Source organism: Microbacterium xylanilyticum (genome assembly GCF_054654695.1).
Genome location: NZ_BAAIEN010000001.1, coordinates 1 through 52,345, shown reverse-complemented (window position 1 = coordinate 52,345; position 52,345 = coordinate 1). Strand labels below are relative to the sequence as shown.

Sequence of the window (52,345 nt, the reverse complement as noted above, 5' to 3'; positions counted from 1 at the left end):
TTACAGCTCCGTCACCAACATCACCGTCCGAAAGCACGGGTTCGTCGACATCAGCCTCGATGACATGGTCAAGCTCCGCACCATCAACGAGGACATCGCTGCCTTCCTGGCCGCCGCGTCGCGCGCGAACGTCTGCCAGCTGGTCGCGGGATTCCCCGCCGCGGGCAAGACCACCTTCGTCCGCGCTCTCACCTCTGAGGTGCCGCCGGAGGAGAAGATCACCACGATCGAAACCGAGCGTGAGCTGTACCTGCACAAGCTCCCGGAGCGACACTGGCAGGTCCAGGACCTCCAGTACGTCCCGCCGCAGGCCGCCGGCGCTGACAGCGCAGCGGGCATCACCCTGGAACAGTGCCTCGACGACGCCCTCCGCGCCAGCACCGAGCGCATCATCTTCGCGGAGATCAAGAGCATCGAGGGCCCGATCGCGCTCAAGACCATGCAAGCCGGCAAGGGCTCGCTCTCCACGATCCACTCCCGCAGCGCCGACGACGCCATCCACCGTTTCGCTGACGTCCTGATGAGCGAGCTCGGACTCTCCGATGACACCGTCCCGCTGCGGCAGATCGGGCGCAGCCTCGACCTGATCCTCTACATCGAGACGATCTGGATGCCGAATGGCACCCGTCGCCGGATTGTCACCGAGGTCACCGAGGTGCGCCTCAACGACCAGCACCAGCCGATGGCCAAGCCGCTGTTCCTCTACGACGCCGCCACCGACAGCTGGACTACCCCGGAGGAGCCGACACGGGAACTCGCAGCGCGACTCCACCGCGCCGGCTACCGCTGGCCGCACCGGAAGGGGCTCGCATGACCCTCGCAGCACTTGCCGCCGCGGGCCTGATGGGCGGCATCATCATGGCCGTCATGTACTTCCGGCCCGGTCCGGAGAAGCCCGCACGTGCACCGAAGCCCACGCTCGGCCAGCGCTGGAACGCTCTCAGCGAGGGCACCCGGCAGCGCCTCATCATCGGCGCCGTCCTCGGCCTCCTCCTCGCCTTCCTGACCAAGTTCCCGGTCCTCGTCGTCGTCGTGCCCGCCGCCCTCGTGTGGCTCCCGCTGCTGCTCAGCAACCCGCCCACCAAGGAGCGCGACCTGATCGTCGCCCTCGAGACCTGGGCGCGAGCCCTCGCCGCGGGCGTCGGTGCGAACAAGTACACGCTCAAGGACGTCATCGGCGTGACCCGCGGCAGCGCCCCCGGGATCCTCCAGGGCCCGGTCGACCGTCTCTACGCACGGATGATGTCGACCTGGACCGTGAAGGACAGCCTCCGGAAGTTCGCCGACGAGCTGAACAGCCCCGCCGCGGACGAGGTCCTGATCGCGCTCATCCAGGCTGCGGAGTTCAACGGCGGCGGCCTCGAAACAGCGCTGAAGGGCATCGCCGAGAACCTGCACGTCGCATCGAAGAACATGCTCGAGGTCGACGTCGAGCGGGCCAAGGCCCGAGACACCATGCGCATCATGGCCGTGTTCATCGGTGCCACCGTCGTCTACCTCGTCTTCTTCGGCGGATCCGGTCAGCTCGACTTCTACCGCACCCCGCTCGGCGTGATCGCGATGCTCATCGTCCTCAGCGGATTCGTCGGCCTGATGATCTGGGCCAAGGCGATCACCCGGGTGCGCCCCGAACCGCGCATCCTCATCCAGAGCACCAGCGGAGGGCAGGAATCATGACGGTCACCTGGCTCACCATCCTCCCCGGCCTGCTGTTCGGCATCGCGCTCGGCATGATCGTGCTCGCGTACGCCCCTCAGACTGTGCGCACCAGCGACGCGCTCGCCCGCCTCGGCGAGGCCTCCGTGAGCACCGCGGGCCCCGCGATGAAACTGACGCGCTGGGATCGCGTCGGCAGCTGGCTCGCCCAGCACCTGCCCGCCATCAAGTTCCTCGCCCCGCCGACCAAGGACCTCGACCTGCTCGAGATGTCGGTCAGCTACTTCTACGCGTCCAAGGCCAAGGCAGCCCTGTTCGGATTCGCGGCACCCCTGGTCCTCCCGATCTTCTGGCAGCTGGTCACCGGTCAGCCCTCCGCGATGCTTCTCGCGCCGAGCCCGATCTTCGCGATCGTCCTCTGGTTCTCCGTAGACACCAACGTGAAGGCACGCGCCGCGAAAGCCCGGCAGGAAGTCACCCGCTTCATGGGCGTCTACCTGCAGACCGTCGCCGTCGCGCTCCTCGGGAACACCACCCCCGACACCGCGCTCAGCGAGACCGCTAACCTCTCCGACTCCTGGGTGTTCAAGCGCCTGCGCCGCGAGTACGCCGCCGCCGACCTCACCCGCATCAGCAAGTGGGATGCGCTGGAGAACCTCGGCAAGCAGCTCGACGTCCCACCGCTCGTCGAGCTCGGCCGCACGATGCGCATGTCCGAAGCGCACGTCAGCCTCCGTGAGCAGCTGCTCGCCTCCGCCGATCAGCTGCGCGACGAGGTCGCCGCAGCGACCAGGAAGGACGCGGAGCGCGTCACACGACGCGCGACCGTCCCCGTCTACCTGACCCTGGCCGTCCTGATCGTGCTCACGCTCCTACCGTCCATCGCCAACCTGTTCCTCCACCAGTAACCACACGAAAGGAATCACCATGAATGAGATCCCCGCATGGGCAGCCTGGATGATCGGCGGCATCGTTGTCGTCGGCATCATCGTCGCCGCGGTCACCGCCTGGGCCCCCGGGTTCATCCAGGGACTGCTCCCGCACTGATGTTCACCCGAATCCGACAGCAGCAAGAGCGGCTCCGCGCACTCCTCGCCCGTGACGAGGGGTGGGCGGGAACGGCCATGCTCTTCATGGCGACGCTGCTCTTGCTGCTGATCGGATTCCAGACCGCCTGGTGGTTCGCCGGCTACAACGTCGCCCAGACCGCCGCACAGGCCGCCTACACCGACAGCCGCGCCTACCAGGCGCCCGCCGACGCAGGCAAGAACACCGCGGAGCAGCTCATCGCCAACACCAGGCAGACGCTCCGCAACCCCAGAGTCACGATCATCCGCGGAGCAGACACCGTCACGGTCACCATCACCGGGAACGCCGTCGCGCTCCTCCCCGGAATCGAACCCCCGCCAGTCACCTACACGATGACCGGCCCGATCGAGAAGTGGGTGCCGGCACCATGATCGCTCGCATCCGACGCCTCCTCCGCGGCGAGCGCGGAGGTCTCGAAGACGTGCCCGGCTGGGCGATGATGTGCCTCGTCGCGATCGCGCTCATCAGCTTGATCGCGCTGCTCGGCCGCGGCGCGGCGATCAACAACAGCGTGCAGGCTGCGGCGTTCGCCGCCGCGCGCGACGCGTCGCTCTCTCGTGGTGGGGATGCTGTTCCGCACGCGATCGCCGCGGCGAACACCTCGCTCTCCGGGAACGTGACCTGCCAGTCCTTGAACGTGCAGATCGGCGGCAACGGGCTCCACACGGGTCTCGGCCAGGCCGGTACCGTCTCCGCGACGATCACCTGCGTCGTCTCCTACGGCGACCTCGTCTTCCCGGGCTGGAGCCTCCCGGGCACGTTCACGGTCACCAAGACCGAGCACTCGCCCGTCGATCCCTACCGAGAGAGGTGATCACCCTATGAAGTTCGTCCCCATGTTCGCGCTGATCTTCGTCGCGTTCTTCGTCATGGCCGGCATCGTCGTCGACGGCGGGGGCCAGTCCCAGACCGTGCAGCAGGCGCTCTCGATCGCCCAGTCCGCTGCTCGAGCAGGCACCAACGCTGCTGCAGGCACCAGCGTCAACGGTGATGCGTTTGACCTGTCCGGGCCCATGGCCGTCACCGCCGCCCAGAACTACCTCGCTTCCGCGGGCGTCCGTGGGACTGCCCGCGTGGCCGGCGACACCGTCACCGTCACCGTCGACATGACCTACAGCCCGCATATCCTCAAGATCGCGGATATCCCCATCCACGTCACCAGGTCCGCACGACTGATCGGAAACTGACATGACCCGCCGTACCGCCACCACCATCACCGTCACCACGCTCGCCGTGTTCGCGGTGCTCGGGCTGACAGCGTGCGACCCGGGCGCACCCAAGCCGACTGGTAGCAACACGCCCTCTCCGACGGTTTCCAGCTCGCCGACTGCATCGGCGAGTGATCGTCCCATGCCGCCCCAGGCAGATGCGCCTAAGACGTCGGACGAGGCCATCGCTGCAGCGGCCAAGACCTACCACGCGTACCTCGACGCCCAGCTTCCGTTCCTGAAGGATCTGACACTCGGTCCCCAATACCTCAGCGGGTACGTGCTGCAGGGGAGCCCGGAGTGGCAGTCGCTCAACGACACGGTCGATCAGCAGAAGGAAGCTCCCATCGTGTCCGGTGGCCCTGCGGTCTTCACGCCCAATGACGCGATGTCGGTGGCCGTTCCGGCGACCAGCTCTAAGACCGGTCAGAAGCTCGATTTTGGCGCAGTGAGCCTCTACGGGTGCTCCGACAACACGAAGATCACGTTCAGGAACACGTCGATTCCCAAGGGATCGTTCGCCGCGAAGGCCGTGCTCGTATATGTCGCAGATGCACATGCATGGATGGTGCAGGAATCGCGATCCATGCGTCCCACAGACGGTGAGGCGATGCCGCAATGCTGATGCTCAAGAGGATTGGAGCTGCCGTCGGCGCAGCGCTTCTCGCGATCGGGATTCTGGTACTCGGCGTCGCTTCTCCCGCGCTCGCCAACAACTGCTGGATCGACCCAATGACCGGAAAGACGGTGTGCGACGTCGTCGTGACGAACCCAGGAGATCCGGGAACATCGAACCCGGGGCCAGGTGCGGGGCCTGCGGACTTCACGCCCGGACCGACGAAATGTGTCGACAACTACGCGAAGCCCGCTCCAACTGAGATCCCGTGCAATGTTGGGGATTCGTGGTTCGACAACGAGCGCCAGTGCTACTGGTCCCTCGACGATCCACAGGGCCCGACCACAACACACGATCCGTCAACAGGAGCGTGGTACACATGCACGTTCACTGCATCAAGGTGCCCCCCAGCCGTGGGCTGCTTTAGCGTGCCCGTCTGGCGGACGACTCCTCCCCCCGGGATCAACCGGTACACGCCCGCGCAGGCGGCTGCAGCACTCGCCAGGACCTTTGTGTTGTCGCCGATCGAGATCGGCATGGCGCCGGAGCTGAAGGTCCACTCGGACGATCCGGCCGGGACCGCACCGTATCGGCGCACGTGGGTCGGGATCCCGGTCTGGTTGTGGGTGAACAACCCGACGCCGAGCTCGTGGGGGCCGCAGTCCAAGACTGCGACGCTCGGCGGGGTCACGGTGACCGCGAACGCATCCGTGCAGTCGCTCTACTGGAACTCCGGCGATGGCCAGAACGTCACCTGCGGTGCAGGGACACCGTTCAACGCCGCGGCGTACGCGAACCAGGCGGCCGTGGATTCCCCGACGTGCGGGATCCGGTACCAGCACACGACCAAGGGCGGCACGTTCACGGTCACCGCGACCACGAGCTGGGTCGTCCAATGGACAGGTGGCGGGCAGTCGGGGCAGATCCAGATGCCCACGACGACGTCCACCACAGACGTTAGGGTCGGTGAGCTGCAGTCGGTGAACGTCACGACGACGGGCGACACCTACAACTAAGGAGACAGCCAGCATGAAGAAGCTGCTCGCAGGCCTCGGATCCCTGATCCTGATCCTCGCCTGGGTGATCGGGTTCCCTGTTGTGCTCTTCCTGCTCGCCGGGAATCCGTTCCCGACCGCCGCGCAGTGGAACGCGATCGTCACGCTCACGCCCGACTACGGCAACATCATCCTTTTCACGAAGGTGCTGCCGCTGCTTCTCTGGGTGATCTGGGCGGCGTTCACGGCCCCGTTCCTCGTCGAGCTTTTCGCCTCGTTCCGGGGTGTCAAGACCCAGAAGAAGTTCCGCGCGACGCGCTGGCAGCAGAACCTCTCCGCGGGCCTCATCGGCGCCGTGGCGCTCACCTTCGCCGGTCTCGGCGGTCTCAGCGGCGCGGTGCCGGCGAACGCGGCGACCGTGCAGTCAGTATCGGCAGGCACGGCCGCATCGGCGCCGGTGGTGCGCACCCCGATCCAGCAGACGCCGGTGCAGCAGCAGGCCCCGCCCACCGTGCACGACGAGCAGGTGACCGTGCAGGAAGGCGACACCCTCTTCGGGATCTCCGAGCGCATCACCGGGGACGGCAACAACTACCCTGAGATCGTCGATGCCACCCAGGGGGTGCAGCCCGACGGCCAGACCCTGACGGATCCCGATCTCATCCAGCCGGGGTGGGTGGTGAACGTGCCGGTGGCGGACGCAGCGGTGCCCACCGCGCCCGCACCGGCCCCTACGACCCCGGCGCCGGCGCCGCAGACCTCCACCTCGTCTCCGGGGGCCGACGCACCCGTAACCCACCCCCCGGGGGGTGCGGTCGACGGAGGATCTGCGAGCGCTGGCGTCGGCTCTTCCACCGCAGCGACAGCTGCCCCCGAGTCGCCCGTGCCCGCGCCGTCGGCGCCGGCAGCAGCCGAGCGGCCCGCGCCGCAGGCGGTCGCGCCGGTGACGGAAGAGGCCGATCAGGGCATCGACTGGTCGGTGCCTTTGATGACCGCCGGCGGCATCGGTGGGCTGCTCGCGGCCGGACTGATTTCCGCTCTCAGTATCCGTCGAACACAGCAGCGGAGACGGCGCGCGGCGGGGGAGCGGATCGCGCTTCCTGCGGGTGAGGCGCAGCAGCTGGAGCTCGAGATGGAGTACGTCTCGGATCCGACGTCGGTCGACGACGTGGACAACGCTCTGCGGACACTCCAGGCGTGGGCAGAAGAGACCGGCGCGGATCTGCCGGAGCTCGTGGCCGTGCGGATCGCGGACGAGGAAGTCGCGCTGTACCTCGCGGGCCCCGCGGATCTGCCAGATCCGTTCGAAAGCGTGTCAGAGGACGGGACCGCGTGGATCGTCCGCCCGGGTCGCGCAGTCGCCCCGGAGCGCCCGACCGTGTCGCCGTACCCGGCGCTCGCGACGATCGGCACCGACGCGAACGGCGGCTTCCTGCTGCTGGATCTTGAGCAGATCGGGTCGCTGAACGTGAACGGCGACGACGAGATCGCCGTCGGGATGCTGAACGCGCTCGCCTCCGAACTCGCGCTGAACCCGTGGTCTGAGGACATCCAGGTGACGCTCGTCGGGATGGACGAGGCCCTCGCGCGGAAACTGAACCGAGCACGGATCCAGCAGGTCGCTGACGTCCCCGCGTTGGTGCGGAACCTGCGCGCGGACATGGAGGACCGGCGTGAAGCGCTGGACTCGTACGGGGTCGGTGGTGTGCTCGAGGCGCGGACGCGGGCGACGGATATGGAGTCCTGGGCGCCGCACATCGTGATCCTCGCCGAGCCGCCCGTCGGTGCGCTGCGCGACGAGCTCGCAGCGCTGGTGGAGCGCATGCCTCGCCTCGGCATCGCGACGGTCTCGCACGGCGACCCGCTCGTCGACGGCGCGACCATCAACGTCCGGTCGTCGCTGGACGCCGAGTACTGCAGCGGTGGGTCCATGCCGCCGATGCCGTTCCGCCCCCAGATCCTCGCAGGCAAGGAACTCGACGCGGTCCGCGAGCAGTTCGCGATCACCGAGCAGGCGGGACACCCCGCCGACCTCGTCGCCGAGCACCCGCAGGCGCCAGCGGCCGTCGTCGCCGAGTCCGAGCCCGAGACGGTGCCCACGGACGATGCCGCCACGCCCGCGGCTGAGACCGAGGCCGAAGCTCCCGCGGTCGACGCCGCTCCCGCAGTCACCGCCGCCACCGACGTCGAGCCCGCGGCTGCTGCCGCGGCCGAGGTCGATGCGGATCCGGCTGTGGTCGTGCCGGACTGGCCGGCGCCGATGATCCGCCTGCTCGGCCCCGTCGACGCCGAAGGGATCGCGGACGCGGAGGCCCTGCCCGGCCGCGGCCTGGAACTGCTCGCGTTCCTGCTGCTGCAGAACGGTCCGGTGCAGGGGTCGTTCGTGCAGTCTCAGCTCTGGCCCGACAAGTACGACCCCAAGAACGGCAACGCGCGCACGCTCGCGAAGCAGGTCCGCGCAGCGCTCGGCCACGACCCCGAGGGGAACCCGCTCCTGCCCGAGGGGCGCGCCGCGGACGGCTTCCGGGCTCACCCCGCGATGACCACCGACTGGCACATCTTCTGCCGGCTCATCGGTCCCGACCTCAAGACGACCAGCAACGAGAACCTGCTCGCCGCGGTGCGGCTCGTGCGCGGCGTCCCGTTCGCCGGCGTCAAGCGGCAGCGCGGCTGGTGGACCTGGCAGCGCAACTGGGAAGAGACGATGCGTCAGGCGATCGTCGACGCCGCGGCCGAGCTCGCACACCGCGCCCTCGGATCCTCCCGGTTCGACGACGCCCGCACCGCGGCACGCGCTGCGCAGGCCGCGGACCCGCTCGTCGAGACCGGCTGGCGACTCGAGATCGAGACCGCCATGAAGGCCGGCGACGCCGACGCCTTCAACCGCGTCGTCGAGGAGATGTACGAGCGCATCGGCACCGACACCGAGCTCGACGACGAGACCGTCGAGCTCATCGACGCCGCACACAAGGTCCTGCCCGGACTCAGCTGATGACGAACATCCAGAGCAGCATGGAGTCCGCGGTCGAGCGCCAGGTGGTGGCTCGCCCGCGGCACCCGCTGCTCTGGGCGCTCGCGCAAGGCACCGGCATCGGCCTCCTCCTCGCCCCCGTCCGCTACTGGCAACCCGCCGTGTTCCCCTGGGCACTTCTCGTAGGCCTCACCGTCGCCCTCGCCGTCGTCGCCGTGATCGATGAGACCACCCGCCGGATCCCCAACACGCACACCGCCCTGCTGCTCGCAGCAGGAGCCGTCCTCACGATCCAGACCGCGGTCCTGAACAGCCCGACGGCGGCGCTCACCTCGGTGGCGGCCGCGGCCGGCGTGGCCGTCTTCTACGGGATCGGCGCAGCCCTCCACTGGTGGGGGATGGGCGACGCGAAGCTCGCCGGCACGACCACGCTCCTCGTCGCCACCATCGCAGGCCCCCTCGCCGCGTACCTCGTACCGGTCGCGATCGTCATCAGCGCCGCCCGCATCCTCATCCGCCAACTCAGAGGACTGCCCACCACGCACCCGCACGGAGCAGCGATCGCCGCCGGCGCGATCCTCGTTCTCTTGCTCGCGGCCCTCAGCGGCCGGTGAATGGAGCCTGACGAGATCTGATCGTCAGTGCAACGGCCGTTGCACAAGCTCTATCGTCCGACGAGCCGTTGGACGATAGATGACTGGATAGGGGAAGACCATGGACGCTGCTCTGAACGCCAAGGGTGAAGTAGTCACGATCGACCAGGTGCGCGGACTCGCTGTGTTGCCGGATCTCTGGTGCCCTGGCGAGCTGCGAGACGGCTCCGAGTGCGGCGCCAAGGCGTGGGCGACCTCCCTGCAGAGCACGAAACGCGCGGCCGCCTTCGCCGCCCACCATCGCGACGGATGCGACGAGGGGTCGGGGCGTTCAAAGGACCGCCCCGGCGATGCAGGGCACGACTACCCGCAGGGCACTCGACCGACCCGTTGGCGAATGCGCATCGGGGACGCTGAGCCCTCCACCGGCCCCGACGGGAGACGGCGCCCCGATCCGAAACGCCCCGGCTGGCTGACCCGCCGCTATCGCACCGACCCGAGCGAAGGGCAGGCGGACACCGCCGACCAGCGCTCGTTCTCGACGATGCTCGTCAACCTGCTGGCCGGCACGATGCCCGCGGACCTCGAGCTCGTCATCGGCGGACGGGAACCCATCCCCGCCGCGCAGGTCATCGTGCACGCACGAGAAGCTGCGAGCGCTGCGCGGCTCCACACGGACGTGATCATCTGGGGCAAGGTTGTCGGGTACACGCGCACCCCATGGGATGGACTCATGTTGCGCCTCGAGGACGCAGCTGACCGTGTCGCGATCCTCGTCGACAAGAAGAGCCTCATCCGGCTGAAGATCGCCGACGCTGACACGCTCGTCGGTCGTCATGTGATTGCCTTCGGCCGATACACGCTCCCGGAGAGCTCTCGGTGGCCGCATGTGCGCGCTGAGCATGCGTCCGTGGCGTTCAACCCCCGTGTGCTGCGCCGGCGCCGGTAGGTGCCGGTCTGAGGCTGTCCACGGGGTGGTCGTCGTCGGGCGCAGGCAGGCTCGGGGCGTTACCGAAGCATGATCGGCCCTGGCCAGACGGGCTGTCGCCGTCGAGCGGGTGTAGCGCTCATCGGAGATCGAAGGGTTCCTGCGCGCGCCGGGCGTGCTCCACCGAATCGGCCCGGACGCGGCCGAGCCGGTAGCAGCCTCGCCTGGTATCTCAGAGCGCGCTGACGCGCTCTGCGGACGTCGACGGTGGCTTCTAGGCTGGCCTGATGCTGATCGGAACCATCCGCCCTGACGAGAGCCGCACGATCACCGTTCAGGGTGAGGAGCTCGACGAGATCCAGGCGCTCGTCGCCGCGCAGACCCCCGCGGGGTGGGAGATCATCAGTGCGCCGGTCGCCATGGCGAAGAAGGACACGATCCTGACCGCTGAGGCGACAATCGCGCGGCGCGATGGGTTGCAGGAGATCGAAGGGGTCGACCTGGAGGACATCCGCACGCGTGTGCCTGTCGGCTTCAAGCTGATCGCGGTCCGCGCAGCCTGAGCCGCGTGCAGCGCCGCCCTGGTTATCGGGTTACAGGCCGGTTGGCCAGGTGAGGCCGTGCAGCTGCATCGCGTCGCGGAGGTCGGGATCGTCGAGGTCGACGAGATGGGACTCGTGGTCGGTGATCCGTCGGCTGGAGGGTTCGTCACCGGGACGTTCGAAGATCGCCCACATCCCGAGCTCGTCGCCGTGTCGGGACGCGAATCTCACGCCGTCCACGAGCGGGGTGCCGTCCTCGTCGACGAGGGCGTAGAGGTGGCTGGCAAGCTTCTGGGTGAGCTCCCGCGGATGGGCGCTCTTCACCGCGGCCGCGTCGAAATCGGCCAGGCCTAAGCGTCGAGCCGTGTCCAAGAACAGCGGGCGCAGTGCTGCGATGGTGCTGGCGGCGCGGACATCTGCGAATGCGCCGATGAGGCGTGCGCTCGAGCGCATCTTGGCGCGGATCCAGTCGGGGTCAACGACGCCGGCGGGAGGGACGGGGAACTCGTCGGCGTCTTCGGGGTCCTCGCTGATGTCGGCGAGAAGGTCCTGCCAGCTGGGGCGGTCCGGGCGGAGGAACGCGAGGATCTCGACATAGCAGCTGTAGGCGGAGTCGGCGGCGTAGATGGTGCGGAAGACCTGGCCGTGATCGTCCCAACGTTGCCCGCCGGCGTACTGATGATCGATCCACGCCCAGGGGTCCGGGGCGCGGCCGACGCGCCAGATGCGCGCGCCGACCGCGGGGACGACGGAGATCTCCGGAGCGATGGTCACGCGCCGACGAACAGGTTGGCGGCGCTGAGAACGGCGGCGTGGGCCTGCTCGGTGGGCTCGTCACGGAGTACCCGCGCGGGAGACCGGTCGCCGAGCTGCGGGTTCATGCCCTGGAACCAGGGTGCGACGATGCCAGCCCCTTCGCTCTGTTCGATGAGGCGCACGATTCGGTAGGCCAGGCGCAGCGTCTGCACCGCGCTCGGGGAGGGCTTACGGGTGCCTTCGGCCCATTCGCGGACGGCGCGGGTCTCGGTGACGCCAGCGATGTATGCGACGAGCTTGGCGCCGAGCGTGCGGCGCAGCTCGTCGACCAGGCCAGGAACGTCGTGCCGGATCGACTCGTTGTAGGCGCTGAGCTGCGTCATCTCGATCGTTGTCATGGCGATCATCCTTCCATCTCACCGATAACAACAGTGTAGATCACACCTTTAATCCCATCTAGAAAACCTAGGAGCTTGGAGGAGCCGCTGGAACCTCGCATCGCATTGACGTGCGCCGTGGAAGATTTCGCCGTGGATTTGTCCACTCCAGGCTGCGGAGAGCACCCCTCGTAGGTGAAGGCACAGATCGTGCCTCGCCGATGTGGGGATCGCGATGACGTGTGGGGACGACGAGCTGTCGAGCCGTGGGGGCCTGTCAGCCGAACGTGTAGAGCTGCAGCTCGTTGAAGGCGGCCATGAACGCCTTCCGGTCGATCGAGTAGCGGCTGTGGTGGCCGCGTCGTTCGCCGGGCGGGTCGACCACCAGGTAGCCGATGTCTTCGATCGTGCGCAGACCCGTCTGGGCGCTGTTGCGGCTGAGGCCCGTCGCCTTCATTACCTCGCCGATCGTCGACTCCGGCTTCGCCATCAGGAAGCGGGCGATGTCGAGGCGGACAAGCGACATCATCTTCTGCGCGCGGACAGCCTCCGCCGGCATCTCCGGGGACGGTTCACGCAGCACTGGCACTTGTCCATTGTGCCCGTCGTTGGTCGGTTCCATGGCGACTCCCTTGATTTTGCAAGCCTCGCGAACACATACTACGTTGCTAAGAGACGTACCGGAGACATCTGGGGTCATGTGCTCGCGTCGAAAAAAAGTCGCGGAACACGCGTAATGGTTCCGCGCCTGCTACGTCTCTAAGAGACGGAGCTACTACCTGCGAATGCAGATTGGGGTTATGAACAAATGCTGAAGTTCGAAGAGTCGGTCGACACGACTCGGAAAAGAAGGTTCCCGCTGCCACTGGCTGCGGGAGTGCTGGCTGGGGCAGTGGTTGTCGGTGGGCTCGTCATGGCCCCAGCGACCATCGCGCCGGCATCGTCCGCTAGCGCGGTGGTGTCGCAGGGGCACGGGGTGCAGGGCACGTACGGTCACATCGGCTCCGTGTACGAGTCGAGCACCGGCCAGTACGTGTACTGCCTGGACTCGTCGCTGACGGTCCCGTTCGGTGAGGAGTCCGCGCCGAGCCAGGTCAGCTACGTGCCGGCAAACCCGAACGTGACCAACGCTGTCGACATGGGACCGGACGCCGCCGGCCGGGTCAACTACGTGATCTCCACGTGGGGTCAGACCACGGACGACCTGCAGTCGGCCGCGGTCTACATCACGGCGCTGGCCTATCAGAAGGGTGGCGGCTGGGGTGAGGCCGTCACCTACGCGGGCGGACGCCAGGACGTCATCGACCTCGCCTGGTCGATGTACCAGCAGTCGCAGGCGGTCACGATCGGCGGATCCGGCTCGGGCCAGGTCACCGGCAACGGCGTTCTCACCGTCGACCCGCAGAACAACTACAAGGGCACCGTCAACATCAACGGCACCGCTGGTGCCAACGTGACGATCACGCTCACCAACGGCGTCTTCGACTCGACGGGCACGAACACGCTCACCAACGCGACGTCGAACACCGACTACGCGATCCACGGCGTCCCGCCCACCGACGACGGCGCCCCGTACAAGATCTCCGGCACCTTCACCCTGAAGGCCGGTTCCGGCTCCGTCTGGCCGGCGTCGATCAACCTGTACACGTACAGCGAGGGCGCGCAGCGCATGGCTGGCGCCCTCGGCCCGGTGAGCACCGAGCAGACCATCAACGGCAGTTTCAGCGACCCGGACAGCCGCTCCACGGTGTTCCTGCCGATCGTGAAGACCACCGCGGTCCAGTTCGTGAAGAAGGGTGAGAAGTTCACCGACCAGTGGAACTTCGGCACCCAGCCGGACGCGAAGGGCCTGGACAACGGCTGGTACCAGTCGCCCACGTCCGGCAACTACGCCCAGATCCCCGCCGACGCAGTGATCTACGGTCCGTTCAAGGAGCAGCCGGCCGAGGCGCCCGATGCCCCTGCCGGAGCTCCGGTCGCGGCTCACGCGAGCATGACCACGGACCTGAAGATCGGTCCGACCAAGCCCTACACGGTGACGTCGGACGAGGTGGCGAAGGAGTCCGGCTACTACGTGTGGCAGACCTCGATCACCGACGCCAAGGTGAAGGACCTCTTCAAGCCGCTGATCCCGAGCCCGTACAGCTGGAAGGACGCGTTCGGTCAGACGGTCGAGTCGTCGATCGTTCCGATGACGATCACCGGCTCCACGAAGGTCACCACCCCTGAGGTCGCGCTCTCCGGTGTCCCCGGCGACTCGGCCTCGATCGTGAACGACGGGATCTGGCTGCAGAACGGCGGCAAGAACATCGACGTCACCGTGAAATGGGACGCGTACTGGGACAAGACGATCGACGGCCCCAAGCAGGTGCCGGCGTCGCAGATCCCCGCGGACGCGGTCAAGCTCGGCACGGTCACCCAGAAGGTGAACAAGCCCGGCGACATCAAGACGCCCGACACGGCCGAGGCTCTCGGTTTCACCGCTCCCGCAGCGGGCACCGGATCCATCGTGTGGGTCCTGCACATCGACGCAGCCGACAACGCCGGCATGGTCGAGGACTGGTCCGACGACTACGGCGTCCCGAGCGAGATCCAGAAGATCGCACAGCCGACGACGAAGACCCAGGCCACGCCCGGCGCGAAGCCCGGCACCGACACGAAGGACACCGCCGAAGTCGACGGCACCCTGCCCGCGAACGGGGCCGAGCTCACGTTCCAGCAGTACGAGGTACCGATGGTGAAGGACACCTCCGGCAAGTGGGTCATCAACGCCCCCAAGGGCACCGCCGCCGGTGACCTTTCCTGGGTGTGCACCGCTGACAACGAGAAGTACTCGAACGTCGGCAAGGGCCAGGTCATCGTCAAGACCGGCAAGTACGACTCCCCGAACGTGAAGATCACCGAGGGCAAGAAGTACCTGTGGGTGGAGAAGCTGTGGTCCGTGCCGGCCAAGCCAGGCGACAAGCCGCAGCTGATCGCTGAGGGCAAGTGCGGCGTTCCGACCGAGACCACGTTCGGCCTCATCGTCACCACGCAGGCGCAGACCAGCGACGCGAACTCGCCGACCCCGACGCTGCACGACACCGGCGTCATCACCGGCTACGTGCCCGAGGGCGGCAAGGTCGTCGTCGACGCGTACCGCGGCGAGCAGTGCACGGCGGACACCAAGATCTGGACCTCGAAGGACATCGCCCTCGAGGGCGGCTACTTCCCCGACGGGTTCAAGTTTGAGACGGACACCTTCAAGGCCGAGTCGTCCTACACCGCCAGCACGGTGAGCTTCTGGGAGAAGGTCTACGACGCATCGGGCCGCCTGGTCGCGCAGGGCGGCTGCAACATGCCCGGCGAGACCGTGCCCGTGAAGGCCGCGGAGATCCCGCTGGTCCACACGGGTGGCGACGTCGCCCCGTGGATCGCCGCCGGATCCGCGGTCATCCTGCTGGCTGCTGCCGGCATCTACCTGGTCGCGCGCCGCCGCGACCAGCGCGAGACCAGCACCGACTGATCTCGTCACCTGACGGGAGGCCCCTGGACCCCAGCCAGGGGCCTCCCACCCCGCCGCACACCGACCAGAACGAGAGGACGACGCCATGACCAGCACCACCACAGCGCGGACGCAGAGGCGTCGCGTCCGGTCGACGGTCCTCACTTGGGCGTGCGGTACCGTCGCCGCTCTCGCTCTCCTCATCGGGGCAGTGGCGTTGTTCGCCCCGTCGACAGCCGAGTACGTCTACGGCCAGGCCAAGACCGGTGCGCAGAGCGCAATCGGCCAGGCCCTCGCCCCGATCGTCGACGCGACGCCGACGATACGGCTCGGCGGGACAGGCGACCGCGCATCGTTGAACGACTGCGACGGGTCGTTCACAGGGATGACGTCGTACGGCTCGGAGATCCCGACGGTGTACGCCGCACACAACAATTGCGGCGGCGACGTGCTGCTGCCATGGCAGCTCGGGCAGCGGGTGAACGTCGTGGACGAGAGCGGCACGACCCGCGCCTACACGGTGATCGACATCCGCACCGTCCCGAAAACGTGGGGGACCGTCCAGGACCTGGTAGGCATCAAGGGCGCCTTCGCTCTGCAGACCTGCTTCTACGGCGAGAACCTCATGAAGTTCGTGGGCCTCACGCTCGCGACATGACTAGCCCCCGGGGCTCCTCACCTTGTTCCTTCCAGAGGGGCCCCGGGCTATCGAACAGGACCGCGACGACGCGGCGCCGGAAGGAACACCACGACATCAGCCCATTGGAAGGAACACCATGAGCGAGACCACCACGACACCGGATACGGGCAAGAGCTCGCCGCGGCGCAAGATCTGGATCACCGTCGCCGCGGCCGCCGTCGTCGCCGCGATCGGCATCCCCGCCGGCGCGTTCGCGTACAGCGGGTACCAGACCCAGCAGATCACCGCGGCCGCGACGAGCGCCTTCCAGGCCGCTCAGAGCGCGCACGACGCCGCGGTCGCCTCTGCGACGAAGACGCCGGCGCAGGCGGGTGCGGCGAAGCAGCTGCTCGAGACCGTCTACGTGCCGGCCGGTGCGCTGGTGCAGTCGCACCCGACACTGTTCTCCCCCGAGTCGGCGAAGGCTCTCAAGGCCGACACGGACGCGTTCGCCGCGCTGCTGAAGAGCGGATACGTGGCCGACAAGGACAAGACCAAGCCAGGCACCTGGCAGCTGCAGAAGCCGGTGGATGTGCCGCTCACCCTCAAGCAGGCGATCGCGAAGTACCTCGAGTCGGACCAGGCGCGCGCGCGAGCGACGAAGGCCCTCAAGGACAGCGGCGCGGCGAACGCCGCCGCGACCGAGCGCAACGCCCTGGTCGTGAAGGACCTCGACGACGTCCGTGCCGCGTTCGAGAAGGATCTGAAGGCCGCGGCCGCGTCCGCGCCGAAGCTGAAGGACCCGTACGTGGCGACCGTGCCCAAGGGGTCCGCTGACGCGCAGGCCATGCTCACGAAGACGCTCACTGGCCTGCAGCCGGTGGAGAAGGGCACGTTCACGCCGGACGCGAAGACCACTCTGCTGACGGTGTTTAAGGCGTACACCGACGCGGCCGACGCGCTGAAAGCGTCGAACGACCAGGTCGTGGCCGCAGAACAGGCCGCCGCGCAGCAGGCGGCCGAAGAGGCTGCCCGCCAGGCCGCTGGTGACAGCGGATCCTCCGGCGACGGGGGCGGCTCATCCGACGGAGGCTCCTCTGATAGCGGATCGGGCGGATGGAACGGCGGCGGCGGATCCGGTGGAGGCGGGTCGACCGGAGGCGGCGGTGGCGGCGGTGGCGGCGGATCCACAGGTGGCGGTGGATCCGGTGGCGGAACCTCCGACCCGGGCCCGCACGGCACGATCCTCGCGACCGGTGAAGGCTGCGGACCGGGGAGTGGTTCCGGCGGTGTCGTGGGGCCGAACAACTGGTCCAGCAACATCGTCGTCCCTGCGAAGGCATCCTCGTACTGGCCGATCGACGGCGAATACGGCGTGAACTGGTACGCCGGATACCGCTGCGCCGACTTCTGACCATGACAACCAGCCTCAGCCGATCTAGCGACTGAGCTCACGACTCCGTGGAACCCCCAATCCACGGCTCCCCGAGGGGGCCCGCCGCGATCCGACCCAGCGGACGCAGCGCGGGCCCCCTCCTCTCTGCGCGCCGGCAGGAGCCCATCAACCGGGAACTTTTGTCCAGCCGAGCGCCCGTCGACCACCCCTAGTAGGTGAGAGCACAACTGCTGTCATCGCAGGAGGTCACCATGTCAATCGCCATCGCCCCAGCACCCGTGAACCGCGCCGTCACGCTGTCAACGCTGTGGGACCCGTCAACCGCCCCGCACGTGCAGATCATCGGCGCCAACGCCGTGCAGCGCCACGCAGCGATCCACCAGCTCCTCGCGACCAGCTGCCAACTGCACGGCGAACTCATCATCCCGGCCCCCGCATGGATGGCGCCCGGGGCGCACGTCGACGAGGTCGAGCGCACACTCGAGGAAGCGATCCAGATCCTCGACGCGCGACTCACATCCCCCGGAAAAGCCGTGCACGCCCTGACCGTCGTCATCGACGAGCGCCACATCATCGCCCGCGAGGCCCGGAACCCCCGCCAGCTCCAGCACATCGACGACGCCATCCGCCGGCTCGTGATCGACGGGCCCCGCGCCACCATGCACCTCATCGTCGGCGACATCGACCTCGACACCACCCTCGTCGACACGGCATGCACCATTGCCGTCGGCCCGCTCACCAGCAACGAGCGCGACGCGCTGGACACCGCCTATCCGGGCACGCACGCACCAGCCCTGGAGGACGGCGAGGCCTGGTTCTACCGAGCGGGCGGCACCCCTGCCCGGGTTCAGATCTGAGAGGCCGAGATGAACCACCAGAAGTCGCAGCTGACAAGACGGATCGCCAACCTGCTACAGCGGAAAGGGAACAAGACGGTCGACGTCGCCCCGATGCAGGCCGAGTCGTCATCCGACGTCGAGGCGCAACGCGTTCACCAGCTGGTGCAGGGCTTGTTCGGGAAGAACGCGAGCTGTCTCGTCGAATGGAAGAGATCGCCACGCTCCGCGAAACCACTGGTCGCTCGCATCGAGGTCGAGTATCAGTTCACACCGAGGCTCGCCTACCCGTCCTACCGGGACTGGATCGCATCGCGGTTGGCCGCACACCTCGAGGGCGATTGGACCTCGGCGTGGGACGTAGACCACGACGTCGTTGCCTTCGAAAGGCGTCGCGCATCGTGATCGGCCGGACCCTCGGGCTGCTCGGCAAGCTCGCCGTGCTCGGCGCCGCCTACTACGCCGTGAGCAACGGCGCCCTCGCTCTCTTCGCCGCGAACCCTGGCGGCTGGCTCCACCTCCTCATCATCGGCCTGGGCTTCCTCATCGTCGCCACGTTCCTCATCCAGCTCCTGCGCCCCCACCCCGGCACGTACATCGCTGCAAGCGGCGCGATCGCACGAGCCGCAACCAAGGACGAGCTCCGCACCGAGGATGAGAGCCGACCGCGCCGAGCGCGTCATGAGGCGGGTCATGCTGTTGCGGCGGTGTGTCTGGGGATGGAGAGGGTTCGGGCGGATGTCCGCGTCGTTGGTGATCGGGGTGGCAATGTCTCGTATCAGTACCCGTTGACGGGGCGGCTGGTCGATACGGAGTATTCGCTGATCATGATCGCTCTCGCCGGTCAGGTCCTCGATCTGGCGGCCGGTCATCACGACGTCGGGGCGAGGGGTGACATCGGTCAGGTCACTGAGAGTGCGCTCACGATCGTCTCGGCCTGCGAGCACCCTTGCGCCTACCGTGGGCCGCTCACTCTGGATGCCCTGGTCAGTCAGGCGCGCGCCGATGTCGAGCGTCTCCTCGGCGACCAGGCGGAGGCTGTCGATCGCGTCACCACGGCGCTGCTGCAGCGGGACGCTCTCGACGCAGAGGAGCTGCTCCAGCTCGTCCGCCCCGAGGCGCCTCGGGGCGCGGGGCACGGGAGTGGTGCGGCTCCGGGAATGGGATCTTGAAGATGGGTTCGATCGAGCAGCTCGCCGGCCACGGTCACCACGGTGGTGGGCTCGGCGACATTCTCGCGGGGTGGGTCGCTCATGCCGCGATCTGGGACCTGGTGCGTCACCTCCCGTTGCCCATCGTGGTCGTCGTCGGAGTGGTCGCCGTTGGGGTGCTGTGGTTGCGGCGGCGAGCGTCTCGCAGGACCCGGTAGTCGAAGCGGGAGCCGTGCCGGCGGGGGCGATTTGTCCAGCAGGCGAGTACCCCGGGACCCCTTGTAGGTGAGAGCACCACTCGGGTGCTTCGTGCGAGGAGGTGCGGAGATGGACATCAGCTTCGAGGCGTACCAGGAGATCACTCTGCGACGACCAGGCAGACAGGGGGAGCTTCCGCTGGAATGGCGCCCCGTGCGCACGGCGCACTGCCTGCTCATCGGTGAAGACAGGGTGGAGCGTGCACGGCACATCACATCGATGGTCGCGGAGCTGCAGGACAGCGGCTGGAACGCGCTGTTCCCAAGCAGCGTCGACGACGCGGCCGCCGACATCCGTGTCGCCTACGACCTGATGGTGGATCGGTACTCGCGGATCGAGGAGCAGCGGGACTCCGACGGCGAACCGACACCGGTGGTCCTCGCCGTGAACGACTACATGGATCTCACCGGATCGATGGAGCTCGCCGCGATCATCGACTGCGGACGCAGCGCACGCGTACATCTGATCCTCGGCACCGACCGGTCCCTGTTCGCGGAGTTCCTGCCCACGCTTCGTGACGGGTTCGTGCACACACGCATCGACGCGACGCCCGCTCTGACCGGGGCTGTCCGATGAGCGCCGCGGCCGCTGCGGCGGAGGTAGGCGCGCTCGAGGCGACCGGGCTGCAGCTGCACGAGCAGATCCGTTTCGCTGGCGACAGGCGATGGTGGACGATCCGCGCCGTCGACGACGCGCACGCCGTTGTGACTCGGCAGGCCGCGTTCGAGCCCCGCGGAGTCGTCGTCTACACGATCGTCGCCCATGGCCAGGGCGTCCGCGGGCCCTGCAACAACCTCGGCGGCGGATGGACCTTCGAGCCGACCGACCTTGAGGGCAGCGCCGAGGACCTCCTGCACGCTCTGCGCGAGAGCTTCGACCACACGGACAGAGCAGACCTCCCCGAGCATCGGCGCAGCCGCATCTGGCGCGTCGAGATCTCGCGCCGCCGCAGCGTCCCGCTGTCGATCACCGATCGCCGGCCGCCTGCCGTGCACGGAGCAGGATCATGACCACCGGCCTCCTCGACGACGCCGTCGTCGCGTTCACCGACGCGTGGGATTCTGTCGAGGATCCGCACCTGCACGTGACCGGCCCGCACCGCACGGGACGCACCCACGGGCTCATCCGCCTGCTCCGCAGCTGGCAGCAGCACGGCGGAACGGTGCTCTGGCCCGATCCACACACGCCTGACGCGTCCGGTCTCTATCAGGCGTTCTTGATCGTCGCGGACGCGATCGCCATCCTCCACGCGCGCGCACGGAACCGTGAGGACGAACCCGACGCGACGTTCCCACCCGTGCTCGTCATCCTCGACGACTACGACAGGATCCTCCGCCTCGCCGAAGACGCCGCGCAGCTCGAGCAGCTGCGGCGCAGCGTCCGCCAGCTCATCCATGACGGCGCCCGCGACGGAATTCACCTGGCGCTCGCGACCAGCGCACCGCATCCCGTGCTCGAAGACGAGATCGCCCGCAAGCTCAGCACCGTGACCCTCGGTGACACCACCGCTCCCGGGGACCACCTCTGCGCCGGCGAGGGCACCTACACCGACCACACCACCCGCATCCAGCGGATCAGATTCTGACGAGATGCCCCACCATGACACGTCCGAACCACCGCGCGACCAAGGCAGCACGTCGCTCCTCGAGCAGGAGCACGCCGCGGTTCACCGAGGAGTCGCAGCCATGAACTTCCAGAGCTTCAAGAGCATCGTGCACCCCCAGGGGTACGGCTTCTGGGCCGATCCCGACGGCGCCTTCACCTTCCTCGGCTCCATCGCCCTCACCCTCACGATCGTCACCGCTACTCAGATGGGCGACGTCGTCGCGGGAATGGGTGAGCTGTGGCGAACCACGCTCTGGGACGGCCCTCTCATCCGCATCGCGCTGCTACTGGTCCTCACGAACGCCGCCACGCTGGCGATCACCGACCCGGCGCCGAGGGACTTCTCGAGGACCGGCCGTTTCCACCTCTGGATCGCGACCGTGGGCGCCACGTTCGTCGTGGGCGCCATGGTGATCTGGAGCTGGCCCGGGTTCGACTACGACCGTGACGCCCCCCTCTTGGACGGCACGATGCGGATCTGCGCCATCACCTTCTACGTCCTCGTCGTCGGGCGCGCCCTCCGTAAGCAATTGCTCGCGCGCCACGTCTGGGTCAACGCAGAGATCGAGCGGCTCGGCGCTGCCGGGTAGACCGCCCGGACTAGAGCAGCCCGACCATCCGTGAGCAGCTGACGACGGACGAGCGCGGCGACCTCGCAGCGGAGGACTTTGTCCAGTCGGAGCCGCCCGGGGCACCCCTTGTAGGTGAAGGGGGTTGGTGGCCCCACTCCCTTTAGGTTATATTCGGGAATATAACTTTGAGAGGAGAGGTGATGCGAACCCAGATCTGCCCGGCCGACCACAAGCACGGAGCGACGTCGACCTGCTACCAGGAGCACGGATGCGCATGCGACCCGTGCCGGGTCGCGAACACGCAGCGCCGCGCCGCGTACCGCCGCGCCGTCGCCTACGGCCTTCCCACCTCCGACTTCGTGCCGGCCCAGCCCGCGCAGACCCACATCGGCGAGCTGGTCATGGCCGGATTCACCCCCGCGCTCATCGCCGACATGTCCGGCACCTCTCTCCACGGGGTGTTCCGCATCATGCGCGGCCACAAGCGCCGCGGCCCCATGCGGCACCGCACACCCCTCATCCGCCGCACCACCGCGGAGCGGATCCTCGCGATCGCCCCCGACCTCAGCAACATCCCCGCCGGCCACTGGATCAGCGGCCGCGGCGTCCGCCGGCGCCTCGAAGCACTCGGCGCGCGCGGCTGGTCGGTCGAAGCGATCGTCCGCCACGCGCACATCACCCGCTTCCCCCTCGACAGCGCCCTCGCCGGCGGAAAGGTGCTCTCCGAGATCCACACCGCGATCGCCGCGGTCTACGAACAGCTCTGGGACCAGCGCCCGCCCACCCATACCCGCGGACAGCGACGCTCCTGCGGATGGACCATCGCCCGCGCCGAGCGCCTCGGATGGCTCCCGCCCCTCGCCTGGGACGACATCGACACCGACGACGAGCCCCCCGCCGTCGACCACACCCCGGTCATCGACGACGTCGCCATCCACCTCGCCCTCCGCGGCGAGCGCGTGGAGCTGACAGGGCCGGAGCGCGCGGTGTTCTTGGCTCGTGCGGGGGAGGGGCAGCTGAAGCGGCGGGAGCTGGCGGAGATCGTCGGGGTCACGGAGCGGCATCTGGGTCGGTTGCGGTCTGCAGCTGCGGAGGCGGCGTGATGAGCCGGCTTCTGGATCAGCTCGAGTCGGTCGTTCATGGCACGCCCGCTGGGTACAAGGGCGGGTGTCGCAGTCGCGGCGGGTGCCCGAACCATGGCAGCCGCACCGAGTTGACCTGCGTGCGTGCGCATCGCGCGTGGGTGCACTACTACCGCCTCTTCGAGGCTCTGGACGCGGATCAGCCGATCACGAAGGCGATGCTCCGCGACGCGAAAGGACGTGTCTGATGGACAAGGAAGGGACCGCCAACGACCTGGCGGTGAAGATGACGGCGCAGTTCGGTGTGCCGATGACGGTCCGCTGGGACTTCGGCACGTTCCGGCTGGTGTGTACCCGGGTCGACGGGAAGCCGCTCACCCCGCGTATGGAGGAAGCCTTCACCGCGCTCCTGCGGCCGCTCAGTGGCCGCCGTATCGAGATGAGCGTGCGATGACCGAGGCAGAGCAGAGCGCCCACCTTCACGACGCGCTGCAGGAGCTGGCGACGACCGCGGATCGGCTCGCGGCCCGGGCCGCGCACCTGGATGAGATCGACGCGAGCAGTGCCCTGTTCGTCCTCGCTGACGAGCTGCGCACCATGGCGAAGCTCGTGAAGATCTCCGCGGCGGACGAGGCCACCTTGCAGCTGCTCGACGACGGCCGCTGGCGCATCAGCACCACCATGCTCCGCCTCGACGGCCTCGAGCGCAGCACCGCCACTCTCACCGAGGACCTCACCACGATCGGGAGCGACCGCTGATGTCCCCCGAGCAGCACGAGCGCGCCGTGGAGATCTTCGAGACCACGATCGGGGTCGAGTACTCCGACCAGGCCGAGCGCACCCCCGAATGGGACGACGCCGTCGCCAAGGCCGAAGAGAGCACGCCGGCGACGACGGTCACGATCACGTTCGCGTCTTGCATTCCCGCGCCGCTGCTGGACCGGGTCGCCGCGTTCGTGGCCGACCTGCGCCGGATCCCCACCATCGACGTCGTCGACGTCGTCGCGGTCCGCACCTGCCGCAGCTGCGGCTGCACCGACGACCAGGCCTGCTTCGGCGGCTGCTGGTGGATCAGTGACGACGAGGACCTCTGCTCCGCATGCGCACCCGCCGTACCGGGGGAGCAGCGTTGATGAACACCCGCACCAAGACCACCGGCATCCTCGCCCTCACGGCCGCCGCGCTCACTCTCGCCGGCATGATCACCGGAGCCCTGCACACCGGCACCCACCCGGCGCCCACCGCACACGTCACGACGGCCCCTCAGCCGCCCGCACCGACCAGCGCAGCCCCCGACGTCACCGAACCCGCAGCAGACGCTCAGAACGGCCCCTACGCGGAAGCCCTGGCGCTCGCCGCGGCGCTGCCGCTGACCGTGGTCGACCCGGCTAACCCCGTACCGCAGTACTCGCGGGCCAAGTTCGGGCTTGCCTGGGCAGACATCGACCACAACGGGTGCCGCCAGCGCGATGACATGCTCGCCCGCGACCTGGTCGACGTCGTCAAGGACACGAAGGGCTGCACCGTCCTCAGCGGGGTGCTCGAGCGCGACCCCTACACCGGCCGGCGCATCGTCTTCCAGCACAACCGGGTCGCCCAGCCCGGGAACAAGGGATCGGCCGGCGTGCAAGGCGAGCACATCGTCAGCCTCAAGGCCGCCTGGGAAGGCGGAGCGTGGGCCTGGAGCGACCAGCGGCGCCTCGAGTTCGCCAACAACCTCGCCGACATCATCGCCGTCGACGGCAGCGCGAACGAGAGCAAGGGCGAAGACGGGCCCGCCCGCTGGATTCCGAACACCTACTACCGCTGCACCTACGTCACGAAGTACACGCAGATCGCCCACACGTGGGAGATCACGGTCCCCAAGGTCGACCGTGACGTGCTCGTTGCCGCGCTCACCGAATGCGCGACCAGCTCGGGAGGAGAGTCCCATGAGTGAAGGTCCGATCCGTCTCTGGCGGCAGGCGTGGGTCGCGCCCGTCGTATCGATCCCGGACAGCGAACGGGTCTGCTACCCCTGGCCGCCCACCGGCACAGTCGCGTGCGGACGCCGCAAGACGCCCCGGGACGAGAACCTGCGCCACGTGACCTGCCCGGAATGCCTGGCCGCGCTGCGCGCCGACGGCATCCGTACACCGGCGCACCCCCTAGCTCGAACAGGAGCCGCAGCATGACCGCTCACATGGCCTTCCCATCGCCGCTGCCCACTGAGGAAGCACCCCATCTGGGGCTGTTCCCCGGCACACCGGCGCCGACCCGCGCAGCGGGCGCGGATGCCCGTCCCGTGGAGGTGCTCGCGATGCTGACCGGCGAGGAGCTCGCGAAGGCCATGCCGCTGTGCGCCGATACGAGCAGGGCCGGATCTCGGCACTGGCTGCGGGCCGAGCGGCCGATCGACCCGCAGGTGCTCGCCGCGGCGATCCATGAGTACGAGGCTCGCTCGTGACACCGCGGTGCTCGGACATCACGATGTCGGACTACTACTGCGGCGCCGGCGGATCGACGACCGGCGGAATCCTGGTGCCCGGCGTGCGCGTCATCATGGCCGTGAACCACTGGGACCTCGCGATCGCGACGCACAACACGAACCATCCCGATACGGATCACGACAAGGCCGACATCAACAAGGCCGACCCGCACCGCTACCCGCGCACCAACATCGGCTGGTTCTCCCCGGAGTGCACCTACTGGTCACAGGCGCGCGGCGAGAAGCTCCCCGACGGGCAGCTCGCCTGGGACTTCTTCGGCGACTCTCTCCCGAACGAGGCCGCCGACCGGTCCCGGATGGGCATGTGGGACGTGCCCCGCTTCACCGCCGTGCACATGTACGACATCGTCATCGTCGAGAACGTGCCCCGCGTGGTGAAGGGCGTGCACTGGAACCGGTGGCTCACGTCCATGCACGACATGGGCTACAAGCACGAGGTCATCTGGCTCAACAGCATGCACTCCCAGGGCCTCGGCGACGGCGCCCCGCAGTCCCGCGACCGCGTCTACATCGTGTTCTGGCGGGCCGGGAACCTGCGCCCCGACTTCGAACGGTGGATCCGCCCCGAGGCGTACTGCCCCGAGCACGGCCTCATCCAGTCCGTCCAGGTGATGAAGCCCCGCGGCGCAGTCACGAAGACCTATGGGGCGCAGTACACGCTGCGCTGCCCGGACCCGGCCTGCAATCTCGAGGTGTTCCCGGCCGTCGCCGGCGCCGACACCATCATCGACTGGTCCCACCGCGGCACCCGCATCGGCGACCGGACCACCCTCGGCATGAAGGAGCTCGAGCGCAAGACCCTCCTGCGCACGTTCCACGGCGTAAAGAAGCACTGGGGCCGCAACATGGTCGTCGAGGCACAGGGCAACACCTACGACGCCACCAGCCCCCGGCACCCGCAGCACCTCGAGCTGGGCGCCTACTACCGGGCGTGGCCGGTCGACGAGCCGCTGCGGACCCTGCACACATCGGCTTCCAAGGCGCTGATCGTGAACCAGGTGTCCGGAGCCGACGCCTCGAGGTCGACCCCGGTCAACGCACCACTGCCGGCGCTCGTCGCCGGCGGCAACCACGCCTCCCTCCTGGTCCCGGTCGAGGGTCGCGACGGGAAGGTCGCGCGACGCGCCGACGAGCCGCTGCGCACCCAATCGACCCGCAACGAGACCGGGCTGCTCGTGCCCGTCGGCGGGACATGGCGATCCGATGCGACATCGACCGCGCGGCCGATGCCTGCGCGCACGACCGTCGAGACCGATGCCCTGGTCGTCCCGCTGCGCAACCACGGCGTCGCGAAGCCCTCCGATCACCCGATCGACACCGTCGCCGCGAACGGGAACCACCACGCCCTCGTGATTCGGCAGCAGAACTCGCGCGGCACCATGGCGGGCATGTCCACGCCCGTTACCGAGCCCATGCGCACGCTCACCGCCGCGGGCAACCAGTCCCTCCTCACCCCCGGAGAGACCGCCGAGCTCGAGTTCGGATTCACCGACGACGAGGTCTGGGACATGGTCTACAACGCCGAGTTCCGGATGCTCGAGCCCGGCGAGATCAAGCGGGGAATGAGCTTCCCCAACGAGTACGTGCTCCTCGGCAACAAGCGAGAGCAGGTCAAGATGGCCGGCAACGCGGTCACCCCCAACGCCGCACGCGACCTCATCGCCGCGTGCGTCGAATCCCTCGGCTACAGCGTCGACAAGCTCGCGCTCGCCGCCTAACCCACCACCCACCGAGGAGGACACCATGGGCACCATCCCCGTCGTTCTCAACCTCCCTGCCCCCGCATTCGAGCACTGGGAAGCCGAGAGCGAACGTCTCGGAAAACCGATCCACATCCTGCTCGAGATCGCAGCGATGCGCGCCTGCATCCCGCCGACCCCGGAGGAAGCGTTCATCCGACGATGCCAGCAGCGATACGCCCAAGACCCCCAGTACCGCCGCGAGCTCAACTCCGAACGCCCCCGCCGCAGCCCCGTCCAGAGCCTCGGGAACGCCGCATGACCACCGAACGCGACATGCTCGACCGGCTCCGCGTCCGCTACGGCAAGACCGACCGGAACGGGTCCTACACGGGCCGCCAATACGTCATCGCCGAGAAGGTGCCCACCACCCCAGGCACTTGGGGCGGTGACAGGATCGCCGACGCCATCGTGCTCGACACCTGGTCTGCACCCCACAGCGAGCTCACCGAAACAGAGTGCGACGTCGCGCGATGGGGCGAACGCCAATCCGTGCACGGCTTCGAGGTCAAGATCTCCCGCGCCGACTGGCTCGCCGAACTCCGCCAGCCAGAGAAGGCCGAGGCCTGGGCTCAGTTCTGCCACACCTTCTCCCTCGTCGCCGCAGACCGGCGAATCGTCCGCGACGACCTCCCCGACGGGTGGGGCCTACTGATCCCGCACGGCACCAGCCTCCGCATGGTCGTGAAGCCCCGCCGCCGAGACCCACGCCCCATGCCCACCCCGATCGTCGTCTCCATCGCCCGCGCCGTCCAGAAAACCGAGACCGCGATCGCCACCGCCCCCGCCCCCGCGCTCGCCGTAGCGACACCAGCCGGAGGGCAGTGACGTGCTGCAGGACGCGTCGCATCCGCTGCCGGTCGCGTGGGATGGCCGCAAGGTCGACTGGGAGCCATGGGAACGCAGCACCGTTCAGATCTGCCCTACCCCGCGCGCTCGATGCGCCTGCGGGGCGAATGCGTCACCGTTCACGGCGCGTGGGCTACGACATCCGGCATCTGAGGACCTCGCACGCGCTGAGGCCATACCGAGGATCGGCCGGCGCACCGCCCTGGTCGCCCCGCGCTATGACCTCTTCGCCACACGATGCCCCGCCTGCGGTGAAGTCAGCGTGTGGGACATGGTCTCGGACCAGCACTGGGTTCTCGACGAGGCCGACTACGGGGCCACCGGATCGTGGGAGTGGTCTGGTGGGCTGCTCGACCAGCTGCTCATCGACGCCGAAGACTGATCCGACGTGCCCGGGCTCACAGCGCGAGCGCACCAATTTGTCCAGAACACGCACCGAAGAGCCCCCCTTGTAGGTGAGAGCACCTAGGAGGGTGCACTTCACGGAGGAGACGCTGATGCGGAAGCCGAGTCGAGGACTGGTGTGTTCTGGCGCACCTGCGCGCCGATGGGCCCTGTCGATGGGCTGCGAGTCGTGAGTGTGTCGTCACGCCTTGCGGGCGGCGCGGGCAGCGTCCACGACGGTATTCGCGTCGGCGACGTCGACGTCGAGCAGCTCGGCGATGATCTCGAGCTCACGGTCCGCCCAGCGGGTGCGGCCGCGCATGCGCTGGCCGAAGGTGATGCTGTTCAGCCCGAGCCGCTCGATCAGATCCGCCTGGGACGTCACCTCGGGCTCGCCGGCGCCCGCCCGGATCTGAGCGCGCAGCCGCTCAGCGAACACGGACTCGTCCACCACGTCCGGGGCGAGAGCCCGCGGCCGGCGGCCCCGCGCAGACGGAGCCCGGTGGGAGCGGCCCTCGACATACCGGTCGATATCCGAGCTCGAGTACAGCGGCGAGGGGCCGGCGAAGTTGACCGGCTTCGGGAACGTCGGATCCGTGGCCTTGAGCTTGTAGACCGTTCCGACCTGCACCTCGAGGCGCTTGGCGACCTGCGCACTGTCCAGGAGAGCGTCGGCAGCGTTGCGGGCGGTGGTCATGACTCTCCTCTCGGCGATCCGGTCACGATGAATATAACCTCGCCGGGTGACCAGGGTGCAGTTCACGGCGCGCCGCACGATGAACCCGGTTCACGAACACAGTTCCGTAACCTCGTTCGCATGGGTACGTCGATTTCTAACCGTGAAGCGATCCGGCAGGACCTTCGTGACGTCGCCGAGGAGCTCTCGGCGCGTGAGGAGATCCTCGAGCGTCGAGGGGAGCTGATCGACGCCGCGCGCAGCGTGCAACCCCCTCTCACCTTCCGTGAGATCGCGGAGGTCCTGGACATGACCGAGCGCGGCGCGCAGAAGGCCCTCGAGGCATACCGCCGCAAGCACGACTCCCAGGCCCTCGCGAGCTGAGTGCGCGGGATGCGACTCCCCGCCGCGAAATGTGCTTGCATTTTTCAATCAATCTTCCCTAATATAACCTGTATGAAGGATCGAGAGGAGGCGTCCCGATGACCGAGATCGACTACCGGCCCAAGCCGTGGACGCCGAAGGCGATCCCCACCATCTGGGTGGACCAGACCACTGGCAAGGGAGTCACCGGCGACGGCGCACCTGTCCGGCCCGTCATCGGCGAGCGCCGGCAGAGGCCGAACCTGACCGATCTGCTGGACACGGCGGCCGCATACGGTGCGAACCGGATCATGCTCACGGGCAAGCGTCCGGAGCCGGTCCCTGGCGTGAAGCACTGGCTGTACGTGCAAACGCCGCGGTGGATCCCCGGGTCGCACTGGATCAACGCGGGCCCGCCGACGGGGCGGTTCGCGCACGAGAGCACCGGTTTCAAGATTGAGGTCCGCACCGCGGAGGAGTGGTTCGACGACGCGCCGCTGACGCCGGCGCAGGCGCGCGAGGCATGGGAGACGACCGCCGCGGTGATGCGCGCGGCCGACGAGCGGGCGCGGATGTTCAACTCGCCGGCTGCGACCGGCACCAACCTCTGGGCGCTGTCGCTGCCGAAGAACGTCAACCCGGTCCCGGTGGATCCGGACATCGCCGCCGAGATCCACGCGACGAGCGGACAGCACCACTACGACCACCTGGTCGCCGGGGCGAACTTCAGCCGGCACGAGGACTGCGTGCCCCTGATCGATCCGGCGAAGACGAAGAAGATCCGCGAGTTCGCCTACGTCGACGGCCGGTTCATGTACGCCGGCGTCGGCCGAGAGCTCGGCATCGGCCCCGCACGACGCCTGAACCGTGAGGCGGCGTCCGAGCTGCTGTTCCAGGACCCGTACGCCCGTGCCCGCTTCCATGTGCGATTCCGGGTGCCGGAGAACTGGCATCACGTCGGGCTGCTCCCGGTGAAGCATCAGCGCGTCGAGGAGGGATGGTTCTACCCGAACCGCCCCGGCGCCACGCACGACACGTGGGTCGACGGCGCGGAGCTTCACGTGGCGCAGTCGGCCGGGTGGGAGATCATCCCGCACGAGGCTGTGCTGTTCAAGAAGGCCAGGCCCCTGGACACGTTCACCGACCGGATGACGCGGGCACGCGCGAAGGTGGCGGAGAACCGGGACATGAACCCGACGATCCGGCAGGCCGTGATGTCGGCGCTGCGCTCGATCATGCTGCACTCGATCGGTGCGTTCGCTGCCGGCGGCCGCGACGAGACGCGCGTGGCGACGAGCCTTCGCGACATCCCGCAGGCGTACCAGGGTGACGCTGTCCAGCAGGGGAAGCTCTTCGTCTACCACGTGCCGTCGAACCCGACGAGCCGGACCAGCCAGTACTACCACCCGGAGCTCGCCGCTCAGGTGTGGGGGCGCGCCCGTGCCAGGGTGCTGCTGGGCCCGAGCAGCATCGGCGGTGCGACGTCGGGGGCGCTGCGAGTGGATCCGTCGACGCTCGTCGGGATCCAGGGTGACGCCCTGTTCACGACCTCTCTGCCGATCTGGTCTCTCCCGATGGACCAGGGCGGCGGCGACGACGGCAAGACGGGCCGTCTGCGCCTGCAGGGGTATACCCGCGGCGAGTACGCCACCCCGGAGACGCTGAAGCAGCGGGCCATGTTGAAGGCGCGCGCCGAGCGCGCCGGCCTTGGTGAAGCGCTCCGTGCGATCGCGGAGGTGGCGTGATGGCAGACCAGCCACGTTCCGCTCAGGAGCTCGTGCGCGTGCTGCGCGGGCAGGGCATCAGCGTCGCGGAGATCGCCGGCGTCCTGAACCGCTCCCCGCGCATGGTCCGCAAGGTGGAAGCAGGGCAGACCTCCGGCGCCCTCTACCGCGATGCGCTCGACGAGCTCGCGACCACGGGGCAGACGACCAAGATCCCGCCGCGGCGCCGACTCAAGGACGGCACGCTCATGCCCGTGCGCGGCAAGGTCTCCGACGGCCAGGACAAGATGATCATCCCCGAAGACACCGGAGGCCGTTACACGACGGCGAAGCAGGGTGGCCGCGTGCAGGTGCAGACCGGGTTCATGACCGATGGCGGCCGCCTCATCCAGGCGCGCATCCCGAAGGGGCGCACCGCGAAGGGCCGCCAGGTCGCGAACCAGGAGCTGCTGAACATCGTCCGCTCCGCCGCTCGAGGGCAGCGGGGCAAGAACCAGAAGCTGGTCACTGCGCGCGTCACGTTCGCGAACGGCCGACAGATGGAAGTGAACACGTACAACGCCTCGACGATGCTCAAGCGCATCAAAGAGTCCGACGGCGACGTGCTCGGCTGGTTCGCCTCCGAAGCCGGGAACCGGTACATCAACCTCGACACCGCGAGCGTGCCGATCACCGGGCTGCAGCTGAACGTGTTCCAGGTGCCGAAGACCGAGGGCTACGACCGTGAGCAGGCCGCAGGCCGAACCCGCCGCACCCGGCGTCTCAGTGACGCGGAGAAGGCGCGCCAGCAGGCTCGCGCGCAGCTCGACGCCTCTAAGGGCCGCCGCGGCCGACGGGGGAGCACATCATGACGACCGTGAAGGGAGGGATCAGCCATGGCTAACGCTGCCGGCGGCGACGACAAGCTCGCCCGCCCCGCATCCCTCAAGCGCGCGCCTCGCCCCGCCGCGGACGACGGCATCGACCCGGTCGACCCGCATCCCGACATCACGGAGGCACCCAAGAAGTCCCCGCAGGCGGGGAAGAAGCGCGGCCCCTACAACGTGCAGCGCGTCGACAAGAGGCCGGCGTCGTACCGGCTGCCCCCGGATGTGATCGAGCTGATCGATCAGGCCCGCGCGGAAGCCGCGGCGCGCGGCGATCGCCTCACGAAGGACGAGGCGGTCACCATGGCCGTCAGGTCATTCTGGGGTGGCAAGCGGCAGCGCCGCCAGTAGCCCACCTCGAGCAGGAAGTCCGCCTCGATCATGATGGGTACCTCGCACGCCGTGACCGGCGCCGCGGCATGGGTCGCGATCACCGCGACCACCCTGCCCGCCCTGCACCTCTACCCGGTGACACCCGTGGGAGTCGTGCTCGGAGCGATGGTGTGCGCCGGCGCGGCGCTCCTGCCGGACGCAGACCATCACGACGCGACCATCGCCCACTCGGTCCCCGTCCTCGGCCGCGTCACCGCCGGCACAGTCGAGAGGATCTCGGGCGGGCATCGACACGGAATGCACTCCCTGCTCGCCGTCATCGGGATCCTCGCCGCGACCATCGCACTGAGCACCCTGCGTTGGACGCCCACCGGCTGGGACCACCCGATCCAGCTCGGATCCGCGATCGCCGTCATGGCCTGCGTGACCTTCGCGACGAGGGTGCTCACCCTCGTCCGATCGTGGCCGGCCGCATGGGCGCTCGGCACCGCCGCGGCCGTACTCGTCGCGCTCTGGGCGCCCGCCGAGTTCACCTGGCTCCCGGTGTGTATCGGCCTCGGCTTCGCCGTCCACCTCATCGGGGACGCTCTGACCACCGAAGGCATTCCGCTGCTGTGGCCGCTCAACCCCCGCCCGCCCAAGCCGATCACCCGCACACCGGTGCTCCGCTCAATCTGGAAGCGAAATGGCTACCTCGCGATCCCGATTCTCGGGAACGCAGGCTCCGTCCGAGAATGGCTGCTCATGCTCCCCATCGCCGGCTACGCAGCCTGGGGCATCGCCACGACCGCCCTGCAGCTCATCAACGGCGTCAGCGCCTAGCCAGCGTCAGGCGACGGCCACTCGCCGCGTGGCGGCCGCTCAAGGTCGATTCGTCCCCAGCGCGTCCTGCGCACGACGCGCAAGCCTGGGATGTCCTCGCAGTAGGCGCGTTCCTGGCCGGGCGGCGTCTGGTCGCGATCGACGGGACCTGCCTGGACGTCGCCGACACGCCGGGCAACGCGGAGCACTTCGGCCGGCCCGCGGTGAGCAAGGGTGAGCAGGCAGCGTTCCCGATGGCCCGGGTGGTGGCGCTGGCGGAGTGCGCGGCGTACAGGGTGACGCCCTGACGGTCTCCGAGGTCCTGCAGCGCGTCGCTGAGCAGCAGCCGGATTCCGCGGCCGGCCCCCGCCGCACCAGGGCGGGCAACGTGCTCAGCCGCGTACCATCCGGGCTTCTTCCCCTGCTGTCGGACCCAAATTCCAATCCGCGCGTCCTTCGTCGCCCACCTGGTCACCGACGGGTGCGCAGCGATCCCGAAGTACGCCAAACCGAGCACCACGATCACCGCCACCCAGGACGAGACCACCGCGGCGAGTGCGAGCAGTACCATGGCTGGCCAGCTGGCGTGCATGCTCGACGAGGCGGAGCTCAGCGCGATGAAGGGTGCGAAAAGCGTGGCGCTGGTCAGGATTGTGAGGGGCGCTGTTGGGCGCCGCCGAAGGAACCAGATGAACGCCTCGAAGCGCTGCGGAATCGTCTCGACAGGTAGTGCCTCCTGGGCCAAGAGAAGGTCGCGGCTCATGCTCCAACGTTACTGAGCGGCTCCGCGAAGATCTCGAGTCATGTCGGGACGCTTTGTCCCCCTGGGGCTCATCGACCGGCTTGCCCGGGGCCGTTCACACATCCGGGGGAGTTCTAGAGCGGGTCGCCGTATGCGTCGTGGTTGTACTGGGTGAGGTCTTTGATGAAGGCGGGGTCGAGTGTGTCGTAGCGGGCGATCGCGGCAGCGGTGTTGCCCTGAGCGGCGAACAGTGCGGCGTTGGGGTACACCCGTCCGCAGACAGGGCACACCGCGAACTCTGACGGGTCAGAAGAGCCATCCGTCATCCACGACAGGCGGCCGTCGCTGGTCGCATGGCACCAGTTCTCTGTCTGGGAGTCGTTACCGCACTCGCATGTCTGGTTCTCGCCGTCCTCGTCGACAGTGATCTCTCCGTCGACGAGGACGGTCGCGTAGGGCCAGCCGTTCGTCGGTGCGCTCACGATGCGGCTCTCGCCCGCCGTTGCCTGGTGGGCTTTGCGGGCATCGCCAGCTCGCCGGCTGTGATGAGCTGCTGATAGTTCGTGAACAGTGCGCGCAGCCTCGAATCTTCGGTAGCCGTGCCGCGCAGCCCCAGCGTCTTGTCGATCGCCGCGTCGAGCTGACGATGGGCGCGCAGCAGATCTGGGGCCATGGCCAGCGGGTTGTAGTGATCGGCGAGGGAGCGTTCGGGGTGCAACGCGCGGGCGTCCAGCACGGCCTGCCCGCCGGCGATGATCGCAGCTCGCTGCTCATCGCTCAGTGTGGGCAGCGGGAAGGTGTTCCATGTGAGTGTGCTTGAGAACCGGAGATCGGATTTGATGCGCCCGCCCACGGCCTTCTGCCATGCGAGGAAAGCGGAGGAGGACAGCGCCGCGAACGCCAGTCCTTCGGGATCCGCGATCGTGAAGTTCGCGTCGCCGCTGATGGACTCGGGCTCGAGGTACGCCACGGGGAAGAAGCTGCGCGCCTCGGAGACGTGCCGGGGCACGCACACGTAGTTGCTTGTCGGTCGCTTCGAGTTGGGGCGGAACAGGTGCGGGGTGAGACGCAGCTTGTAGGCGTCGCCGGTGGGGGTCTGGGCGGACCTCCACTCTCGGCAACCTTCGACCCGCTCGCGGAGGAACGCTGAGTGACGCAGATCCGACGGGTCGAGATCCTCAAGCCACAGGCACCACCGCGACTTGCCCTGCACGAGCTCCTTCGCGCCGAGGAAAGGCCTGACGTACTTCGCAGCGATGGGATCGCCGATGGCGATCGCATGTGCGTCCTCGTCGAGCAGCAGGTTCCCTCCGTCTGCTGGCATGGTGCCGAATGACGCCACTGGCAGATCTGCGAGCGGCTTCTCTCGGGTGTCGACGTAGACGTTGGGCGCGTCGTGCAGGTAGCCGTTGATCTGTTCGGTGACGGGCACCCGGTGCGGCTCGCCGCGCGGCTCGTCGTAGTCGAACAGGACCGCCGGCCGGCCCTTGGTGATCCGATCGAAGCCGGTCACCACGCAATGCACTGCGGCGGCGCTCGGGGCCTCCGAAGTCCAGGCGAATGTCCGGTGCGCGAAGGCGACGCGCCAGCCCGCGCTGATGAGCGGCCGGAACAGTGCCGGGACCGGTTGCCCCTGAACGATCGAGTTGGTCGACACGAAGGCGAAGTGCCCGCCGCGGTCGCCCAGGAAGTCGGCGGCCTTCTTGAACCACCCGGTCACGTAGTCCAGGTATCCGTCGAACTGCGCCCCCCAGACCACGCGCAGGTCGTCCCGCTGCGCCGCGGCTTTGGTCTTGTGCCCGATGAACGGAGGGTTGCCCATGACGTAGAGATCCGCGCTCGGCTCGACGACGTCCGCCCAGTCGATCCGCAGCGCGTTCCCGACGACGATGCTCTTGATCTTGTCGAGCGGCAGCGAGTCGGGCGCGGCGCCGAGCGCCAGCTCCATCGCCTGGTTCGCCTGATGCTCCACCAGGTGCAGCGCGGTCGCCGCGATCTGCGCCGGCCATTCCTCGAGCTCGATGCCGTGGAAGCTGGACAGCTTCACTGCGAGGTGCTCCTCGGTGAAGAACATCGTCCGGGCTGTCTCGCCAGACAGCTCCTGGATCCGCAGCAGCACCTCGAGGTCCAATGCGCGCATCTGGCGGTAGCCGACCACGAGGAAGTTCCCACACCCGCACGCCGGGTCGAGGAACCGCATCCGGCTCATGTCCGAGCGAAGCTTCTTGAGCTTGGCGGTGTCGTGATACCCGTCGGTGAATCGCTGGCGGAGCTCGTCGAGGAACATCGGCCCGATGACCTTCATGATGTTGGTCTCGGTCGTGTAGTGCTCGCCGAGCTCACGGCGTGCGGTCTTGTCCTTGACTGCCTGGAAGAGGCTGCCGAAGATCGCCGGCGAGATCGCCGACCAGTTGAACATGGCCGCGTCTGTGAGGCGCTTGCGCATGCCTGCGTCAAACGACGGGATGGAGAGCGGCTCTTCGAAGACGCCACCGTTGACGTAGGGGAAGCGGGCGATCAGCTCGTCGAGGTTCGACTGCCGGCGGCCGGGCTCACGGCCCATCACCTGGTACAGCAGCGATAGCTCCGGGCCGAGATCTGAGCCGTCCTCCGCCGTGCGGGTCTCGAGGAACTCGAGGAACAGATCCCGGTCCCAGAGCCCCGCATCGTCGGCGTAGAGAGCGAACAGCGTGCGCACGAGGAACACGCTGGCCTCGTGATCGTCGTACCCGGATCCCTCGAGCGCCTCGTACAGCGACGCCATCAGCTTCGCAGCCTTGATCGACGCCGATTCTTGTGCCTTCGAGCCGAACGTCCGCTCTCCGTAGCCGGCCAGGAAGGCAAGCTTGTCTGCCTGCTCCCGCAGCTCGCTGATCTCGAACTCGGTCGGCGCCGTTCCGGTCTCAGAGCGCAGATCCAGGAGCCGGAAGCGGCGGAAGTCGCTCGTGATCACCCATCGGGGCACCTCAGGATCGGGGAGATCGTCGATGTAATCGAGTGCCTGCTGCTCGGCGGCCGCGAGATCCTTGCCGGCCGACTTCATCTCGATCAGAGCCAGGCCGGGAATCAGTGCGTCGATGTAGCCGCGCGCTCCTGTCGATGAGCGCTTGACTCGCTTCTCGTAGAACGCTGCGCGGGTCTCGGTGATCCCGTAGACGCCGAGCAGATCTCGGACGAACGATTGGGCCTGCTGCCGCTCGTCGCCGGGTTCGTCCTTCCAGTCGCGTGCGAAGTGCGCAGCGCGCGAGCGGATCTCATTCATCGACAGGGTTTTGGCCACATCCACACGTTATCTGGGACATATCGCGCAGACGAGATCCGCATCTGGGTGCGGGTGGACGGCTACACCGTGTCCGGCAGAGACCGGATCCCCGAGGCGGCCGTCTCTATCTACAACGCCGACTGAGCGTCCAACCTGCCTGCACATCCAATTGGACGCGTCGATCGAGCGAGAGCGTTCTGGGGGCTGTTCTGTGCGCGTGGTGGGCGGTTTCGAACGATTGGGGCTGAACGGGGGAGGGCGGGGTTAGCCTGCCGCTATGTGTGGGCGCTTCGCAGTCGCTGATTCGGTCAACGAGAGCATCACCGAATTCGTCGAGCGCACCGGCCGGCGGCCGGCCGAGTGGTCCCCGGACTGGGCGGCCGCGTACAACATCAAGCCCACCGAGCAGATCCCGATCCTGCTCGACTCTGCGAAGACGGGCGAGCTGCGCTTAGAGCGGGCTCGGTGGTCACTCGTGCCCGGATGGTCGAAGACGCTCAAACTCAAGATCCCGACGTTCAACGCCCGAACCGAGGGGATCATGGACAAGCCGACCTGGCGCGGCCCTGTGAAGTCGCACCGGGCGATCGTGCCGGCGACCGGGTTCTACGAGTGGACGGGGGAGCGGGGCTCCAAGACCCCGTGGTTCATGAGCAGCCCGGACGGCGCCGTGCTCGGCCTCGCCGGCCTCTACTCGTGGTGGCGCGACCACACGAAGGACGACGAGGATCCCGACCGCTGGATCCTCACAGCAACGATCCTGACATCCGACGCCGTGCACACCCTTGAGGGCATCCACGACCGAAACCCCGTGATCCTGCCCGAGGAGCTGTGGTCGCACTGGCTCGACCCCACCGTGACAGGCGATCAAGCGCTCGTCGACGAGGCCGTGCGGGCCGGCGTCGCGCAGGCCGAAGCGCTGCGCATCGACCAGGTGGCACCGTTCGGCCTGAAAAACGACGGGCCGCAGCTCATCCGACCCGTGAGCGCGTAGCCTGCACCAGGTGGGTAAATGCCACACCGCGGCGCTCAGGAGCGCTCAAAATCAGGGACAGACCGCACCAAGAGCCGCTTCTGACGATGCGGCCACGACGATGGAACTAATGCCCGTGCCGCTCGTGTAGGCAGTGTTCAACGCCTCGTTCCGGCACGCCTTGGTATTGGCTCCTTGGGTCATACCCTCGCCGTTCACCCAAAGAGCGACGAGACCAGTAGCTTCGGTCTTCAGCGCATCCGAAACAGCGGCCGCCTGATTGTCAGGGACGCTTTGCGTCATTGGGCCCGTTGACCCACCAGTAGGGGCGGTGCTCACGTTCCCGAGTGGGACCGTCGTCACACTTCCGGCATCGAGCGTGACCTTTCCCATGCCCAGGATTGCGTTACCCAGGGGGGCCAGGCAAGCGGTGTCGACCTTCACCGAAGACTGCAAGACGCATACAGCACTGCTAGACGGATACAGCCCGAAAAGTGCCAGGTGATCGTAGGCGTCGAGCGTGAACGCGCGGCTAGGCGTCGTGTTGGTCACCATCACCGTCCCCGACGCCCCTGTCCACGAAACCTGGGTCGTGCCGAGCTGCTGGGCGGGTTGAGATGTGACATATCCCGGGAGGCTGGTGACAGAGACTTCGAAATGAAGGGAGTATCCCTGTTCGATGCCCGATTCGACCTGGATGTTTCCGTCCAGGGGAGGGAAAAGCTGAGTTTCGATGGGGGATGGCGTTGGGCTTGGAACGGGCGTTTGGGCGGCCGGGGAAGCGGGCGCACTCTTAGATGGTTGCGCTTCGTTCTGAACACTCGCGCAGCCGGTGAGGCCCAGAGCGCTCAACAACACGAGGCCGATGGCGGCGTTACCAATGAGTCGCGACACGATGAACCCTTTCCCCAGCAAGTCCAAATCGGCTGCCGAGCGAGCACAATCCAGCGGCAACGCCTCAGATCATAGGGGAATGACACCTTCCCCGGAAACGATCATTCGCGGTGGGCGGCGTGCGGCGGCAACCTGATCAAGCAGCTGCTCCCAAGTTCGCACGACGACGAGGCGATCGTTCACGGTGATCTGTGCCCACGGGGTGGGGACTTCGAGCTCGTATCGGCGCTGGCCGTAGACGGTGACCGTTACGTCGTCGACGACCCAGGTGGTGGTGGTGCCGGGGCGGGTCGCCGTGATGGCGTCGAGCAGCTCGGCAATCCGCGCGGCGCGGGAGCTGTCGATCGATGCGCTCACCGCTTCCCTCCTCCTCCGGAGCGCCGTCGCACCGCGCCCACCGTGATTATTCCCGACCTCTCCATTCTCAGCTGTCCGAGCCGAGGATCCGCGCCTGCACGAGTGGCAAAAGGGCAGCGCGTTGCATGACCGGCAGCACGCTGAAGTGCTCCCTCAAGATCTCCAGGGCCTGCTCGAACGCGTCGGGAAGCGCGGCGAGCTCGTCCCGCGCTCGCCGCGCCGTCGCGGCGGCCTGAGCGTCGGCGAGGTCGCGAGCACGCCACTGCGCGACGTCCGCCGGATCCTTCCACGCGTCGACCACGCGCGGAGCCATCAGACCCGTGTAGTAGACCTTCGACGGCTCGCCCTCGGGCTGGCGCACCTCGAGCACGGCTCCGACCGGGGTGCCCGCCTGGAACGGCTGGACGGCACCCTTGGCAGCCCCGAGAGTGCCGTCCAGGCTGATCTCCTGGTGCCAGTACGTCAGCTGCTGACCTGCGACCAGGCGACGCCCGATGTAGACCATCCGCGTGGTGACCGTGTTCACGGCTCCTCACCGTCCTCTTCGATCGGATCCGCCTGCCAGGCCGCGGCGAGCGCGGTGAGCATGTTGGGGATGTTGTCGCCGATGATGGCGCGGCCGCCAGGGTTGGTGGGGTATCGGTTCTGGGTGCCGTCGGGGGAGTCGGGGTAGACGTTGAGCTGGTAGGGCGCGGTGGGGTTGAAGGGGTGATCGGCGTCGTCGATGACGATGCGGATTCGGGTACGGGGTGTGGTGTTCGACATGGTGTCTCCAGTGGTTGGTTCCTGGGGGCCCGGGGTGTTGCCGCCGGCCGGGCTCCCGGGGTGCTTACGCGGTGAGCAGCTGCGGTGCTTGAGCAGCCGGGCAGCCGAGGTGGGTCGCGCGTGCGGTGATCCACTGGGCGATGAGGGCTGGCGGGGTGGTTGCCGGCAGGTGGGAGTCTTCGAAGTCGTTGCCGCCGGAGATTTCGATCCACCAGGTGGCGCGGGGCTCGTGGGGGTCGATGCCTGCGCGGTCGTGCGGGTCGTCCTCGTCGTCGGTGCGGCAGCCGAGGTCGATCTGCAGGACGCTGAGGTCGCCCATGTCTGCCTCGAGTTCAACGGGGAACGGGAGGGCTTCAGCGACGGTAGCAACGTGCTCGTCGACGCGCTCGATCTCGAGGTTGTGGGCGGCCTGCTCGCAGCGGGCGACGGAGGCGAACCCGTTGTACTGCAGGGCGTGGGCGAGGTTGTAGCCGGTGTGCGCGATCGCGAGCTCGTCGAGCAGTGCGGCGGACTCGGTGGGGTTGGCGCCCTTGCGGACGCGGTAGGCGATGAGTTCGGCGGCCCGGGTGGTGGTGTTCATCACGACTCCCAATCTGAACTATGGATCTGACATTTACATGATGACATGCCCCCATCGGAAAATCAAGACCAGATATTTGGGCCAGATTTCTGTATGGTGATCGCATGACCACACCGAACGACAGCGGCGGGGCGGGCGCGCCCATCCGCCGCGGCCGCCCTCGTGTCGGCGCCGAGCCCGGGCCCTCGCCAGTCGTGAAGGGCAGCATCAGCGCAGACGAATTCAGGCTGCTCGCCGAGCTCAAGGAGGAGACCGACTTCAACACCTCCGCCCTCGTACGCGACGGGATCCTGCTGCTCCTTGCCCGTAACGGCAAACTCCAGATCAATGAAGACGCGTGGGAAGCTCGGTATCGCCTGGCCAGAGAGGTCGCAGCGGAGAGGGCTCCCGTGAAAGCACAGCTGCTGGAAGTGCAAGAGAGCATCTTTCGGGCGGGCCTCACCGACGTGGACGGCGACGGCAAATGACCCTCGATCCGACCGGTGCCGCACCGGTGCTCCTGCTGCGGCGAGCGCCGGAGGACGCGCCGATGGTGACGTCGGATGGGATCGATGTGGGTGTGCTGCGCGAGGAGCAGCTCGCCCTTCAGGAGGCTGCTGCGATCCGCGCCCTTGGACTCGCGATCTGGGAGCTGCGCGACGCCGACGTGATCAAGGGCGCGGCCGGAACGCTGGATCCGTCAGCGCACTCGGAGGCGGAGTCGTTCATCGAGTCGTTCACGAGCTGGGTGTTCAGCGTCGGGCAGGGCATCGATGTCGAGCCGATGACGCTGCTCGGCCGGATCGTAGACGACCCCGAGCGGGTCAACGGCGACATCGCGGATCTCGCAGATACGCATCCGGCGGTGGCGACGTTCGATGATGCCGAGGAGGAGTTCCGTCGGGTGTGGGAGCGCGAGGAAGGCAAGCAGCGCACCGAGTACGTGACGCGGGCGCAGCAGCGCGCTACGGAGCTGCACCCGGGCGCCATTGTGCGGCCGTGGCTACCATTCGACGGCATTCAGCCGGACTTGGTTTCTGAAGCCGCCACGCGTGAGCTCCGGGATGCGTGCGAGCAGTATGCGAGGGAGCGTGTCCAGATCATCGGCACGCCGTTCGCGAGCGGGGCCGTCGACAGCGACCAGGTCGTCGCCCATTGGGATCAAGCGGGTCTCACCTGGCGTCGAGTGCTCGAACGCATCACGGCGGAGCAGGCAGCCAGCTGATGCTCATGGCCTGCGGCGGGCCTGCGCTCGCCGCAGGAGGTCGGGCCGGCGTTGCCTCGGTCGTCGCTGGCTGACGGGCGCGGTCTGCCAGGGGTCAGGCGGATTCGGGCTCGGGATCTTCCTCGAGCTCGGCGTCGATGATCGCGTCAGGCGCAGCGTCGGGACCGGGAGCCTCGGTAAGCATCGGCATTTCGAACACCGCGCTGTACTCCGCGATCGCGTGCCCGAGGTCTGCCGGCGCCGTGAACAGACCCACCGCGGTCACCACGGCACCGGTCAGCGCCATAATCCGCTCCCAGACTGGGGAGCGCTGCTCCGGCATCGGCATGCGCCGGCACTCATGATGGAAGCGGTCGAGCTCGTCGACGAGAGGCTGCGCCCCACCGACCTTGTAGAGGTCCGCGGCCTCCATGATCCGGTGCCCGAAGCGGATGAACGCGGCTCTGGTCTCGGGGGCGAGGGACTCGTCTTCGGCTGCGAGCTTGACGATCTCCTCGGCGAGCGCGCGGATCTTCGCAAGCGTGTCCTCATCGATTGCGGGGTTCAGGCCCTTGAGCGTCATGAGGGCATAGCTGGCATGTTCGAGGTCCGCCAGCACGCCTGGGGTGATCTCACCGAGGATGCCCTGAACCGCTTGCGCGCCCAGAGGATCCGAGCGGAACACATTGCGCACCGGGGTGAGTGCGCGCAGAAGAACGGTCTTGGGCGCTGACGGATCCTCAAGCAGAGCGACCTGAGCCTCCATCTCATCGGGGAGTGAGACCAGCTGCGTGACGGCGCTCAGATACGCGGCGCTGTACTCCGCCGGCAGGCCGAAATAGGGCGCCGCGAACTGCAAGACGGCCTGGTTGGGTGAGCCCCCGCACACGTGACGGAAATACAGCCACAGCCGCCCGGCGGGGTTCGACTCATGCGCGCTCATGCGATCAGCGTAGGGGGGATCTGCTGTCGAGCTAAGCGGCCAGACGGGTCGCGCTCAGCAGGCGCTCCAGGATCGCCGCCTGTGCGGCGAGCGAGCCACGCTCCGGGTGCTCACGAACGGCAGCGGCGAGTAGATCGGGGGAGGCCTGATCCGTGACCACGGTCACGTGCGCACGGTGACGGGAGAGCGCAACGCACAGCCGCCCAAGATCGAGTGCGAACGCCTCGTCCACGTCGTGCCCCAGCATCGGATGCACCGCGACGACAGCCTCGCGCTGCAACCCCTGCGCCTGATTGATCGTCCCGACGAACACGTCCGGCAGATCCGCGAGGTGCGCCACGGCGAGCGCGGCTTGTTCGACGTGGGGGACGATCAGGGCGAGGTCGTCGGCGCGCAATGGGGCGGTGCCGTCGGTCGTGTGGAGGGTGGCGGTTAGCAGGGTGCGGATGGTGTCGGTGGCGGTCTGAATTGCGCGGGGGTCGGCGGTGCCTCCGGTGGCGGGCACTGGGATTGCGCGGTATTCGGGCAGGCGGTTGCCGTCCTGTGCGATGTGGCGCGGCGGGCGTGCGGAGGTGAAGGGCAGGTCTGGGTAGAGCGGGGCGAGCAGGTCTGCGGTGTCGGGTCCGAATCGCCAGGTCTGGGGGAGGCGGAGGCGGGCGATATCGTCGCCGTGCGCGGCGATCAGGGCATGGGGGGCTGGCACGTGGGGGCCGAGGGGGTTGTGTGCCCAGCGGCGCGTGGATCCGGTGACGACGGGGGAGATCTGGCCGGGGTCGCCGACCAGGACGAACTGGTCTGCCATGGCGCCGAGCGCGCCGAGGTCGCTGAAAGTCAACTGGTACGCCTCATCGATCAGGAGGGCGTCGAAGTGCGCGACGCGGTTCTTGGGAGTCCAGAGCCAGCGGGCGGTGGTCGCGACGATCACGCCGGATCCGGTGCGCAGGTGCTTCGCGCTGGTGACGGGGATCTGCTCGTCGAGGCCCTGGGGGCGGGTCTTGTCGGTGTCGTTCAGGAACACGGTGGGGGTGCCGGTCGCTGCGGTGCGGTTGGCGACGTCCACGGCCTGTGCGCGGGTCTGCGCGGCGATCGCCACGGTCATCCCGGCGCGACCCTGCAGCTGATGGGCGAGGACGGTGATCAGGTGCGTCTTGCCCGCACCGGGAGGGGAGTCGATCACGACCGCGGCGTCCCCGCTCCACACCGAGAACAGGGCCTGCGCGAGCGTGGGGTTCCGCAGGTGCTCCGTCGCCGCGGCGGGTACCGGTGCCGGGGTAGTCGGGGGCACCGCCGAGGGGCGATTCGGGAGGGCGGGAGCCTTGCGCATGAAGTCCTCATTCCTGTTATGGATCTGACACTTACAGTCTGCCAGGGGGGTCCGACATTCCAGCGGGGCGGATGTGGCGAGCGCGAGCCAGTACGGTGTGAGCCGAGGAGGCATGATGGCGGACGGGTGGATTTACCGGCGCAGTGCGGATAACTCGGCCCGGTTCGTGTTGGGAACGGTCGGGGTGAATCCGCTCGTGTGCGTGGGTGTGAATCCGAGCACCGCGGAGCCGGGTGCGGCCGATCACACCGTCAGCAAGCTGGCGGGTTTCGCCTCGCGCAACGGGTTCGACAGCTGGGTCATGCTGAACCTCTACCCGCAGCGCTCCACAGACCCCACGGGCATGCACGCCGTGTTCGATGCGGGGCTGCAGGCGGAGAACGAACGGCACATCGCAGAGTTCCTCGACGGCCGCCGGCTCTCGTTGCTCGCCGCGTGGGGAGAGACGATCGCTACGCGCCCCTACCTGCTGCAGATGCTGGCCGGGATCGTGTCCGTTGCGCGTTGGGCGGGTTGCAGTTGGACGTCGATCGGGGACCTGACCAAGAGCGGGCACCCGCGGCATCCGTCCCGCGCCCACTACGCGTGGCCGCTGCAGGACTTCGACGTGGAGAGTTACCTGGCCGCAAGCGGGAAGCGGCCCCGCGGCGTCGCCCCGTAAGACATCGGATGTGAATACCCCTTTACAGACTGAGAAGGGGGGTTTACAGTTGGGGTATGACAGTTACTCCCGATTTCCGCATGGTCATGCTCGCTCTGGGCACGCCGAACGCCGAGCTCGACGATGCCTGGCAGAAAGCCACCGACCGCACCGTCACCGCCGAGGAACTGGCGGCAGCGAAGCGGATCATCTCTCGAATGACGAGGGTCGCCCCCGGCGAGATCTTCGACGCAGCGCACGACGATGATGTACAGCTACTCGAACGGTTCGGGAAGCCGCGGCCCGTGCACCGAGCGCGGGGCCGCGTGTCGGTCGCGATCGACGGTGAGGAAACGCTCGACACGATCCGCGGGGCAACCGAAGCAATCGAGCGGATGCGACTCGAGCTCGGCGCTCTCGAGTCGCGCCGGCTCGGACTCATGGTGGACGCCGTCAACGAGGACCGCCTGCCGGTCACCGTCGTCGCGGCCGCAGCGGGGATCACCCGCGAGCGTTACTACCAGCTGCTTAGGGCGGCCCAAAAGGCCAACGGCGACCGGCAGGAATAACTCGCTTCACCCCACGCCCGCGCGCGGTCACCCATCCGCGGCGGCGACGATCACGTCGAGGGGAACGTTGCCGCGGCGCGTGGCGGGCTTGCCGCGTCCGGCGATCCAATTCGATCCGCGCCGGTAGCCCATCGCGGCCAGCGAGCGGGCATTGCTCTGCATGTTCGGATCCACGCGGGCGGGGCGCAGCGTCACACGGTCACCGGGCGCGATCTGCGCTCGCCGCGGTACCTCCGCGATGGTGATGCGCAGGTGCGCGTCATGGTCGATGCTTGTGGCGTCGATCGTTCCCGTGAGGCAGTCCGTGGTTCCGGCGTTGATCGGGTCGCCGCGCCACGCGGCGACCTTCGTCCCGGCGCGAAGCCGGGACAGCGGACGATCCGCCATGAGTTCCACGACCGTTTCGTCGTGGGCGGTGACGACGGCAGGCACGACCGACCCGTTGTGCGATGCGGCGAGCGCGACGCGGGGGTCGTCGAGGCGGAGGGATTCATACCATTCGGTGGCGTGGCTGCGGGCGAGGAGGCCGAGGGCGGCGTCGATGCGGGTGTCGGGGAGCCACCAGGGGCGGCCTGCGGTGGTGCGGTTCTGGTGGCGGGTCCAGGAGGCGGTGTCGAGGATGCTGGCGTGGAGCAGGCCGGGCAGGAGCGGGCCGCGGGTGGTGGCAGTGGCGAGGTCGAGGAGCTGCTGGGGGCCGGTGGTGGTGATGTTGAGCCAGTGCGCCCAGGTGTCGGGGGTGCGCTCGGCGTCGGGGTGGACGCCGAGGATCCAGCGGAGGCGGGCGGTGTCGGTGACGATGTGGACCGCGTCGGTGCCGGGGTGGTCGGCGCGCTGATCCCACCAGGCGATGACGCGGGAGGCGGGGTGGTCGCGGTGGGCGTGGGCGAGGTCGGTGAGGGCGGCAAGGTCGGCGGTGGTTGCGACGATGAGGGGGCGGCGCTGCTCGGTCATGCCGATCCCGTAGGCGGCGAGCGCGTCGAGGGCGGTGCGGTCGGTGCCGGTGCGGGTGGTGGTGCCGTCGGTGGCGGTCAGGTAGAGGTGGGCGGCGTCGGTGGTGATGGTGGCGGCGATGCCGCCAGTCGGGGGGATCGCGGGGGAGTACTCGGCGGCGGGGACGGGGCGGCGGGTGTGCTCTGCGCGAAGGCGTGCGCCGAGGGTGAATTGGGCGAGGCTCATGGCTGCTCCGTCGGGGGGTGGGGGATCGGGGTGTCGAGGGCGTCCCATCCGGCGCGGATCGCGGGCGGGGTGGTCGGGTCGGGTGTGCCGGTGTGGAGGTCTGCGAGGACGGCGCCGAGGGTGGTGCCCGCCGCGGTGCAGCCGCGCTCAGCGAGCGCGGCGAGCGGGTCGTGGTGGCCGCCCGTGCCGGTCACGCGGCGACCGCCGTGCGACGCTCGGCGCGGATCTCGCTGACCAGGGTCGCGACCTTCGGCATCGGGAGGCCGTAGCCGCGGCCCTTGAACCAACGGTCCAGCGCCTCGGCCTTGATCGCTTCGTCCTCGGCAATGTCGGCGCGGATACGCTGTGCCTCTTCGGTGGCCGGGTCGAGTTCCCGGACGCGGAGGCGTTCCAGGATCCGGACGACCGAGGGCCGCGGCGTTTCCCCAGCGGCTTCCATCTCTGTGATGATCTGTTCCCTCAGTCCCATGATGCCCTCCGAAATGTGTTCTGTGGATCTGACATTTACAGTCTGGCAGGGGCCACCGACATTGCGGCGAGAGGAAGCCAAACCCGCCCAGATGCTCCGTCCCGGGGGCTCTCCGACCCCGCTCCGAACTCTCGGGGCCCGCCAGGCGGCCAGCAACCGACGCTCGTCTCCGTCTGGCACTCCCGGAACGGCAGTCAACTCTGCGATGGATCATCGCCTCAAGATCTTCATTCAGCATCACTCGACCTGCGATGATCGCGTCATGGTCGCAGAAGACACTGATCAGAGGGAGCAGCCAGAACCCCCGGCTCGGGACGGATGGTGGTCAAAACGGTTCAACCGTGCTCTTGTCGTTGCAGCCGGTGCTTACGTTGTAGTTGGCAGTCTTTCGCTATTCCTAATCCCCGAGGCGCTTCTGTCGAACTGGCTGCCAGGCAGTTCGGAGGCGGACAGAGCAAAGCTCATCGGAGTTGCAGCTCAACTCGTGCTGATTGGGCTGGGTGGCGTTATTGCCGTTGTCGGCGTAACACTCAGTGTCGCTCGACATCGGGAAGAACTTGAGACTCAACGCCGGGATCGCGAACGCCTAGGAGATGACCGAGCTAAGGAGTCAGCTAGGCGAAGCGAATGGGAGGATCAACGCCGCACAGACGCGGAACGTGAATTTCGCGCAAGGTTCGTTACAACTGTAAACCTGCTGAGCGATCAGAGCTCAATAAAACGAACTGCGGCGCTATACGCTATCGGCGCTCTCGCAGACGACTGGACCGCTTTTGGGCGGGCCGACGAGGCTCAAGTATGTATCAACGTTCTATGCGGCTACCTCAAGGCGCCATCCCCAGACAACCAAGCAAATACAGCGAACGAAAGGGCAGTTCGTCAGACTGGGTTCGATATCATCGGCTCACATTTGAAGAACGGCGAATGGGGCAACAGGGAAATCGACTTGAGCGGCGCCACGATAGATGTTCCGGTTTCACTCAAGGGTGCGAAGATTGGCGAAAAAGGGATCGTCTCCTTCAGCGGTGCTCATGTTAAAAGCCACGTGTCTCTTGACGAAGCGGTGATTAGCGGGGGCCGCGTCAATTTCGTTGGAGTAACGATCGGTGATGAGTACAGCAGTGTTTCTTTTCGACGCGCGGACATCACTGATTCGTCGTTGGTATTGTTTTCGCTCGCCACAGTTTCGGGCCATGGTCGAGTTAGCTTTCATGGTGCGAAGATCCGAAATAGTGCAACGATCTCGTTGGATGACATAAAGATCGTCAGAAGAGGCGCGGTCGAGTTCGACGCTTCCACAGTTATTGATGATGGTGGAATTCGCATCGGCCAAGGGGCTGTAGATGGCTATTTGTCATTCGCAAGGCTAAAAGTTGGCACCCGCGGTCTGATCCTTCTGCGCCGAGTGAAAATTAGCGAGGATAGTGTTGTTTCGTTTAGGGGTACCAAGGTCGATGTTGCAGCTTCAATCATCCTGGACGGTGCAGAAATCAGGTCGATGACGAGAATCCAGATTGATGGCGCGACCAGTAGCGATGAAGGGCCAGTAATTCTGCCTGACGGCCAAAGAATCATCCCGGCTCCCGTCGAAGGATGATCCAAGTCAGCTGTTCATACGACCAACACCTTCGCCCAGGACGGCACCTGCGCCGCCGCGTCCGGGCGGGTGAGCACCGCCACCAGCTGTGCCCGGGTCGGACGATCCGGCCACGGCGTGAACCCGTCCGTCGTAACGACCACGACATCCGGCGCGGGGCGCAGCGCCTCTGCCGCCGCGATCCCGATCCGCATGTCCGTACCGCCGCCACCGATCAGCTGCACGTCCCGCGCCGACCGCACCGTGCGCACGCTCGCCGCATGGGCATCGCACGCGATCACCTTCACGGATCCGCCGATCGCCTTGACGACGCCCTGCACCTCGGCGAGCGCGGCGGCGAGGTCGTCGGCGCTCATGCTCCCGGATGTGTCGACGACGACGGCGGCGGTGACGCGTGGGGCGCGCATGGCGGGGGTGATGATGCCGGGGATCTGGCGGCGTCCGGGGCGGGTGTAGGTGTAGGTGATCCGGCCTGCGGTGAGGGCGGAGATCCGGCGCACCATCCCGGCGAGCACCTTCCGCCACGGCACCGTGGGCGCTGTGAGCTCGTCTGCGGCCCAGCGGCGGATCCCAGCAGGAATTGTGCCGCGTGAGCGGGTAACGGCGTTCTGGACGTCCTGTGCGACCTTGTGGCGGGTGATCTTGACCTGCGCGTCGTCCAGTCCGGGCATGTTCGGGTCGGCGGCGGATGGTTCCCATGCGGGGCGGGGATCGCCGGCTCCGGATCCGCACCCTTCGCCGTCGTCCTCGGCGTCCGCGCTCTGGCCCGTGCCTCCGGCGCCCTGCTCCGGTCCCGGTGCGCCGGAGGCGGGCGGCGGCGTCGGCGGGGTGAGCGCGGCGTAGTAGGACTCCTCGACGCCCTGTTCCGGCAGCCCGAGTGCGGCGGGCGTGACGACCCATTCCGGCAGCGGCAGCCCCGCGGCGATCAGGTCGTCGTTGATCGCGGCGTCGGCGGCGATGTTCCATCGCTTGTGATCGACCGGGCCGGGCAGCGCCGCGGCGCGCTCGGCGTGCCCGCGGATCAGGTGATTGACCTCGTGCACCAGCACCGCGCCCGCCGTCTGCGGCCCCCACTCCGCGAGCATCGCGGGATCGACGTAAAGCCGCCAGTGCTGATCGACGGCGAACGTTCCCAGCCCGACCGCGGCGAGCGGGCGCACCGTGAACACGGCGTGCGCGAAGTACGGCGCGGACTCCACCGCGACCAGGCGCGCCGCGGCGAGCGCACGGCGCTCGTCGCCGGTCAGGGGTCGGATCTGCGGGTTCATGCTGCGGCCTCCGTGGGGATCAGCCCGGCGTCGCTGAGGATCGACAGGAACGCGCGTGCGCTCGCCGGGGGGTTGGTGTTGGTGGGGCGGGTGTTGAGCAGGGCGCGGGCGTTGGCCGCGGCCACGTCCTGCAGGCCCGCGGTGGCGGCGACGGCGAGGGGCTTCCAGGCGTCGATCCAGCCGCCCTTGGTGCGGTCGGCGGTCGCGTAGGCGGTGACGCCGGTGAGGATCGCCCAGGCGCGGGACGGCTCAAGGTCGGCCCAGGCGACGGACTCGGGGTTGGCGAGCACGTCGGCGGGGTCGGGGAGATCCTGCATCGCTCGCCAGGTGATGAACTCGGTTGCCGGTCCCTCACCGACCAGGCCGGTGACGGCCAGGAGCGCGGCGGGGGTGTCGCCGGGGTCGAGGAAGGCGAGCACGTCGGCGGTCATCGTCCAGGTGCGGTTGGAGGGCCAGGCGCGGCCCGTCGCGGCGTCGTCCTCGGGCAGGACGTGCAGCAGGTCGGGGCGGGTGCGGATGAACGCGGCGACCTCGGCGCGCGCCGCGGCGCGCAGGACCGGGTTGTAGTCCAGCACCCGGCCCGAGGCGGGGAGGGTGAAGCCGGTGATCATGCCGTCGATCCAGTCGTCCGTGCTCGGTTCGTGGTCGATGTGCAGGAACCGGTTGGCGAGCGGGGCGGCGAGGTCCCAGCCGTCAGCGGCCTGCTCGGGCGGGTTCGCCGCGGCGACGATGCGCACGCCGTGGGGCAGGGTGAGGTCGCCCACGACGCGATCCAGGACGACGCGCAGGGCCGCGGCCTGGACGGCGGGCGGGGCGGTGGTCAGTTCGTCCAGGAACAGGTAGCCGCCGTTCTCGGCCGCGGCCAGGCGGGACGCCCACGACGGGGGAGCGAGGTCAACGCCCCCGTCCTGGACGACGGGGAGCCCCGCGAAATCTGCGGGCTCGCGCAGGGACGCGATCACCGTTTCCATCGGCAGCCCCTCGGCGTCGGCCAGCGCCGTCATGAGCGCGGACTTGCCGATGCCGGGCTTGCCGCGCAGGAGCACGGCGACGCCCGCGCGCCCTGCGGCGCGCATGACGGTCAGGAGCGGGTTGCTCTGACGCTGGATGGTGGGAAGCGTGGTGGTCATGGCGGTGTCTCCTCAGAGGTTGTTCTCGGCGGCGTAGTCGTCCACGCGGACCAGGGCGGCGAACTCCAGCCCGTAGCGGTCGGCGTAGTAGTCGGCCAGGTTCACGCGCTCGAAGGGCGCGGAGGGGATGAATTCCGGAGCGTTCGGGGTGGTCGGCATGATCGCGGCCCTTCTGTTATGGATCTGACACTTACAGTCTGTCAGGGGCCTCCGACATTGGGGTCGGGGCCGCCGCGAAACTCGCGACGGCCCCTCAGTGGTCACCAGATTTCGAAGCCACCCGACGCGCGGACGAACGTCGCGAACTCGCGCACGTTGTCCACATCGAACGGGTACGACGCCGCCCACGGATCCCGCGTCCCGATCCCCGAGCACCCGTTGCACCCGCCGCGACCCGTCTCCGGATCCCGCGGCTTGTCGTAGCCGTACTGCACGCCGACCTCATCGGTGCGAACGCCCGTACCGGCGCACAGGGAGCACTCCTCGCGAGGCAGAGCGGCCACCGCCGCGGCATACTCCACGGCATAGATCGCCACCTTCCCGGACTCCAGATCGGCGTCCAGGGCGTCGGCGAGCTTGACGGCCTTCCGGGCATTCAGCCCGCCGCCATCGTTGCTGTGCCAGTACTCGCACCCTGCCGCGAGATCCGGGTGCTGCTCGATGATGTAGTCCGCCAGCGGATGCCACCACCAGACGTTGTTGCGGAAGTACTTGCCCGCCTCGTTCTTCGGCTTCTTCCCGTACACATCCATACCCATGCTGTCTCTCTTCTGTCGTCGTGCGGTTGTTGTGGATCTGACGGTTACAGTCTGGCGGGGGCCACGGACATTCCTGTGGGGTGGGGACTAGTGGGGTGAATTGTGCTTGCTTTTTTCATGCTTTTTTGGGGTGAATGGTGCTTGAATTTTGCAAGCTTTTTTCGGGGGTGGGTGGGGTCGTGCGGGGGTCGGGCGCGGGCGTCGTGGCGGGCCCGGGCGCAGGATGCCAGGGGCGCGCTGCGCGAGCGCGGGGAGCTGCTCGGCGGCGGGTGTGGTGGGTCCGTGCCGGGGGGTGCGTGGTGGGCGGTGGCGGTGGCGGGGTGCTCGTGGGCGGGGTGCTCGTGGGCGGGGTGTGGGGCCGGGTGCGTGCGCAGCAGGCGGGGGAGTGCCGTGGCGGGGGCCGGGGGAGCCTCTGGGAGGCGCTGTGCGCCGTTCTGAGAGCCTGGGGGCGGTGCGGTGCCCCCACGAGCCGGCCCCGAGGTATCCGGGTCGTCCTCAGCCCGATCAGGAACCCTCCCTCCCTGATCCGTACCGCTGCCCCCACAACCCGACCACCGCGGCCGCGACCGCGGCCGCTCGACGCCTGCCCGGGCACCTCGACACCTGCCGACCAGCACCCGACGCACCACGCGCGCCCAGCCCCGCAGAGCACGCGACGGCCCCGCATGACCCAGCCACGCAGCGGCCCGCCAGGGCCGCGAGGCCCGCGCCAGCGGGCCGTCAGAGCGGCGGCGCCAGCCGCCCGCTCGCTGCCCCCC

65 protein-coding genes and 1 pseudogene (1 of these 66 cut by a window edge) are annotated in these 52,345 nt (G+C 68.1%); 46 read left to right on the top strand and 20 right to left on the bottom strand.

The features are described from left to right. The 12 genes from ACYQ1L_RS00330 to ACYQ1L_RS00275 all read left to right on the top strand — a co-directional run. Positions 1–814, top strand: the 3' portion of a protein-coding gene (locus tag ACYQ1L_RS00330; protein ID WP_460002182.1) for an ATPase, T2SS/T4P/T4SS family. It extends 800 nt beyond the left edge of the window; the window shows 814 of its 1,614 coding nt (coding positions 801–1,614); its start codon lies off the left edge, out of view; its stop codon occupies positions 812–814. After that, on the top strand, positions 811–1,677 hold the full coding sequence (locus ACYQ1L_RS00325; protein ID WP_460002180.1) for a type II secretion system F family protein: 867 nt from the start codon (positions 811–813) through the stop codon (positions 1,675–1,677). The genes ACYQ1L_RS00330 and ACYQ1L_RS00325 overlap by 4 nt, the downstream gene beginning before the upstream one ends. Further along, entirely contained in the window at positions 1,674–2,564 is an 891-nt protein-coding gene (locus ACYQ1L_RS00320) for a hypothetical protein (RefSeq protein WP_460002179.1), read from the top strand. The genes ACYQ1L_RS00325 and ACYQ1L_RS00320 overlap by 4 nt, the downstream gene beginning before the upstream one ends. A gap of 138 nt (positions 2,565–2,702) precedes the next feature. Next, complete coding sequence (locus ACYQ1L_RS00315) at positions 2,703–3,116, top strand: hypothetical protein (RefSeq protein WP_460002178.1); 414 nt, start codon at positions 2,703–2,705, stop codon at positions 3,114–3,116. After that, complete coding sequence (locus ACYQ1L_RS00310; protein WP_460002176.1) at positions 3,113–3,559, top strand: hypothetical protein; 447 nt, start codon at positions 3,113–3,115, stop codon at positions 3,557–3,559. The genes ACYQ1L_RS00315 and ACYQ1L_RS00310 overlap by 4 nt, the downstream gene beginning before the upstream one ends. A 7-nt stretch (positions 3,560–3,566) precedes the next feature. Then, a complete protein-coding gene (locus tag ACYQ1L_RS00305; RefSeq protein WP_460002175.1) occupies positions 3,567–3,932 on the top strand; it encodes a pilus assembly protein TadG-related protein in 366 nt (121 codons plus the stop codon). A 1-nt stretch (position 3,933) separates the two neighbouring features. Further along, positions 3,934–4,578: a hypothetical protein gene (locus ACYQ1L_RS00300; RefSeq protein ID WP_460002174.1), complete on the top strand. Its 645-nt coding sequence runs from the start codon at positions 3,934–3,936 to the stop codon at positions 4,576–4,578. Between the two features lie 503 nt (positions 4,579–5,081). Then, positions 5,082–5,585, top strand: coding sequence for a hypothetical protein (locus ACYQ1L_RS00295; RefSeq protein WP_460002173.1), 504 nt, complete (start codon positions 5,082–5,084; stop codon positions 5,583–5,585). A gap of 13 nt (positions 5,586–5,598) precedes the next feature. Then, the gene (locus ACYQ1L_RS00290; RefSeq protein ID WP_460002172.1) at positions 5,599–8,556 is read left to right on the top strand and encodes a LysM peptidoglycan-binding domain-containing protein; all 2,958 of its coding nucleotides are present in this window, start codon (positions 5,599–5,601) and stop codon (positions 8,554–8,556) included. Further along, complete coding sequence (locus ACYQ1L_RS00285; protein WP_460002170.1) at positions 8,556–9,149, top strand: prepilin peptidase; 594 nt, start codon at positions 8,556–8,558, stop codon at positions 9,147–9,149. Before ACYQ1L_RS00290 ends, ACYQ1L_RS00285 begins: the two co-directional genes overlap by 1 nt. 100 nt (positions 9,150–9,249) lie before the next feature. Continuing rightward, complete coding sequence (locus ACYQ1L_RS00280) at positions 9,250–10,077, top strand: hypothetical protein (RefSeq protein ID WP_460002168.1); 828 nt, start codon at positions 9,250–9,252, stop codon at positions 10,075–10,077. 266 nt (positions 10,078–10,343) lie between these two features. After that, on the top strand, positions 10,344–10,619 hold the full coding sequence (locus ACYQ1L_RS00275) for a hypothetical protein (protein ID WP_460002166.1): 276 nt from the start codon (positions 10,344–10,346) through the stop codon (positions 10,617–10,619). A gap of 30 nt (positions 10,620–10,649) precedes the next feature. On the opposite strand, the gene ACYQ1L_RS00270 is transcribed toward ACYQ1L_RS00275, so the two are convergent. From ACYQ1L_RS00270 to ACYQ1L_RS00260, 3 genes are all read right to left on the bottom strand, one after another. Further along, positions 10,650–11,372: a hypothetical protein gene (locus tag ACYQ1L_RS00270; RefSeq protein ID WP_460002165.1), complete on the bottom strand. Its 723-nt coding sequence runs from the start codon at positions 11,370–11,372 to the stop codon at positions 10,650–10,652. Continuing rightward, positions 11,369–11,752, bottom strand: a complete 384-nt coding sequence (locus tag ACYQ1L_RS00265; RefSeq protein ID WP_460002164.1) for a hypothetical protein — start codon at positions 11,750–11,752, stop codon at positions 11,369–11,371. Before ACYQ1L_RS00265 ends, ACYQ1L_RS00270 begins: the two co-directional genes overlap by 4 nt. Positions 11,753–12,008: 256 nt before the next feature. Beyond that, entirely contained in the window at positions 12,009–12,353 is a 345-nt protein-coding gene (locus ACYQ1L_RS00260; RefSeq protein ID WP_460002163.1) for a hypothetical protein, read from the bottom strand. Between the two features lie 291 nt (positions 12,354–12,644). On the opposite strand from ACYQ1L_RS00260, the gene ACYQ1L_RS00255 reads away from it, so the two are divergent. The 22 genes from ACYQ1L_RS00255 (at position 12,645) to ACYQ1L_RS00150 (ending at position 27,789) form a co-directional block, all read left to right on the top strand. After that, the gene (locus ACYQ1L_RS00255) at positions 12,645–15,236 is read left to right on the top strand and encodes a hypothetical protein (RefSeq protein ID WP_460002161.1); all 2,592 of its coding nucleotides are present in this window, start codon (positions 12,645–12,647) and stop codon (positions 15,234–15,236) included. A gap of 85 nt (positions 15,237–15,321) precedes the next feature. After that, on the top strand, positions 15,322–15,873 hold the full coding sequence (locus ACYQ1L_RS00250; RefSeq protein ID WP_460002159.1) for a hypothetical protein: 552 nt from the start codon (positions 15,322–15,324) through the stop codon (positions 15,871–15,873). A gap of 118 nt (positions 15,874–15,991) precedes the next feature. Next, a complete protein-coding gene (locus tag ACYQ1L_RS00245) occupies positions 15,992–17,248 on the top strand; it encodes a hypothetical protein (protein ID WP_460002158.1) in 1,257 nt (418 codons plus the stop codon). A 233-nt stretch (positions 17,249–17,481) separates the two neighbouring features. Beyond that, positions 17,482–18,087 (top strand): hypothetical protein, encoded by a 606-nt coding sequence (locus ACYQ1L_RS00240; protein ID WP_460002157.1) that lies wholly within the window; start codon positions 17,482–17,484, stop codon positions 18,085–18,087. 9 nt (positions 18,088–18,096) lie between these two features. Continuing rightward, positions 18,097–18,471, top strand: coding sequence for a hypothetical protein (locus ACYQ1L_RS00235; RefSeq protein ID WP_460002156.1), 375 nt, complete (start codon positions 18,097–18,099; stop codon positions 18,469–18,471). Further along, positions 18,468–19,238: a hypothetical protein gene (locus ACYQ1L_RS00230; protein ID WP_460002154.1), complete on the top strand. Its 771-nt coding sequence runs from the start codon at positions 18,468–18,470 to the stop codon at positions 19,236–19,238. The genes ACYQ1L_RS00235 and ACYQ1L_RS00230 overlap by 4 nt, the downstream gene beginning before the upstream one ends. A 2-nt stretch (positions 19,239–19,240) precedes the next feature. Next, positions 19,241–19,435: a hypothetical protein gene (locus ACYQ1L_RS00225; protein ID WP_460002153.1), complete on the top strand. Its 195-nt coding sequence runs from the start codon at positions 19,241–19,243 to the stop codon at positions 19,433–19,435. A gap of 109 nt (positions 19,436–19,544) precedes the next feature. Continuing rightward, positions 19,545–20,051, top strand: a complete 507-nt coding sequence (locus tag ACYQ1L_RS00220; RefSeq protein WP_460002151.1) for a hypothetical protein — start codon at positions 19,545–19,547, stop codon at positions 20,049–20,051. Beyond that, a complete protein-coding gene (locus ACYQ1L_RS00215; RefSeq protein WP_460002150.1) occupies positions 20,048–20,485 on the top strand; it encodes a hypothetical protein in 438 nt (145 codons plus the stop codon). The genes ACYQ1L_RS00220 and ACYQ1L_RS00215 overlap by 4 nt, the downstream gene beginning before the upstream one ends. Continuing rightward, positions 20,482–21,060, top strand: coding sequence for a hypothetical protein (locus ACYQ1L_RS00210; RefSeq protein WP_460002148.1), 579 nt, complete (start codon positions 20,482–20,484; stop codon positions 21,058–21,060). Before ACYQ1L_RS00215 ends, ACYQ1L_RS00210 begins: the two co-directional genes overlap by 4 nt. 100 nt (positions 21,061–21,160) lie before the next feature. Next, positions 21,161–21,670 (top strand): hypothetical protein, encoded by a 510-nt coding sequence (locus ACYQ1L_RS00205; protein WP_460002147.1) that lies wholly within the window; start codon positions 21,161–21,163, stop codon positions 21,668–21,670. A 182-nt stretch (positions 21,671–21,852) separates the two neighbouring features. Beyond that, positions 21,853–22,755 carry a hypothetical protein gene (locus ACYQ1L_RS00200; protein WP_460002145.1) on the top strand — a complete coding sequence of 301 codons (903 nt, stop codon included), beginning with the start codon at positions 21,853–21,855 and terminating at the stop codon, positions 22,753–22,755. Then, the gene (locus tag ACYQ1L_RS00195; protein WP_460002144.1) at positions 22,755–22,982 is read left to right on the top strand and encodes a hypothetical protein; all 228 of its coding nucleotides are present in this window, start codon (positions 22,755–22,757) and stop codon (positions 22,980–22,982) included. Before ACYQ1L_RS00200 ends, ACYQ1L_RS00195 begins: the two co-directional genes overlap by 1 nt. Continuing rightward, positions 22,982–23,188, top strand: coding sequence for a hypothetical protein (locus ACYQ1L_RS00190; RefSeq protein ID WP_460002143.1), 207 nt, complete (start codon positions 22,982–22,984; stop codon positions 23,186–23,188). The genes ACYQ1L_RS00195 and ACYQ1L_RS00190 overlap by 1 nt, the downstream gene beginning before the upstream one ends. Beyond that, a complete protein-coding gene (locus ACYQ1L_RS00185; protein WP_460002141.1) occupies positions 23,185–23,493 on the top strand; it encodes a hypothetical protein in 309 nt (102 codons plus the stop codon). The genes ACYQ1L_RS00190 and ACYQ1L_RS00185 overlap by 4 nt, the downstream gene beginning before the upstream one ends. After that, complete coding sequence (locus ACYQ1L_RS00180) at positions 23,493–23,867, top strand: hypothetical protein (RefSeq protein ID WP_460002139.1); 375 nt, start codon at positions 23,493–23,495, stop codon at positions 23,865–23,867. Before ACYQ1L_RS00185 ends, ACYQ1L_RS00180 begins: the two co-directional genes overlap by 1 nt. After that, positions 23,867–24,673: an HNH endonuclease family protein gene (locus tag ACYQ1L_RS00175; protein ID WP_460002138.1), complete on the top strand. Its 807-nt coding sequence runs from the start codon at positions 23,867–23,869 to the stop codon at positions 24,671–24,673. Before ACYQ1L_RS00180 ends, ACYQ1L_RS00175 begins: the two co-directional genes overlap by 1 nt. After that, complete coding sequence (locus tag ACYQ1L_RS00170; protein ID WP_460002137.1) at positions 24,666–24,908, top strand: hypothetical protein; 243 nt, start codon at positions 24,666–24,668, stop codon at positions 24,906–24,908. The genes ACYQ1L_RS00175 and ACYQ1L_RS00170 overlap by 8 nt, the downstream gene beginning before the upstream one ends. Beyond that, positions 24,905–25,180 (top strand): hypothetical protein, encoded by a 276-nt coding sequence (locus ACYQ1L_RS00165; RefSeq protein ID WP_460002136.1) that lies wholly within the window; start codon positions 24,905–24,907, stop codon positions 25,178–25,180. The genes ACYQ1L_RS00170 and ACYQ1L_RS00165 overlap by 4 nt, the downstream gene beginning before the upstream one ends. A gap of 23 nt (positions 25,181–25,203) precedes the next feature. Beyond that, on the top strand, positions 25,204–26,940 hold the full coding sequence (locus ACYQ1L_RS00160; protein WP_460002135.1) for a DNA cytosine methyltransferase: 1,737 nt from the start codon (positions 25,204–25,206) through the stop codon (positions 26,938–26,940). A 25-nt stretch (positions 26,941–26,965) separates the two neighbouring features. Further along, complete coding sequence (locus ACYQ1L_RS00155; RefSeq protein WP_460002133.1) at positions 26,966–27,223, top strand: hypothetical protein; 258 nt, start codon at positions 26,966–26,968, stop codon at positions 27,221–27,223. Beyond that, on the top strand, positions 27,220–27,789 hold the full coding sequence (locus ACYQ1L_RS00150; protein WP_460002132.1) for a hypothetical protein: 570 nt from the start codon (positions 27,220–27,222) through the stop codon (positions 27,787–27,789). The genes ACYQ1L_RS00155 and ACYQ1L_RS00150 overlap by 4 nt, the downstream gene beginning before the upstream one ends. A 607-nt stretch (positions 27,790–28,396) precedes the next feature. On the opposite strand, the gene ACYQ1L_RS00145 is transcribed toward ACYQ1L_RS00150, so the two are convergent. Next, positions 28,397–28,891, bottom strand: coding sequence for a helix-turn-helix transcriptional regulator (locus tag ACYQ1L_RS00145; RefSeq protein ID WP_460002131.1), 495 nt, complete (start codon positions 28,889–28,891; stop codon positions 28,397–28,399). A gap of 120 nt (positions 28,892–29,011) precedes the next feature. Between ACYQ1L_RS00145 and ACYQ1L_RS00140 the strand changes: the two genes are divergently transcribed. The 6 genes and pseudogenes from ACYQ1L_RS00140 to ACYQ1L_RS00115 form a co-directional block, all read left to right on the top strand. Continuing rightward, a complete protein-coding gene (locus ACYQ1L_RS00140) occupies positions 29,012–29,254 on the top strand; it encodes a hypothetical protein (protein ID WP_460002130.1) in 243 nt (80 codons plus the stop codon). Between the two features lie 98 nt (positions 29,255–29,352). Next, positions 29,353–30,978, top strand: a complete 1,626-nt coding sequence (locus ACYQ1L_RS00135; RefSeq protein WP_460002129.1) for a hypothetical protein — start codon at positions 29,353–29,355, stop codon at positions 30,976–30,978. After that, positions 30,978–31,808 carry a hypothetical protein gene (locus tag ACYQ1L_RS00130; protein WP_460002128.1) on the top strand — a complete coding sequence of 277 codons (831 nt, stop codon included), beginning with the start codon at positions 30,978–30,980 and terminating at the stop codon, positions 31,806–31,808. Before ACYQ1L_RS00135 ends, ACYQ1L_RS00130 begins: the two co-directional genes overlap by 1 nt. A gap of 24 nt (positions 31,809–31,832) precedes the next feature. Continuing rightward, positions 31,833–32,174 carry a hypothetical protein gene (locus tag ACYQ1L_RS00125; protein WP_460002127.1) on the top strand — a complete coding sequence of 114 codons (342 nt, stop codon included), beginning with the start codon at positions 31,833–31,835 and terminating at the stop codon, positions 32,172–32,174. A 33-nt stretch (positions 32,175–32,207) separates the two neighbouring features. Further along, positions 32,208–32,978, top strand: coding sequence for a metal-dependent hydrolase (locus ACYQ1L_RS00120; RefSeq protein WP_460002126.1), 771 nt, complete (start codon positions 32,208–32,210; stop codon positions 32,976–32,978). Between the two features lie 104 nt (positions 32,979–33,082). Next, positions 33,083–33,256: pseudogene (locus ACYQ1L_RS00115) on the top strand (IS4 family transposase); the annotation flags it as partial. A 577-nt stretch (positions 33,257–33,833) separates the two neighbouring features. On the opposite strand, the gene ACYQ1L_RS00110 reads toward ACYQ1L_RS00115, so the two are convergent. Together ACYQ1L_RS00110 and ACYQ1L_RS00105 are read right to left on the bottom strand one after the other, a co-directional pair. After that, a complete protein-coding gene (locus tag ACYQ1L_RS00110; RefSeq protein ID WP_345189062.1) occupies positions 33,834–34,181 on the bottom strand; it encodes a hypothetical protein in 348 nt (115 codons plus the stop codon). Continuing rightward, a complete protein-coding gene (locus ACYQ1L_RS00105; RefSeq protein WP_460002124.1) occupies positions 34,178–36,979 on the bottom strand; it encodes a DNA methyltransferase in 2,802 nt (933 codons plus the stop codon). Before ACYQ1L_RS00105 ends, ACYQ1L_RS00110 begins: the two co-directional genes overlap by 4 nt. Before the next feature lie 259 nt (positions 36,980–37,238). On the opposite strand from ACYQ1L_RS00105, the gene ACYQ1L_RS00100 reads away from it, so the two are divergent. Continuing rightward, positions 37,239–37,955, top strand: coding sequence for an SOS response-associated peptidase (locus tag ACYQ1L_RS00100; RefSeq protein ID WP_460002122.1), 717 nt, complete (start codon positions 37,239–37,241; stop codon positions 37,953–37,955). A 51-nt stretch (positions 37,956–38,006) separates the two neighbouring features. Here the strand turns inward: ACYQ1L_RS00100 and ACYQ1L_RS00095 are convergent, their stop codons facing one another. The 5 genes from ACYQ1L_RS00095 to ACYQ1L_RS00075 all read right to left on the bottom strand — a co-directional run bounded on the left by ACYQ1L_RS00095 (position 38,007) and on the right by ACYQ1L_RS00075 (position 40,530). Further along, a complete protein-coding gene (locus tag ACYQ1L_RS00095; protein ID WP_460002121.1) occupies positions 38,007–38,828 on the bottom strand; it encodes a hypothetical protein in 822 nt (273 codons plus the stop codon). 69 nt (positions 38,829–38,897) lie between these two features. Further along, positions 38,898–39,185, bottom strand: a complete 288-nt coding sequence (locus ACYQ1L_RS00090; protein WP_460002119.1) for a hypothetical protein — start codon at positions 39,183–39,185, stop codon at positions 38,898–38,900. A gap of 67 nt (positions 39,186–39,252) precedes the next feature. Continuing rightward, positions 39,253–39,711: a hypothetical protein gene (locus tag ACYQ1L_RS00085; RefSeq protein ID WP_460002118.1), complete on the bottom strand. Its 459-nt coding sequence runs from the start codon at positions 39,709–39,711 to the stop codon at positions 39,253–39,255. Then, positions 39,708–39,950, bottom strand: a complete 243-nt coding sequence (locus ACYQ1L_RS00080) for a hypothetical protein (protein WP_460002117.1) — start codon at positions 39,948–39,950, stop codon at positions 39,708–39,710. The genes ACYQ1L_RS00085 and ACYQ1L_RS00080 overlap by 4 nt, the downstream gene beginning before the upstream one ends. A 64-nt stretch (positions 39,951–40,014) precedes the next feature. Then, entirely contained in the window at positions 40,015–40,530 is a 516-nt protein-coding gene (locus tag ACYQ1L_RS00075) for a hypothetical protein (RefSeq protein WP_460002116.1), read from the bottom strand. 104 nt (positions 40,531–40,634) lie between these two features. Here ACYQ1L_RS00075 and ACYQ1L_RS00070 point away from each other — a divergent pair, with 104 nt between their 5' ends. Next, positions 40,635–40,997 (top strand): hypothetical protein, encoded by a 363-nt coding sequence (locus ACYQ1L_RS00070; RefSeq protein WP_460002115.1) that lies wholly within the window; start codon positions 40,635–40,637, stop codon positions 40,995–40,997. Further along, the gene (locus tag ACYQ1L_RS00065) at positions 40,994–41,734 is read left to right on the top strand and encodes a hypothetical protein (protein WP_460002114.1); all 741 of its coding nucleotides are present in this window, start codon (positions 40,994–40,996) and stop codon (positions 41,732–41,734) included. The genes ACYQ1L_RS00070 and ACYQ1L_RS00065 overlap by 4 nt, the downstream gene beginning before the upstream one ends. A gap of 94 nt (positions 41,735–41,828) precedes the next feature. Here the strand turns inward: ACYQ1L_RS00065 and ACYQ1L_RS00060 are convergent, their stop codons facing one another. Next, on the bottom strand, positions 41,829–42,656 hold the full coding sequence (locus ACYQ1L_RS00060; RefSeq protein ID WP_460002113.1) for a hypothetical protein: 828 nt from the start codon (positions 42,654–42,656) through the stop codon (positions 41,829–41,831). Between the two features lie 31 nt (positions 42,657–42,687). Then, a complete protein-coding gene (locus tag ACYQ1L_RS00055) occupies positions 42,688–43,980 on the bottom strand; it encodes an AAA family ATPase (protein ID WP_460002112.1) in 1,293 nt (430 codons plus the stop codon). Positions 43,981–44,092: 112 nt separating this feature from the next. Here ACYQ1L_RS00055 and ACYQ1L_RS00050 point away from each other — a divergent pair, with 112 nt between their 5' ends. Continuing rightward, positions 44,093–44,641, top strand: a complete 549-nt coding sequence (locus ACYQ1L_RS00050; protein WP_460002110.1) for a DUF1643 domain-containing protein — start codon at positions 44,093–44,095, stop codon at positions 44,639–44,641. 56 nt (positions 44,642–44,697) lie between these two features. After that, complete coding sequence (locus ACYQ1L_RS00045; RefSeq protein WP_460002108.1) at positions 44,698–45,189, top strand: hypothetical protein; 492 nt, start codon at positions 44,698–44,700, stop codon at positions 45,187–45,189. Positions 45,190–45,216: 27 nt separating this feature from the next. On the opposite strand, the gene ACYQ1L_RS00040 is transcribed toward ACYQ1L_RS00045, so the two are convergent. The 3 genes from ACYQ1L_RS00040 to ACYQ1L_RS00030 are packed head-to-tail and all read right to left on the bottom strand — an operon-like array spanning position 45,217 to position 46,834. Next, positions 45,217–46,365: a hypothetical protein gene (locus ACYQ1L_RS00040; RefSeq protein ID WP_460002107.1), complete on the bottom strand. Its 1,149-nt coding sequence runs from the start codon at positions 46,363–46,365 to the stop codon at positions 45,217–45,219. Continuing rightward, complete coding sequence (locus tag ACYQ1L_RS00035; protein WP_460002106.1) at positions 46,362–46,559, bottom strand: hypothetical protein; 198 nt, start codon at positions 46,557–46,559, stop codon at positions 46,362–46,364. The genes ACYQ1L_RS00040 and ACYQ1L_RS00035 overlap by 4 nt, the downstream gene beginning before the upstream one ends. Continuing rightward, positions 46,556–46,834 carry a hypothetical protein gene (locus ACYQ1L_RS00030; protein ID WP_460002105.1) on the bottom strand — a complete coding sequence of 93 codons (279 nt, stop codon included), beginning with the start codon at positions 46,832–46,834 and terminating at the stop codon, positions 46,556–46,558. Before ACYQ1L_RS00030 ends, ACYQ1L_RS00035 begins: the two co-directional genes overlap by 4 nt. Before the next feature lie 262 nt (positions 46,835–47,096). On the opposite strand from ACYQ1L_RS00030, the gene ACYQ1L_RS00025 reads away from it, so the two are divergent. Continuing rightward, positions 47,097–48,431 carry a hypothetical protein gene (locus ACYQ1L_RS00025; protein WP_460002104.1) on the top strand — a complete coding sequence of 445 codons (1,335 nt, stop codon included), beginning with the start codon at positions 47,097–47,099 and terminating at the stop codon, positions 48,429–48,431. 14 nt (positions 48,432–48,445) lie between these two features. On the opposite strand, the gene ACYQ1L_RS00020 is transcribed toward ACYQ1L_RS00025, so the two are convergent. From ACYQ1L_RS00020 to ACYQ1L_RS00005, 4 genes are all read right to left on the bottom strand, one after another. Continuing rightward, complete coding sequence (locus tag ACYQ1L_RS00020) at positions 48,446–49,699, bottom strand: vWA domain-containing protein (RefSeq protein WP_460002102.1); 1,254 nt, start codon at positions 49,697–49,699, stop codon at positions 48,446–48,448. Continuing rightward, on the bottom strand, positions 49,696–50,829 hold the full coding sequence (locus ACYQ1L_RS00015; RefSeq protein WP_460002100.1) for an ATP-binding protein: 1,134 nt from the start codon (positions 50,827–50,829) through the stop codon (positions 49,696–49,698). The genes ACYQ1L_RS00020 and ACYQ1L_RS00015 overlap by 4 nt, the downstream gene beginning before the upstream one ends. A 12-nt stretch (positions 50,830–50,841) precedes the next feature. After that, the gene (locus ACYQ1L_RS00010) at positions 50,842–50,988 is read right to left on the bottom strand and encodes a hypothetical protein (protein ID WP_460002098.1); all 147 of its coding nucleotides are present in this window, start codon (positions 50,986–50,988) and stop codon (positions 50,842–50,844) included. 101 nt (positions 50,989–51,089) lie between these two features. After that, entirely contained in the window at positions 51,090–51,587 is a 498-nt protein-coding gene (locus ACYQ1L_RS00005; RefSeq protein WP_460002096.1) for a hypothetical protein, read from the bottom strand. Between the last annotated feature and the right edge of the window lie 758 nt (positions 51,588–52,345).

What these genes read in the sequence shown, in the direction of transcription:
- ACYQ1L_RS00325 (WP_460002180.1), top strand. Translation starts at nt 811, where the DNA reads ATGACCCTCGCAGCACTTGCCGCCGCGGGCCTGATGGGCGGCATCATC.
- ACYQ1L_RS00320 (WP_460002179.1), top strand. Translation starts at nt 1,674, where the DNA reads ATGACGGTCACCTGGCTCACCATCCTCCCCGGCCTGCTGTTCGGCATC.
- ACYQ1L_RS00315 (WP_460002178.1), top strand. Translation starts at nt 2,703, where the DNA reads ATGTTCACCCGAATCCGACAGCAGCAAGAGCGGCTCCGCGCACTCCTC.
- ACYQ1L_RS00310 (WP_460002176.1), top strand. Translation starts at nt 3,113, where the DNA reads ATGATCGCTCGCATCCGACGCCTCCTCCGCGGCGAGCGCGGAGGTCTC.
- ACYQ1L_RS00305 (WP_460002175.1), top strand. Translation starts at nt 3,567, where the DNA reads ATGAAGTTCGTCCCCATGTTCGCGCTGATCTTCGTCGCGTTCTTCGTC.
- ACYQ1L_RS00300 (WP_460002174.1), top strand. Translation starts at nt 3,934, where the DNA reads ATGACCCGCCGTACCGCCACCACCATCACCGTCACCACGCTCGCCGTG.
- ACYQ1L_RS00290 (WP_460002172.1), top strand. Translation starts at nt 5,599, where the DNA reads ATGAAGAAGCTGCTCGCAGGCCTCGGATCCCTGATCCTGATCCTCGCC.
- ACYQ1L_RS00285 (WP_460002170.1), top strand. Translation starts at nt 8,556, where the DNA reads ATGACGAACATCCAGAGCAGCATGGAGTCCGCGGTCGAGCGCCAGGTG.
- ACYQ1L_RS00280 (WP_460002168.1), top strand. Translation starts at nt 9,250, where the DNA reads ATGGACGCTGCTCTGAACGCCAAGGGTGAAGTAGTCACGATCGACCAG.
- ACYQ1L_RS00275 (WP_460002166.1), top strand. Translation starts at nt 10,344, where the DNA reads ATGCTGATCGGAACCATCCGCCCTGACGAGAGCCGCACGATCACCGTT.
- ACYQ1L_RS00265 (WP_460002164.1), bottom strand. Translation starts at nt 11,752, where the DNA reads ATGACAACGATCGAGATGACGCAGCTCAGCGCCTACAACGAGTCGATC.
- ACYQ1L_RS00260 (WP_460002163.1), bottom strand. Translation starts at nt 12,353, where the DNA reads ATGGAACCGACCAACGACGGGCACAATGGACAAGTGCCAGTGCTGCGT.
- ACYQ1L_RS00255 (WP_460002161.1), top strand. Translation starts at nt 12,645, where the DNA reads ATGGCCCCAGCGACCATCGCGCCGGCATCGTCCGCTAGCGCGGTGGTG.
- ACYQ1L_RS00250 (WP_460002159.1), top strand. Translation starts at nt 15,322, where the DNA reads ATGACCAGCACCACCACAGCGCGGACGCAGAGGCGTCGCGTCCGGTCG.
- ACYQ1L_RS00245 (WP_460002158.1), top strand. Translation starts at nt 15,992, where the DNA reads ATGAGCGAGACCACCACGACACCGGATACGGGCAAGAGCTCGCCGCGG.
- ACYQ1L_RS00240 (WP_460002157.1), top strand. Translation starts at nt 17,482, where the DNA reads ATGTCAATCGCCATCGCCCCAGCACCCGTGAACCGCGCCGTCACGCTG.
- ACYQ1L_RS00235 (WP_460002156.1), top strand. Translation starts at nt 18,097, where the DNA reads ATGAACCACCAGAAGTCGCAGCTGACAAGACGGATCGCCAACCTGCTA.
- ACYQ1L_RS00225 (WP_460002153.1), top strand. Translation starts at nt 19,241, where the DNA reads ATGGGTTCGATCGAGCAGCTCGCCGGCCACGGTCACCACGGTGGTGGG.
- ACYQ1L_RS00220 (WP_460002151.1), top strand. Translation starts at nt 19,545, where the DNA reads ATGGACATCAGCTTCGAGGCGTACCAGGAGATCACTCTGCGACGACCA.
- ACYQ1L_RS00215 (WP_460002150.1), top strand. Translation starts at nt 20,048, where the DNA reads ATGAGCGCCGCGGCCGCTGCGGCGGAGGTAGGCGCGCTCGAGGCGACC.
- ACYQ1L_RS00210 (WP_460002148.1), top strand. Translation starts at nt 20,482, where the DNA reads ATGACCACCGGCCTCCTCGACGACGCCGTCGTCGCGTTCACCGACGCG.
- ACYQ1L_RS00205 (WP_460002147.1), top strand. Translation starts at nt 21,161, where the DNA reads ATGAACTTCCAGAGCTTCAAGAGCATCGTGCACCCCCAGGGGTACGGC.
- ACYQ1L_RS00200 (WP_460002145.1), top strand. Translation starts at nt 21,853, where the DNA reads ATGCGAACCCAGATCTGCCCGGCCGACCACAAGCACGGAGCGACGTCG.
- ACYQ1L_RS00195 (WP_460002144.1), top strand. Translation starts at nt 22,755, where the DNA reads ATGAGCCGGCTTCTGGATCAGCTCGAGTCGGTCGTTCATGGCACGCCC.
- ACYQ1L_RS00190 (WP_460002143.1), top strand. Translation starts at nt 22,982, where the DNA reads ATGGACAAGGAAGGGACCGCCAACGACCTGGCGGTGAAGATGACGGCG.
- ACYQ1L_RS00185 (WP_460002141.1), top strand. Translation starts at nt 23,185, where the DNA reads ATGACCGAGGCAGAGCAGAGCGCCCACCTTCACGACGCGCTGCAGGAG.
- ACYQ1L_RS00180 (WP_460002139.1), top strand. Translation starts at nt 23,493, where the DNA reads ATGTCCCCCGAGCAGCACGAGCGCGCCGTGGAGATCTTCGAGACCACG.
- ACYQ1L_RS00175 (WP_460002138.1), top strand. Translation starts at nt 23,867, where the DNA reads ATGAACACCCGCACCAAGACCACCGGCATCCTCGCCCTCACGGCCGCC.
- ACYQ1L_RS00170 (WP_460002137.1), top strand. Translation starts at nt 24,666, where the DNA reads ATGAGTGAAGGTCCGATCCGTCTCTGGCGGCAGGCGTGGGTCGCGCCC.
- ACYQ1L_RS00165 (WP_460002136.1), top strand. Translation starts at nt 24,905, where the DNA reads ATGACCGCTCACATGGCCTTCCCATCGCCGCTGCCCACTGAGGAAGCA.
- ACYQ1L_RS00160 (WP_460002135.1), top strand. Translation starts at nt 25,204, where the DNA reads ATGTCGGACTACTACTGCGGCGCCGGCGGATCGACGACCGGCGGAATC.
- ACYQ1L_RS00155 (WP_460002133.1), top strand. Translation starts at nt 26,966, where the DNA reads ATGGGCACCATCCCCGTCGTTCTCAACCTCCCTGCCCCCGCATTCGAG.
- ACYQ1L_RS00150 (WP_460002132.1), top strand. Translation starts at nt 27,220, where the DNA reads ATGACCACCGAACGCGACATGCTCGACCGGCTCCGCGTCCGCTACGGC.
- ACYQ1L_RS00145 (WP_460002131.1), bottom strand. Translation starts at nt 28,891, where the DNA reads ATGACCACCGCCCGCAACGCTGCCGACGCTCTCCTGGACAGTGCGCAG.
- ACYQ1L_RS00140 (WP_460002130.1), top strand. Translation starts at nt 29,012, where the DNA reads ATGGGTACGTCGATTTCTAACCGTGAAGCGATCCGGCAGGACCTTCGT.
- ACYQ1L_RS00135 (WP_460002129.1), top strand. Translation starts at nt 29,353, where the DNA reads ATGACCGAGATCGACTACCGGCCCAAGCCGTGGACGCCGAAGGCGATC.
- ACYQ1L_RS00130 (WP_460002128.1), top strand. Translation starts at nt 30,978, where the DNA reads ATGGCAGACCAGCCACGTTCCGCTCAGGAGCTCGTGCGCGTGCTGCGC.
- ACYQ1L_RS00125 (WP_460002127.1), top strand. Translation starts at nt 31,833, where the DNA reads ATGGCTAACGCTGCCGGCGGCGACGACAAGCTCGCCCGCCCCGCATCC.
- ACYQ1L_RS00120 (WP_460002126.1), top strand. Translation starts at nt 32,208, where the DNA reads ATGGGTACCTCGCACGCCGTGACCGGCGCCGCGGCATGGGTCGCGATC.
- ACYQ1L_RS00100 (WP_460002122.1), top strand. Translation starts at nt 37,239, where the DNA reads ATGTGTGGGCGCTTCGCAGTCGCTGATTCGGTCAACGAGAGCATCACC.
- ACYQ1L_RS00080 (WP_460002117.1), bottom strand. Translation starts at nt 39,950, where the DNA reads ATGTCGAACACCACACCCCGTACCCGAATCCGCATCGTCATCGACGAC.
- ACYQ1L_RS00075 (WP_460002116.1), bottom strand. Translation starts at nt 40,530, where the DNA reads ATGAACACCACCACCCGGGCCGCCGAACTCATCGCCTACCGCGTCCGC.
- ACYQ1L_RS00070 (WP_460002115.1), top strand. Translation starts at nt 40,635, where the DNA reads ATGACCACACCGAACGACAGCGGCGGGGCGGGCGCGCCCATCCGCCGC.
- ACYQ1L_RS00065 (WP_460002114.1), top strand. Translation starts at nt 40,994, where the DNA reads ATGACCCTCGATCCGACCGGTGCCGCACCGGTGCTCCTGCTGCGGCGA.
- ACYQ1L_RS00060 (WP_460002113.1), bottom strand. Translation starts at nt 42,656, where the DNA reads ATGAGCGCGCATGAGTCGAACCCCGCCGGGCGGCTGTGGCTGTATTTC.
- ACYQ1L_RS00055 (WP_460002112.1), bottom strand. Translation starts at nt 43,980, where the DNA reads ATGCGCAAGGCTCCCGCCCTCCCGAATCGCCCCTCGGCGGTGCCCCCG.
- ACYQ1L_RS00050 (WP_460002110.1), top strand. Translation starts at nt 44,093, where the DNA reads ATGATGGCGGACGGGTGGATTTACCGGCGCAGTGCGGATAACTCGGCC.
- ACYQ1L_RS00045 (WP_460002108.1), top strand. Translation starts at nt 44,698, where the DNA reads ATGACAGTTACTCCCGATTTCCGCATGGTCATGCTCGCTCTGGGCACG.
- ACYQ1L_RS00040 (WP_460002107.1), bottom strand. Translation starts at nt 46,365, where the DNA reads ATGAGCCTCGCCCAATTCACCCTCGGCGCACGCCTTCGCGCAGAGCAC.
- ACYQ1L_RS00030 (WP_460002105.1), bottom strand. Translation starts at nt 46,834, where the DNA reads ATGGGACTGAGGGAACAGATCATCACAGAGATGGAAGCCGCTGGGGAA.
- ACYQ1L_RS00025 (WP_460002104.1), top strand. Translation starts at nt 47,097, where the DNA reads ATGGTCGCAGAAGACACTGATCAGAGGGAGCAGCCAGAACCCCCGGCT.
- ACYQ1L_RS00020 (WP_460002102.1), bottom strand. Translation starts at nt 49,699, where the DNA reads ATGAACCCGCAGATCCGACCCCTGACCGGCGACGAGCGCCGTGCGCTC.
- ACYQ1L_RS00015 (WP_460002100.1), bottom strand. Translation starts at nt 50,829, where the DNA reads ATGACCACCACGCTTCCCACCATCCAGCGTCAGAGCAACCCGCTCCTG.
- ACYQ1L_RS00010 (WP_460002098.1), bottom strand. Translation starts at nt 50,988, where the DNA reads ATGCCGACCACCCCGAACGCTCCGGAATTCATCCCCTCCGCGCCCTTC.
- ACYQ1L_RS00005 (WP_460002096.1), bottom strand. Translation starts at nt 51,587, where the DNA reads ATGGGTATGGATGTGTACGGGAAGAAGCCGAAGAACGAGGCGGGCAAG.